General features: G+C 56.7%; 53 protein-coding genes (2 of these 53 running past the window's edge). 42 read left to right on the plus strand and 11 right to left on the minus strand.

The window, feature by feature from the left end:
* On the minus strand, positions 1-320 hold the 5' end (the start) of the coding sequence (locus ACN19L_RS16530) for an acyltransferase family protein (protein ID WP_426490571.1). It extends 787 nt beyond the left edge of the window; 320 of the gene's 1,107 nt are visible here — the first part of the coding sequence; its start codon is at positions 318-320; the stop codon falls past the left edge of the window.
* A gap of 229 nt (positions 321-549) precedes the next feature.
* Between ACN19L_RS16530 and ACN19L_RS16535 the strand changes: the two genes are divergently transcribed.
* From ACN19L_RS16535 to ACN19L_RS16575, 9 genes are all read left to right on the plus strand, one after another.
* Positions 550-957, plus strand: coding sequence for a sugar 3,4-ketoisomerase (locus ACN19L_RS16535; protein ID WP_426490572.1), 408 nt, complete (start codon positions 550-552; stop codon positions 955-957).
* A 187-nt stretch (positions 958-1,144) separates the two neighbouring features.
* A complete protein-coding gene (locus tag ACN19L_RS16540; RefSeq protein WP_426490573.1) occupies positions 1,145-2,461 on the plus strand; it encodes a DUF6056 family protein in 1,317 nt (438 codons plus the stop codon).
* Positions 2,462-2,504: 43 nt separating this feature from the next.
* Positions 2,505-3,455, plus strand: coding sequence for a glycosyltransferase family 2 protein (locus ACN19L_RS16545; RefSeq protein WP_426490574.1), 951 nt, complete (start codon positions 2,505-2,507; stop codon positions 3,453-3,455).
* 71 nt (positions 3,456-3,526) lie between these two features.
* On the plus strand, positions 3,527-4,639 hold the full coding sequence (locus ACN19L_RS16550; protein ID WP_426490575.1) for a DegT/DnrJ/EryC1/StrS family aminotransferase: 1,113 nt from the start codon (positions 3,527-3,529) through the stop codon (positions 4,637-4,639).
* On the plus strand, positions 4,636-5,034 hold the full coding sequence (locus ACN19L_RS16555; protein WP_426490576.1) for a sugar 3,4-ketoisomerase: 399 nt from the start codon (positions 4,636-4,638) through the stop codon (positions 5,032-5,034). The genes ACN19L_RS16550 and ACN19L_RS16555 overlap by 4 nt, the downstream gene beginning before the upstream one ends.
* Positions 5,035-5,036: 2 nt before the next feature.
* Positions 5,037-6,236, plus strand: a complete 1,200-nt coding sequence (locus ACN19L_RS16560) for a formyltransferase family protein (RefSeq protein WP_426490577.1) — start codon at positions 5,037-5,039, stop codon at positions 6,234-6,236.
* Positions 6,226-7,170 (plus strand): glycosyltransferase family 2 protein, encoded by a 945-nt coding sequence (locus ACN19L_RS16565; RefSeq protein WP_426490578.1) that lies wholly within the window; start codon positions 6,226-6,228, stop codon positions 7,168-7,170. Before ACN19L_RS16560 ends, ACN19L_RS16565 begins: the two co-directional genes overlap by 11 nt.
* A complete protein-coding gene (locus tag ACN19L_RS16570) occupies positions 7,167-8,126 on the plus strand; it encodes a glycosyltransferase family 2 protein (protein WP_426490579.1) in 960 nt (319 codons plus the stop codon). Before ACN19L_RS16565 ends, ACN19L_RS16570 begins: the two co-directional genes overlap by 4 nt.
* Positions 8,127-8,142: 16 nt before the next feature.
* Positions 8,143-8,874 (plus strand): hypothetical protein, encoded by a 732-nt coding sequence (locus tag ACN19L_RS16575; RefSeq protein ID WP_426490580.1) that lies wholly within the window; start codon positions 8,143-8,145, stop codon positions 8,872-8,874.
* A gap of 113 nt (positions 8,875-8,987) precedes the next feature.
* Here ACN19L_RS16575 and ACN19L_RS16580 read toward each other — a convergent pair whose 3' ends face one another.
* Positions 8,988-9,839 (minus strand): alpha-1,2-fucosyltransferase, encoded by an 852-nt coding sequence (locus ACN19L_RS16580; protein ID WP_226271865.1) that lies wholly within the window; start codon positions 9,837-9,839, stop codon positions 8,988-8,990.
* 208 nt (positions 9,840-10,047) lie between these two features.
* Between ACN19L_RS16580 and ACN19L_RS16585 the strand changes: the two genes are divergently transcribed.
* The 10 genes from ACN19L_RS16585 (at position 10,048) to ACN19L_RS16630 (ending at position 21,775) form a co-directional block, all read left to right on the plus strand.
* The gene (locus ACN19L_RS16585) at positions 10,048-11,835 is read left to right on the plus strand and encodes an ABC transporter ATP-binding protein (RefSeq protein ID WP_426490581.1); all 1,788 of its coding nucleotides are present in this window, start codon (positions 10,048-10,050) and stop codon (positions 11,833-11,835) included.
* Complete coding sequence (locus ACN19L_RS16590; RefSeq protein ID WP_426490582.1) at positions 11,835-12,767, plus strand: glycosyltransferase family 2 protein; 933 nt, start codon at positions 11,835-11,837, stop codon at positions 12,765-12,767. The genes ACN19L_RS16585 and ACN19L_RS16590 overlap by 1 nt, the downstream gene beginning before the upstream one ends.
* A 40-nt stretch (positions 12,768-12,807) precedes the next feature.
* Positions 12,808-13,947 (plus strand): glycosyltransferase family 4 protein, encoded by a 1,140-nt coding sequence (locus ACN19L_RS16595; RefSeq protein ID WP_426490583.1) that lies wholly within the window; start codon positions 12,808-12,810, stop codon positions 13,945-13,947.
* Positions 13,948-13,975: 28 nt separating this feature from the next.
* A complete protein-coding gene (locus tag ACN19L_RS16600) occupies positions 13,976-14,968 on the plus strand; it encodes a hypothetical protein (protein ID WP_426490584.1) in 993 nt (330 codons plus the stop codon).
* Positions 14,969-14,982: 14 nt separating this feature from the next.
* Entirely contained in the window at positions 14,983-15,870 is an 888-nt protein-coding gene (locus tag ACN19L_RS16605; protein ID WP_426490585.1) for a hypothetical protein, read from the plus strand.
* Between the two features lies 1 nt (position 15,871).
* Positions 15,872-16,687 (plus strand): glycosyltransferase family 2 protein, encoded by an 816-nt coding sequence (locus tag ACN19L_RS16610; RefSeq protein ID WP_426490586.1) that lies wholly within the window; start codon positions 15,872-15,874, stop codon positions 16,685-16,687.
* Positions 16,688-16,763: 76 nt separating this feature from the next.
* Positions 16,764-17,618 carry a hypothetical protein gene (locus ACN19L_RS16615; RefSeq protein ID WP_426490587.1) on the plus strand — a complete coding sequence of 285 codons (855 nt, stop codon included), beginning with the start codon at positions 16,764-16,766 and terminating at the stop codon, positions 17,616-17,618.
* A gap of 30 nt (positions 17,619-17,648) precedes the next feature.
* Positions 17,649-18,560, plus strand: a complete 912-nt coding sequence (locus tag ACN19L_RS16620) for a glycosyltransferase family 2 protein (protein ID WP_426490588.1) — start codon at positions 17,649-17,651, stop codon at positions 18,558-18,560.
* 73 nt (positions 18,561-18,633) lie between these two features.
* On the plus strand, positions 18,634-20,490 hold the full coding sequence (gene asnB, locus ACN19L_RS16625; protein ID WP_226265856.1) for an asparagine synthase (glutamine-hydrolyzing): 1,857 nt from the start codon (positions 18,634-18,636) through the stop codon (positions 20,488-20,490).
* 22 nt (positions 20,491-20,512) lie between these two features.
* Positions 20,513-21,775 (plus strand): glycosyltransferase, encoded by a 1,263-nt coding sequence (locus ACN19L_RS16630; RefSeq protein WP_426490589.1) that lies wholly within the window; start codon positions 20,513-20,515, stop codon positions 21,773-21,775.
* A 15-nt stretch (positions 21,776-21,790) separates the two neighbouring features.
* On the opposite strand, the gene rffA is transcribed toward ACN19L_RS16630, so the two are convergent.
* Positions 21,791-22,945 (minus strand): dTDP-4-amino-4,6-dideoxygalactose transaminase, encoded by a 1,155-nt coding sequence (gene rffA / locus ACN19L_RS16635; RefSeq protein WP_426490590.1) that lies wholly within the window; start codon positions 22,943-22,945, stop codon positions 21,791-21,793.
* On the minus strand, positions 22,942-23,883 hold the full coding sequence (locus ACN19L_RS16640; RefSeq protein WP_426490591.1) for a glycosyltransferase family 2 protein: 942 nt from the start codon (positions 23,881-23,883) through the stop codon (positions 22,942-22,944). The genes rffA and ACN19L_RS16640 overlap by 4 nt, the downstream gene beginning before the upstream one ends.
* 120 nt (positions 23,884-24,003) lie before the next feature.
* Here ACN19L_RS16640 and ACN19L_RS16645 point away from each other — a divergent pair, with 120 nt between their 5' ends.
* A complete protein-coding gene (locus ACN19L_RS16645; RefSeq protein ID WP_426490592.1) occupies positions 24,004-25,071 on the plus strand; it encodes a glycosyltransferase in 1,068 nt (355 codons plus the stop codon).
* Here the strand turns inward: ACN19L_RS16645 and ACN19L_RS16650 are convergent.
* Positions 25,023-26,393: a hypothetical protein gene (locus ACN19L_RS16650; protein ID WP_426490593.1), complete on the minus strand. Its 1,371-nt coding sequence runs from the start codon at positions 26,391-26,393 to the stop codon at positions 25,023-25,025. The two genes, ACN19L_RS16645 and ACN19L_RS16650, sit on opposite strands and share 49 nt — an antisense overlap.
* A gap of 13 nt (positions 26,394-26,406) precedes the next feature.
* Positions 26,407-27,648: a tol-pal system protein YbgF gene (locus ACN19L_RS16655; protein ID WP_426490594.1), complete on the minus strand. Its 1,242-nt coding sequence runs from the start codon at positions 27,646-27,648 to the stop codon at positions 26,407-26,409.
* Between the two features lie 138 nt (positions 27,649-27,786).
* On the opposite strand from ACN19L_RS16655, the gene ACN19L_RS16660 reads away from it, so the two are divergent.
* From ACN19L_RS16660 to ACN19L_RS16725, 14 genes are all read left to right on the plus strand, one after another.
* Positions 27,787-28,701 carry a M20/M25/M40 family metallo-hydrolase gene (locus tag ACN19L_RS16660; protein ID WP_426490595.1) on the plus strand — a complete coding sequence of 305 codons (915 nt, stop codon included), beginning with the start codon at positions 27,787-27,789 and terminating at the stop codon, positions 28,699-28,701.
* Between the two features lie 181 nt (positions 28,702-28,882).
* The gene (locus ACN19L_RS16665; protein WP_426490596.1) at positions 28,883-31,120 is read left to right on the plus strand and encodes a sodium-translocating pyrophosphatase; all 2,238 of its coding nucleotides are present in this window, start codon (positions 28,883-28,885) and stop codon (positions 31,118-31,120) included.
* A 185-nt stretch (positions 31,121-31,305) separates the two neighbouring features.
* Positions 31,306-31,845, plus strand: coding sequence for a hypoxanthine phosphoribosyltransferase (gene hpt, locus ACN19L_RS16670; RefSeq protein ID WP_426490597.1), 540 nt, complete (start codon positions 31,306-31,308; stop codon positions 31,843-31,845).
* A gap of 120 nt (positions 31,846-31,965) precedes the next feature.
* Positions 31,966-32,589: an adenylate kinase gene (locus ACN19L_RS16675; RefSeq protein ID WP_426490598.1), complete on the plus strand. Its 624-nt coding sequence runs from the start codon at positions 31,966-31,968 to the stop codon at positions 32,587-32,589.
* 115 nt (positions 32,590-32,704) lie between these two features.
* Positions 32,705-33,703, plus strand: a complete 999-nt coding sequence (gene obgE, locus ACN19L_RS16680; RefSeq protein ID WP_426490599.1) for a GTPase ObgE — start codon at positions 32,705-32,707, stop codon at positions 33,701-33,703.
* A 166-nt stretch (positions 33,704-33,869) separates the two neighbouring features.
* Positions 33,870-34,448: a nucleotide exchange factor GrpE gene (locus tag ACN19L_RS16685; protein ID WP_426490600.1), complete on the plus strand. Its 579-nt coding sequence runs from the start codon at positions 33,870-33,872 to the stop codon at positions 34,446-34,448.
* Positions 34,449-34,580: 132 nt separating this feature from the next.
* Complete coding sequence (dnaJ, locus tag ACN19L_RS16690; protein WP_426490601.1) at positions 34,581-35,726, plus strand: molecular chaperone DnaJ; 1,146 nt, start codon at positions 34,581-34,583, stop codon at positions 35,724-35,726.
* 468 nt (positions 35,727-36,194) lie between these two features.
* Positions 36,195-36,698 (plus strand): RNA polymerase sigma factor, encoded by a 504-nt coding sequence (locus ACN19L_RS16695; protein WP_426490602.1) that lies wholly within the window; start codon positions 36,195-36,197, stop codon positions 36,696-36,698.
* Between the two features lie 251 nt (positions 36,699-36,949).
* The gene (locus ACN19L_RS16700) at positions 36,950-37,345 is read left to right on the plus strand and encodes a hypothetical protein (protein WP_426490603.1); all 396 of its coding nucleotides are present in this window, start codon (positions 36,950-36,952) and stop codon (positions 37,343-37,345) included.
* 123 nt (positions 37,346-37,468) lie between these two features.
* Positions 37,469-38,431 carry an ABC transporter ATP-binding protein gene (locus ACN19L_RS16705; protein ID WP_426490604.1) on the plus strand — a complete coding sequence of 321 codons (963 nt, stop codon included), beginning with the start codon at positions 37,469-37,471 and terminating at the stop codon, positions 38,429-38,431.
* Between the two features lie 81 nt (positions 38,432-38,512).
* Complete coding sequence (locus ACN19L_RS16710; RefSeq protein ID WP_426490605.1) at positions 38,513-39,847, plus strand: ABC transporter permease; 1,335 nt, start codon at positions 38,513-38,515, stop codon at positions 39,845-39,847.
* Between the two features lie 116 nt (positions 39,848-39,963).
* The gene (locus ACN19L_RS16715) at positions 39,964-40,836 is read left to right on the plus strand and encodes a ChaN family lipoprotein (protein WP_426490606.1); all 873 of its coding nucleotides are present in this window, start codon (positions 39,964-39,966) and stop codon (positions 40,834-40,836) included.
* Between the two features lie 160 nt (positions 40,837-40,996).
* Positions 40,997-41,458: a hypothetical protein gene (locus ACN19L_RS16720; RefSeq protein ID WP_426490607.1), complete on the plus strand. Its 462-nt coding sequence runs from the start codon at positions 40,997-40,999 to the stop codon at positions 41,456-41,458.
* A gap of 25 nt (positions 41,459-41,483) precedes the next feature.
* Positions 41,484-42,119, plus strand: a complete 636-nt coding sequence (locus ACN19L_RS16725; protein ID WP_426490608.1) for a hypothetical protein — start codon at positions 41,484-41,486, stop codon at positions 42,117-42,119.
* Positions 42,120-42,159: 40 nt separating this feature from the next.
* On the opposite strand, the gene ACN19L_RS16730 is transcribed toward ACN19L_RS16725, so the two are convergent.
* Positions 42,160-43,749: a glycerol-3-phosphate dehydrogenase/oxidase gene (locus tag ACN19L_RS16730; protein WP_426490609.1), complete on the minus strand. Its 1,590-nt coding sequence runs from the start codon at positions 43,747-43,749 to the stop codon at positions 42,160-42,162.
* A 121-nt stretch (positions 43,750-43,870) separates the two neighbouring features.
* Here ACN19L_RS16730 and ACN19L_RS16735 point away from each other — a divergent pair, with 121 nt between their 5' ends.
* From ACN19L_RS16735 to ACN19L_RS16750, 4 genes are all read left to right on the plus strand, one after another.
* Positions 43,871-44,281, plus strand: a complete 411-nt coding sequence (locus tag ACN19L_RS16735) for a GNAT family N-acetyltransferase (protein WP_426490610.1) — start codon at positions 43,871-43,873, stop codon at positions 44,279-44,281.
* A 14-nt stretch (positions 44,282-44,295) separates the two neighbouring features.
* Positions 44,296-44,985 (plus strand): DUF4288 domain-containing protein, encoded by a 690-nt coding sequence (locus ACN19L_RS16740; protein WP_426490611.1) that lies wholly within the window; start codon positions 44,296-44,298, stop codon positions 44,983-44,985.
* Positions 44,986-45,018: 33 nt separating this feature from the next.
* Positions 45,019-45,933: an MBL fold metallo-hydrolase gene (locus ACN19L_RS16745; protein ID WP_426490612.1), complete on the plus strand. Its 915-nt coding sequence runs from the start codon at positions 45,019-45,021 to the stop codon at positions 45,931-45,933.
* 195 nt (positions 45,934-46,128) lie between these two features.
* Positions 46,129-46,686 carry a hypothetical protein gene (locus tag ACN19L_RS16750; RefSeq protein ID WP_426490613.1) on the plus strand — a complete coding sequence of 186 codons (558 nt, stop codon included), beginning with the start codon at positions 46,129-46,131 and terminating at the stop codon, positions 46,684-46,686.
* 12 nt (positions 46,687-46,698) lie between these two features.
* Here the strand turns inward: ACN19L_RS16750 and ACN19L_RS16755 are convergent, their stop codons facing one another.
* The gene (locus tag ACN19L_RS16755; RefSeq protein ID WP_426490614.1) at positions 46,699-48,900 is read right to left on the minus strand and encodes a penicillin acylase family protein; all 2,202 of its coding nucleotides are present in this window, start codon (positions 48,898-48,900) and stop codon (positions 46,699-46,701) included.
* A 117-nt stretch (positions 48,901-49,017) separates the two neighbouring features.
* Here ACN19L_RS16755 and ACN19L_RS16760 point away from each other — a divergent pair, with 117 nt between their 5' ends.
* Positions 49,018-49,380, plus strand: a complete 363-nt coding sequence (locus tag ACN19L_RS16760; protein WP_426490615.1) for a hypothetical protein — start codon at positions 49,018-49,020, stop codon at positions 49,378-49,380.
* Positions 49,381-49,599: 219 nt separating this feature from the next.
* On the opposite strand, the gene ACN19L_RS16765 is transcribed toward ACN19L_RS16760, so the two are convergent.
* Entirely contained in the window at positions 49,600-49,953 is a 354-nt protein-coding gene (locus ACN19L_RS16765) for a HesB/IscA family protein (protein WP_226265928.1), read from the minus strand.
* A gap of 204 nt (positions 49,954-50,157) precedes the next feature.
* Here ACN19L_RS16765 and ACN19L_RS16770 point away from each other — a divergent pair, with 204 nt between their 5' ends.
* The gene (locus ACN19L_RS16770; RefSeq protein WP_426490616.1) at positions 50,158-50,697 is read left to right on the plus strand and encodes a hypothetical protein; all 540 of its coding nucleotides are present in this window, start codon (positions 50,158-50,160) and stop codon (positions 50,695-50,697) included.
* Positions 50,697-51,077 (plus strand): hypothetical protein, encoded by a 381-nt coding sequence (locus ACN19L_RS16775; protein ID WP_426490617.1) that lies wholly within the window; start codon positions 50,697-50,699, stop codon positions 51,075-51,077. Before ACN19L_RS16770 ends, ACN19L_RS16775 begins: the two co-directional genes overlap by 1 nt.
* Positions 51,078-51,246: 169 nt before the next feature.
* Here ACN19L_RS16775 and bshA read toward each other — a convergent pair whose 3' ends face one another.
* On the minus strand, positions 51,247-52,383 hold the full coding sequence (bshA, locus tag ACN19L_RS16780) for an N-acetyl-alpha-D-glucosaminyl L-malate synthase BshA (protein ID WP_226265934.1): 1,137 nt from the start codon (positions 52,381-52,383) through the stop codon (positions 51,247-51,249).
* 234 nt (positions 52,384-52,617) lie between these two features.
* Positions 52,618-55,569, minus strand: coding sequence for a glycoside hydrolase family 3 N-terminal domain-containing protein (locus tag ACN19L_RS16785; RefSeq protein WP_426490618.1), 2,952 nt, complete (start codon positions 55,567-55,569; stop codon positions 52,618-52,620).
* 307 nt (positions 55,570-55,876) lie between these two features.
* Between ACN19L_RS16785 and mutL the strand changes: the two genes are divergently transcribed.
* Positions 55,877-57,671: the 5' portion of a DNA mismatch repair endonuclease MutL gene (gene mutL, locus ACN19L_RS16790; RefSeq protein ID WP_426490619.1), read on the plus strand. The gene runs 290 nt beyond the window's last position; 1,795 of the gene's 2,085 nt are visible here — the first part of the coding sequence; its start codon is at positions 55,877-55,879; its stop codon lies beyond the right edge, outside the window.

Here is a 57,671-nt window from a genome sequence, read left to right on the forward strand (position 1 = left end):
ATCATAAGTACCGTCCATAGCCCAGGAAAGATGCGCAGGGCCCGCTTGTAGAAGTAATCTACCAGTGAGTTGCTGCGCATCATGCTTTTGGTGATGAGCAAGCCACTCAGCACCATAAAGCCGGGTACGGCCAGAAACGTAAAGCTGACCTGTCCGCCCGTAAGTTGGTACAGTACATCCTCTTCCGGCAGCCCCAGCAGCGCGTAACTGTGGGTGATAATGACAAAAGTGGCAAACAGCAGCCGCAGAAAGTGAAAGTTGTTGGCGTGTGTAACGGAAGCCTTTTTGGCCGGCGGCGCAGATACAAGTGTACTACTCACGATGTTGGACAGGTTAAACGCCCGCAAAGATAGAAGAATGCCTGCCGGTGCCACCCAACTGTGCGCCAGAGAACGGCACCCGACCGCAGAGGCGCGTGCAGGCGCGTTTCTGCCGTAGTTTGTAGATTTGCTACGCTACCCTGCGTGGTACAAACAGAGTCCCTTCTCCTGCTTCTCTAATCAGCCTATGCCGTCAGGAATGGATGGTGCCCGGAACCAGCCGCACATAGTGAATTTTCCGCGTATCGGAACCCCCGAAACCGGGTGCATTTCGGTGGCGGAGGGTAGCCTGGTTCTGCCGTTTGCGGTGAAAAGGGTGTTCTGGACCTACTACACGCCCGAGAGCATCGTGCGGGGGCGGCATGCGCACCATCGTACCGAGCAGGTGCTGCTGGCCGTAGCTGGCCGGATTGTGGTGCTTACGGAAATGCCCGGTCAGGCAATTCAGACGTTTGTACTGGACCGGCCGGATATTGGGGTATACATTCCGCCACGCTGCTGGCATACGATGCAGTATTCCCAGACAGCCGTTCAGCTGGTGCTGGCTTCCGCCGAATACAACGAGGCCGACTACATCCGGAGCTACGCCGAGTTTCAGCTGCTGGCCGGGGCCAGGTCATCTGACCTAAAGCGGTGAGTGAGCTACCGGATTGTGCATAGTATAAAAATAAGCGGTGATGATACGCGGGTCGAGACGGAGTGGTAACGCATACAGGCTTTCCTGGGAGCAGTGGCAATGGATTGGCCTGGGAGCAGTGGTGAGCGTGCAGCTATTCCCGTTCCTCTTTCTTGGCTTCTTTAATCAGCCGTTTTACGATGACTACATGGAAGCCGTGCGGGTCCGGCAATACGGGCTGTGGGGCGCGCAGCGGCAGCTGTACCAGCACCATACCGGGCGATTCGTTACGTCCTGGCTGTTTACGGCCCTCAATCCATTGGTGTATGGGTGGGCCTGGGCCTTCCGCCTGATTCCGGGGTTCACGCTGGGCGGCCTTACGGGGCTGCTGTACTGGGTGAGCAAGCTGAGCTTGCCGCAGCTCCGGCGGTGGCAGCGCCTGCTGCTAGCCACCAGCCTGCTGCTGCTCTACCTGAGCACTCTTACCAATCACTACGAGGCATTGTACTGGTTTACCGGCATAGTCGTCTACCAGACGGGTACTGTTGGCCTGCTGCTACTCGGGATAAGCGCGTGGTACCACTGCCGGCAACAGCCCCGGGCGGGCTGGCCGTGGGTGCTGGGCAGTCTGGCCGTAGTGGGCAGCACGGCGGCCAATGAGGTAGCCCTGGCGCAGGCGATGCTGTTTCTGCTGCTGATGACAGCCGTGAGCTGGACCACTGCCTCCGGCTACCCCAACCGGAGGTGGTGGCTGTGGCTGCTGGTGCTGGGAGCGGTAAGCAGCGCCCTGAGCTTGCTGGCCCCAGGCAACTACCAACGGATGGATGTTACGCAGTTTGACCATCGGTTTCAGCTGGGATATTCCGTGCTGCATACGCTGGTTTCCGTGGCAGAAATTGTTACCCGTCCGGCGGTGTGGCTGGTCCTGGTAGCAGTGGCCGGTTACAGCCTGTATGCTTCCCGTAGTGCTACCGGCTGGCAGCTGCACCCGGTGGTAGCGGTGCTGTATTGGGTTGCCAGCATTGCCAGTGGCTTTTTTTCCTTTTGGTGGCTCGGCTTCGGGCCCGCCCCGGCGCGTACCGAAAACGCCATTATCGGCGGAGCTATGCTAAGTCTGGCCGTGCTGGTGCCGCCCGTTGCGCGGTGGGCCAGGTCGCGCAGGTACCTAGGCGGGGCGTTGTCCGTGTCCGGGAATGTGTGGTGGGTAGTCGGAATCGGGTTGGTGCTGACGGCCCGGAGCGCACCGTTACGGGCCTGGCAGCAGCTGCGCCACAACGCCTGGGCCTACGAGCAGCAGATGCAGCGGCGCTACCAGCGGCTGCATGCCGCTCGGCGTGCCCATCAGGCATCTGCAGTGCTACCTGGCTTAAAGCTGGCCGCTGACCGGGATATTTTTATGCACCCGGCCGATCTGGATACTGTGGCCGGCACCGAGCATAACCTCATGGTAGCGGCATATTTCGGGCTCGATTCCGTGCGGCTGGCCTCGCCTTTGGGTCGTGCCCCGGGCCGGGTCACCAGGTAGTACGTGCTGCGGCCACTACTACGGTTCTTCAGTACCTTGCAGCATGCCGAAGCTGTCCGTTGTCATTCCCTGCTACTTCAACGAAGAAAATATCCCCGTTACAGGCGCGGCCCTGGTGGCTAGTGAAGCCCTGTTTCCGGCTGGCGTCACTTTTGAATATGTGTTCGTAGATGACGGCTCGCAGGATGGCACCGTGGCGGCCTTACTTCGGCTTCGGCAGCAATACCCGGAGCGGGTAAGGGTAGTGGAGCTGGCCGGTAACGTAGGGTCTTACAACGCTATTGCCGCGGGCTGGCAGTACGCCACCGGCGAGTGTATTGCGGTGCTTACGGCCGACCTGCAGAACCCGCCCGAGCTGCTGGCTACCATGTACCAGTACTGGCAGCAGGGCATTAAAGTGGTAATTGCCAGCCGGCAGGACCGTCCCGAAAGAGGTTTGGCCCGCGCCACCGCTGAGCTGTTTCATTACCTGATGCGCCGCTTCGCGCTGCCGAACGTGCCCCAGGGCGGGTTCGACTTCCTGCTGATTGATAGAGCTGTGGCTCAAGAGGTACTGGCTCTGCAGGAGCGCAACAGCAATATCTTCTACCTCGTACTATGGCTGGGTTACCCCTACATCAACCTGCCCTACACCCGGCTGGCCCGCAGCATTGGCAAGTCCCGCTGGACACTCAGCAAGCGCGTAAAGCTGTTCGTGGATTCCTTCGTTTCGTTTTCCTTCTTGCCCATCCGGCTTATCTCCGTTGCCGGGCTGCTGCTGGGAGGCGGTGCTTTCTGCTACGGGCTGTACGTTATCGGCATGCGGCTGCTAGGGCTGCACGAGCCTGAGGGTTGGTCGTCGCTGATGGTGGTGATGCTGTTCGTATCCGCGTTCCAGATGCTGGCCCTGGGAATCATTGGCGAGTACGTGTGGCGGGGCCTCGATGCCGCCCGGAGTCGACCGCTCTACGTGGTAAAGCAGGCCCACGCGCCGGCGGCGTTTCCCGGTACATAATTGCGACGCACAGCAACGCTGTTGATAATTGCCTATTTTTGCCCCGCACAAACGCGCCTAACTTTTCGCCAATGAGTCATATTCCCTTTCTTGCCTTCGGTCCACAGCACAATGCAATCAGAGAAGAGGTATTGCAGGCAATGGCCAACGTGTACGACTCGCAGTGGTATGTGCTGGGCGAAGAAGTAAAGAAGTTTGAGGGCGAATACGCGGCCTTCAGTGACACTGAATATTGCATCGGCGTAGCAAATGGCCTGGATGCGCTGCACCTGGCCCTGCTGGCCCTGGGAGTGGGCCCCGGTGATGAGGTCATTGTGCCCTCCAACACCTACATCGCCACGTGGCTGGCCGTATCGTACGTAGGGGCTACCCCGGTGCCAGTAGAGCCAAACCCCGCCACGTTCAACCTCGACCCGGCCCGCATCGAGGCGGCCATCACGCCCCGTACCCGGGCCATCATGCCGGTGCATCTGTACGGGCAGGCCTGCGAAATGACGCCCATCATGGAGCTGGCCCGCAAGCACCAGCTTTTTGTAATTGAAGACAACGCCCAGGCGCAGGGGGCTTCATCGGGTGGAACAACCACTGGTAGTTTCGGGGATGTAAATGCCACCAGCTTTTATCCCGGCAAAAATCTGGGGGCTCTGGGTGATGCGGGGGCGGTAACCACCAACTCAGCGGAGCTGGCCCAGAAAATCAGAACCCTGCGCAACTACGGCTCGCAGCAGAAATACTACAACGAGGTAATCGGCTACAACTCCCGACTCGATGAGCTGCAGGCCGCCGTGCTGTCCGTGAAGCTGAAGCAGCTGCCGGAATGGACGCGCCAGCGCCAGCAGATTGCCCGGTGGTACGATGAGCAGCTGGCCGGCGTAGAGGGCGTGCAGCTGCCGCAGATTGCCGCCGGCTGCACCCACGTCTATCACCTCTACGTAATCCAAACCACGCGGCGCGACGCGTTGCAAAAGTTCCTGACCGAACAAGGCATCGGAACCCTGATCCACTACCCGGTTCCCCCGCACCTGCAGCAGGCCTACGCGGAGAGTGGCTATCAGGCCAGCGACTTTCCTGTGGCCGAGCAGTTGGCCGCTACTTGCCTGAGCCTGCCGATGTGGCCTGGTATGACGGAGCAGCAGGTAAAGCAGGTGGCGGAACAGATTCGTTTTTTTCTATCGGGCAAATGAGTGCTGAACCTATACTAATAGAGTTTCCCGTCATGGGTAATTCGGACATAGGCTATTTGACAGTAGCTGAAAGTCCATTGGTGCCGTTTGATATCAAACGAGTATATTGGACATACTACACATCTGAAAAAATAGCAAGAGGCCATCATGCTCATTATAATCTTCAACAGCTAATTTTTGCTGTCAGCGGCAGTATAATTATTACGTTGGAGGATTTGAGCGGAAGTGTAAAAGAGTTTCTACTTGATAAGCCAAGCATTGGTTTGTATGTTCCGAAATTACATTGGAGAACCATAAAATTTTCTAACAATTCGGTTTTGCTTTGTTTGGCTTCTGATAAGTTCTACGAAAGTGATTACATTAGAAGTTTTGAGGAATTTAAAAAAATAAAATAAATATGAAAATTTGTGTTGCTGGAAAAAATAATATTGCATCTAATGTATTAGAATTTATACATGGCAATATTATATTTGATCAATTATTTGTTGTGTGTACTGTGAACGATGATGGAAACCATAATTGGCAAAAGTCATTGCGAAGAACTGCCGGTATCTTAGGTGTCAAAGAGGTGTTTCTTGAAGATGTGTATGAAATTGATGATTTGTTATTTCTTTCAGTTGAATTTGACAAGATTATAAAGCCTAGGCTATTCAAAAGTAAAAATTTAATTAACATACATTTTTCATTACTGCCTAAATACAAAGGGGTGTATACTTCTGCTTGGCCTTTGTTGAATGGGGAAAAAGAGGCGGGAGTTACATTGCATAAAATCGATAGTGGCATAGATACCGGCGATATAATAGATCAAATGAGTTATTATATAGAAAATATGAATGCGAGAGATATTTATATGAATAATATGATTTTAGGATTTGATATAATTAAAAAAAATATTGTAAAACTAATAAATAATGACTTTGAAAGTTTTCAGCAAAGTAAAAACGGGTCTAGTTATTATTCTTTAAAAAGCATTGATTATTCTAATGTAAATATTGATTATAATAATACTGCATCTGCTATAAAAAATCAAATAAAGGCATTCTCATTTTTTGAATATCAATTGCCGGTATTTTTGAAATATCATGTATCTGATGCGTTGATATTGGATGAGAAAAGTAGTGGCAAATCAGGTAGAGTTTTATATGATACAGAACGATTTGTTGATATTACGAGTATAGATTATAATATCAGATTATTTAAGAATTATTCAATTGATATGTTTTCTGCGGTATTGCGGAATGATATTCAGACATTGATTAATGTGATTGACTATATCGAAGATTTAGATATAACGAACCGAAATGGATGGTCTGCTTTGATGATTGCTGTATATAATAATTTTCATGATATATCTAAAATTCTCGTATCTAAAGGGGCGAATGTTAACAAAGCTAATTTAAATGGAACATCGGTGTTAATGTATGCGAAAGATGGTGCTATCAATACAGGTGATATGAGCACTGTTGTACTGCTTTTAGAGAATGGTGCTGATGTTTATGCTACGGATCTGAATGGAAAAAATGTCTTAGATTACGTAGAAGGGCAGAATAAGGAAGTTTTTGAAGCAATAAAAGCAAATTTGAAAGATGGAAAATAGCCCGCTTGTTTCTTTTGGTGTAGCTTCGTATAATAACAGCAAATATGTTTTGCAAACGCTGAATAGTATAAAAAATCAAACGTATAAAAATTTTGAAATTGTAATTGTTGATGATTGTTCAGTTGATAATTCTATTGATGTTATTAATAATTGGATTAAAAATAACTATAATTTAAAAGTTTCTCTTGTTTGTAACAAGAGGAATAATGGCATTTGCAAAGTATGGAATCAACTAGTATTGGCATCTAATGGCGAATATATTTCTATAATTGCTTCTGATGATTATTATTATCCAGATAAACTGGCAGTACAAGTTCCAATCCTTAACTCAATGCCTGATATAGGTATGGTCACTAGTCCAGTTTCGTACGTAAGTGAAGTTGGAGATATTATTGAGGAAAAAGTTTACGGGGCTTTTTGTGATTATTTAAACACATCTACGAAAGAAGAAGCTTATATAGAAATGTTAAAAATGAATTATGTATCCACTATGGGTACCTTAATTAGGAAAAAGTGTTTCGATAAAGTAGGTCTGTATGATGAAACATTAGCTTATGAAGATTGGGATATGTGGATCAGGATTGCGAAACAATTTAAAATATGGTTTTCTCCTATAGTAAGTGCAGCTTACAGGCGGCATGATAAATCTATATCTTCTACACGTGCTATTCAGTTAATGGAATCAACTATACAGTTATTAAATAAACAAAGAGGAAACGATGATAATGTAAACAAGATAATTGTAAATCATACAAAAGAGATGTCTGAGTTTTTATATGTTAATAATAGTGTTCATGCGAAGAAGTGGCTAAAGGTTAGAATGAGTGATTTACGTGATATCAGAAGTGTAATGCTCTATACACTATCTTTTTTAGGTGTTAAAGGAAATGTAATTCAAAAAACCAGGGCTAAGCTCGCAAAGCTTAAAGCATGAATGAAAAAGAAAAGCCATTAGTTTCGATTATTGTTCCGTGCTTCAACTATGGTTGGATTATTGCGGAAACTCTTGATTCCATTATTTCTCAAAGTTATGAGAATTGGGAGTGTATAGTTGTGGACGACGGCTCAGAGGATGATACATCTTCTGTGGTATCAATCTATGTGAAAAGAGATATTCGTTTTAAATATGTATATCAGACTAATGCAGGTTTGTCCTCTGCTCGTAACACAGGCATAGCTGCATCTTCAGGTAGATATATTCAACTTTTAGATGCTGATGATTTACTGCACCACAATAAAATTATGACACAGGTATCATATTTGGAGAATAATCCATCTATGGGATTGGTTTTTGGTGATGTCAGGTTTTTTTTGCATGAAAAACCTGATCAATATAGTAGGTCAATTGATATGCTGGACCGAGAATGGATGAAATCTGTTCCGGATAGTGGGGAGCCATTAGTGTCAAGTCTTCTTGAACACAATATTATGGTAGTAAATGCTCCATTAGTACGGAGCGAAGTTTTTAAAAAAAATGGTCGATTCAATGAAGAACTTCGTTCGATGGAAGATTGGGAGTATTGGCTGAGATGTGCAATTGCTGGCATTCATATGGTGTATGACCCGTGCAAGGAGAGTTGGGCTTTTGTGCGTGTTCATCGTGCCAGTATGAGTCAGAATAATATAAGAATGCTTACGTATCAGTTAATGGTAAGAAAAAGTGTTGTTGATGAACTGAAACATAAAAAGTATTTTCATGCAAGTGAGATGAATGAAAAGTTTATAAATGAATGCTATTCACATCTGGCAACGATAGAGATGAAGCAAGGAAGTATCAGTAAAGGTGTACTATTATTCAGTAAATTAGCATACAGGTCGTCTAATTATATAGACAATATGAAAAATATTATGTATTGGATGATAAAAAGACTGAAGTCCGTACAGTCTTAATGCAGAAGAAAATAGTATGAAGAAAATTCTTCTCTACCATATATATTCGGTTAATAACTGGCGCGAGATAACCGATTTTCTGTTTCAAAAGCTGCCTTTTGATGCAATAGTAGTGCATGTGTCGTTGCCAACGGATGGGAGCGTAACGGAAAGCGAAATCGAAAGCTACTTTGCCAAGTACCCGATAACCCGGTTTCTCTACTCGCAGAACAGCGGGTTGGGGGAGGTGGATGGCCTGTATCGGTTCGTGGAAACTCAGGATTTGACGGGGTACGACATCCTGACGTACATGCACTGCAAAGGAGTTACCAAGCCAGGGCACGAGCACATCTTCAACTGGACGAAGCTGATGCGGTACTTCGTTATTGAGAAGATGGATGTCTGCGAAAAAGCCTTTAAGAAAGGATATGCCACGTTCGGTGCCAACAAAGGCATTCCGGATCATAACATGAAGCACCATTTCGTGGGTAGTAACTTCATTTATGAGGGCAATTTTGCCTCCATCAACCTGCATAAGATAACGCTTACCAAAGCAGTGCTTGATAAGTACCTGGACCGCTCCTATTACGGAGTGGAAGCGCTATGGGGAAAATTGTGCCGCTACGAAGAAGGGTATACCGTATTCAACTCCGGCCTAAACCATTACAATGCCTCAGTGCCCGAAAAGCTGTATACCACCCGTTTGGGTAGAGCCCGGTACAACCTGATGACGTTCTACTATCGCATGCGCAAAAAGCTGCTGCAGTAAAGAGGTAATGATTTAGTAATTATCAGCCAGCAAAAACTGGTGCCCAGCGAAGCATATGCTTTGCTGGGCACCAGTTTTTGCTGGTGGGCACTCCGACATGCAAAGTCGGGCCGTTACAGCACCGCTGCCTGCGTCGATACGGGTACCTGCGTCCAGTGGGGCGGATAAATATTGACTGGATACTCAATGCCGAAGTGGAATCCCAGAAAGTACTGCGGGCAGTATATTTTTTGCGCCGTGGTGTTCAGATAAGCCCCCCACCAGGCAAACGTGCTGTTGCTGATGATACCGTAGTCGGCGTGTTGCAGCAGCAGGAGCTGGGTCGGCACATCGGCCCGCACATACTCCAGATTAGGATGCTGCAGCTGCAGCCGCTGCTCAACCTGCTGAATATCGTCGCTGATGATAAACAGATTGAACTGCTCGAAATCGAAGGTCAGTAGGATATCCCGCTGCCACTCCAGGGGCAGAATAGGCGGCTGGCCATCCTTGGCAAATACATCGAAACTCTGGTAGTCGCCCAACCGGAAGGAGGCCACAACGCTGGGCCGCTGCCGGAGCTTGGGGGCGTACTTGGTTTCGAAGGTTTGCCGGTATTTGGGCAGCACCGTGAACCAGCGCAACAGGTCCGCTTTAATGGGCTCGTACAGCTGGTACTCCTGAAAATAGCCCCAGTACACAGCCTCATCACGCAGCCGGGATTCATCCAGCGGCACCCGGCAGTCACGCAGATCGACGAAGGGAGCCTTTCGCAAAAAGGCCTGCTGCAGCTTATTGTATACTTTCCAGACGGAGCGCCGCTGCAACAGGGGCCAGGCCCCATGCAGCTCAAAATAAGGCAGGTCGAACGGCTGGTCGTTGGTATCCAGCAGGAAATGCGTGCCGAGCCGTTTGGCCAGCAAAGAGGCAAACGCGAACTGAAAGAGCTGATTGCCTAAACGGCCGAGGAGTTTTACTTTAATCATACTGAGCAGGCCGCATCTGAGCCCTCACAATGTGGTGCCGCAAAGGTAGGCAAACCGGGCTGAGGGCGTAGGTACACAGCGGGTTTAACTTGGGTAGCCTATCTTTGCAGGTAGTTAGCGTGGAGGGACATCTTTGTGGGCCAGTGCACGTATAGCGGCCGCGGATCTAACACTTAGGTCTGTTACTTCTTTCAAGAAATAGTTTGTAATGAGTTCTGCTCAAGCTGAGAACCAAGGTATTGTAGGCCCGGCACTTAAAAGTGCACTGTATTATCTGACGCTTGCCGAGAAGCGCAAAGCGGTAGGCATGTTCGCTTTGCTGGTACTATCCTCACTGCTTGATGTGTTTGGGCTGGCCACGCTGGTGCCGGTAATTATGGCCGCGTCCCGGCCCGGCTCAGTATTTCAGAATAAGTATTCCCTGTGGCTGTATCAGACCCTGGGGTTTCAGACGGAGCGCAGCTTCCTGGTTTTTCTGATTCTGGGGTTGCTGGTATTTTTTCTGCTGAAAAATCTGTTCACCACTTTTATTAATTATCAGCAGGTAAAATTTACGGCGTATCTGGGGCTGAAAATTATTGAGAAGCAGGTTGATAAGCATCATAACTTCCCTTACTTAGAATACATGCGGATCGGCTCGGCGCAACTGGTGCACAGTACGCTTGGGGTACCGCAGGCATTTATCGGCAACGTTATCCGGCAGCTGTTTACGTTCTTCCAGGAGATAATCATCATTGCCATTATTGTAGTTGGTATTCTGGTGTACCAGCCTTCGTTGTTTATTATTCTGATGGTGGTGCTGGTGCCGGCCACGGTGATGACGTATCGGGCCCTCAGAACCCGCTCGGCCAAGCTTGGGCAGGAAATTGATATTCTGCGTCCCATTTCGCACGCTATTCTCACGGATGCGTTTATTGGCTTCATTGATTTGAAGCTGGCCAACAAGCAGAAGTTTTTCAAAGAGCGGCTGCTGGCCAATGAAAAGCGTTTCCAGAACGTAGAAGCGCTGACATACCTGTATGGGCAGCTGCCGGTGAAAGTAATTGAAATGGTGGCCATTATGGCGGTGGTAACCATTTTCCTGTATTCACTATTCTTTAGCCAGAATGTCACGGCTTTGGTCACAACGATTGGTTTGTTCGCGGCAGCCGCTTACCGCCTGATGCCGTCCGTGAACCGAATGATTATTGCCATGGTGGCCCTTAAGCAGTTTAAGTTCACCTACGCCAATATGCAGAACTACCGGGAATATGCCGAGATGCAGAAGCCCGAGCAGCAACTGTTACCGTTCAACCGGGAAATCCGGTTTGACAACCTAACCTTCACGTTTCCGGACACCGAGAAGCCGGTGCTGGACCACGTGTCGTTCACGGTGCAGAAAGGGGAGAAGATTGGTATCATCGGGTCGTCGGGCTCTGGTAAGACAACCCTGATGAACCTGCTGCTGCGTTTCTACAAGGAGCAGGAGGGAGCCATCCGCATTGATGGGCAGCCATTGAACGATGCCAACCTGGAAGCCTGGTACCGCCTGGTCGGGTACGTGAAGCAGGATACCTTCCTGATGGATACGACTATTCGGGACAACATCACCCTGATGGATGCCCAGGTGGACGAGGCGCGGCTGACCTATGCCATTGAGCAAGCCTCGCTGGCCGACTTTATTGCCGGTTTGCCGGAGGGCGTTGATACCCGGATAGGGGAGCGAGGTGCCCGCTTATCGGGGGGGCAGCGCCAGCGCATTGGTATTGCGCGGGCCCTGTACAAGCGCACGGAAGTGCTGGTAATGGACGAGGCCACCAGTGCTCTTGATAACGAAACGGAGCGCGAGGTAAATGAGGCCATTGGCCGCCTGGCCCACACCGATATTACCATCTTCATTGTGGCTCACCGCATCACCACCCTGCGCGACTGCAACCGCATCTATGAGCTGCGGGCCGGCGAGCTATATGCGGAGCACCGGTACGAGGACTTGGTAAATAAAATCCTGACCGCGTAATGGCTGTTACCCTACCCGCTGAAGCGCTGACGGTATCCGTCATTATACCATCCTACAATGGCGCGGCCAAGCTGCCCAATATCCTGGCGGCCATTCAGCAGCAGCTAACCGTCCCCCACGAGGTGATTGTGGTGGTGGACGGCTCCACGGATAACACGGCTGAGGTGCTGCAAAGTTACCAAGCGCGGATGGCCAACCTGCGCGTTGTTATGCAGGAAAACAAGGGCCGGGCCGCCGTCCGGAACCGTGGGGCGGCAGAAGCTACCGGGCAGCTCCTGGTCTTCTTTGATGACGACATGCGCCCTCAGCCGGAGTGTCTGACGGCCCACGTAGCCCATCACCAGCAATATCCCGGCAGCCTGGCAGTGGGCATGCAGCAGGAGGAGATGCTGCCGGAAAACTCCGATTTTCAGAACTACAAGGCCTCGTTAAGCCGTAAGTGGCTGGAAAAATACGTGGCCATTCCGGATGGCGTACCCATGGACCCGCAGGGGTTATTCGTGTCAGCGGCCAATTTATCGGTACCAGCCATTGTTTTTCAGCAAATCAGCGGATTTGACAGCGTACTGCGGGATATCGAAGATTTCGACCTGGGTATGCGCGCCAGTGAGCAGGGCTTCCCGATTTATTTTTTGCGCAATGCCATTGCCTGGCACGATGATTTCGTGACGTGTGGGCGGTACGTAAACCGGCTGCGGGAATACCGCAAGGCCCACGCTATCCTGGCCGGGCACCGGGGCGCCTTGTATTATAAGTACCTGCCAGGGGCGGCACAGAAGCCCACGGGTATTAAAGCAACTATTTTCAGGCTGCTGGCTGCTCCCGGTTGGGTAAAGCTGGTGGATGGCAACTCGTTGCAGGTGCTGCCCAGGGCCGCCCGCTACAAGCTGTACGACCTGGTGATTACCGCCCAGGGTAATAACATTGCCTAGCGGCCCTTTTCAACCACTCACTTCTTACGCTCTCTGCCCTTTGTCGTTACCGGTTAGTGTCACGTATATCGTCTCGGACCTGAACAAGTCCATGGCTTTTGAGTGGATTGCGCAGTACCTGAGCCGCGAAAAATGCCGGTTGTCGTTCATCCTTCTCAATGCCGGGGACACGGAGCTGGAGCAGTTTCTGCGGGCGCATAATGTACCCGTGCACCGGATTGTGTACACGCGGAAAACGCAGCTGATAGGGGCTATCAAAGAGGTATATCGGTGCCTGAAATCCTGGAAGACAGCCGTGGTGCACACGCACCTGTTCAACGCTAACGTGGTGGGGCTGGCCGCCGCCCGGCTGGCCGGCGTACCGAAGCGAATCCTGACCCGACATCACTCGTCGCTGCATCACCACTTCTTTCCGCGGGCGGTTTACTATGACCGGCTCACCAACTACCTAGCCACCGACATTGTGGCCATCAGCGAAATTGTGCGCAAGATTGTGGTGGACTGGGAGGCCGTGCCGCCGGCCAAGGTTCACCTGATTCACCACGGGTTCGACTTGGAGGCCTTTGCGGAGGTTGCGCCGGACCGGGTAAAGGCCCTGCGGGATAAATACGGCATTACGCCCGATGGCCCCGTTGTTGGTATCATCGCCCGACAAACCATCTGGAAGGGCATTCAGGACGTAATACCGGCTGTGGCCGAGTTGCGCAAGCAATACCCCGCCATTCGGCTGGTGCTGGCTAATGCGCACGGTGATTACCAGGAGCAAATCAAGGAGCTGCTGCAAACGCAGCTGCCGCCGGATGCCTACACGCAGATTCGGTTTGAATCGGACGTGCCGGCTCTGTACCAGCTGTTTGATGTGTACGTGCACGTGCCCATCGACAACCACAGCGAGGCATTCGGACAGACCTACGTAGAAGCCCTGGCCAGCGGCATACCATCAGTATTTACGCTGTCAGGCGTCGCGCCGGAATTTGTGCGGGACGGCGAAAACGCGCTGGTCGTGCCTTTCCAGGATAGTGAGGCCATCCGGCAAGCCATTCAGCGGCTGCTGACCGATGAACCACTGCGCCGCACCTGCACCGAAAACGGCAAACGGAGCGTGCAGCAATTTGCGCTGCAACCGTACCTGGACAAGTTGGAGCGCCTGTATACCCAACCTTCATCTTACAACCCGTAGAAGCGACCAGCTTCCCGAACCCAGCTTTATGAAACTACTCGTTACTCAATCATTCGGCCGCGAAAGTGAATACCGCCGGGCCATTCTGGCAGTGCTCAGCTTCTGGGCCTGGTACACCGGCCCGGCAGAAGAGGTGCAGACCGTCGTGTTTACAGATCAGCCGGATTATTTCCGGAAGTACATCACCGGGGTTGACGTACGGTATGTGCTGCTGACGCCCGACAAGATGAAGGCCATGCGCGGGTATATTGACTTCCTGCACCGGATGAAAATTGCCTTGATTGAGGAAGCATTCGACCTGTACCCGGGCGCGGATATGCTCTACGTCGACTCGGATACGTTCTTCACGACGGACGCTCTGCCGTGGATCAAGCAGTTCAAGCCGGGCCGCAGCTTTATGCACCTGCTGGAGTACAAGTTTGAAACCTGCCGCGACATGCCGCTGCCGGCCGGCGAAACTTTCCGGGCCTACCTGAACCTGATTGAGAATACCGGCTTCACCACCAGCAACGGCACGGAGCGCTTTGCGGCCGATACGGAATCCTGGAACGCCGGGGTGATGGGTCTGCCGGCCCAGGTGCGGACGTGGCTGCCCGATGTGTATGCCCTCACGGAGCAGAGCTACCCGCAGACGCAGAACCACGCCAGTGAGCAGTACGCGTTTTCCCTGATTCTGCAGACGCGCACCGAACTTTTGCCCTGTGATGAGTACGTGTACCACTACTGGTACCGGGTCAAAAAGCAAATTACCGACCTCGTGCTGGATCAGGAGCTCGGCAACGCTTTCGTCCAACTGTCCTGGCCTGAAAAGCTGGCAGCGGTAAAGCGGCTGACCAACCAGCTGCCCCGCACGTACGAAACGCACGAGCTGATGCTGCGCGACAACGCTATTCAGGCCTTCACCTCCGACCAGTTCGGGGCGGGCTACAAGCACGCATTCCAGGCGCTGAAAAAGTCGCCCTTCAACCCGCAGTTCATTAAGGATGTGCTGTACCACACCAAACGGCATCTGACGCGCTAACCGGCACAGGGGGTATGAAGAACGAGATAAAAGTAGGTTTTTGCGTGGCGTACGACTGGTACTACCTGGCGCAGGCACTGCCGCTGGTCTACGCCGAGGCCGACCGCATCTGCCTCTCGCTGGACGCGGCCCGCTGCAGCTGGGCGGGCCAGCCGTTCGGCTTCGATGAGGCGGGCTTCCGGGCCCTGGTGCAGCAGCTGGACGTGGCCGGCAAGGTGGACGTGTACGAGGACGACTTTCACCGCCCCGAACTCACGCCCATGCAGAACGAGAACCGCCAGCGCCAGCTCATGGCCCAGCGCCTGGGGGCGGGCGGCTGGCACGTACAGCTGGACGCGGACGAGTACTTTCTCAACTTCGCCGGCTTTGCCGCCTGGCTGCGCGGGCTGCGCCCGGGCCGGCCGGTCAACATCCGCTGCCCCTACATTACCTTGTTCAAGGAAGTGGACGGGGGCTACCTGGTGGTGGAGCAGCCGGACTACTTCAAGCTCGACGGCAACCCGGTGGCCACCAACGAGCCGGCCTACCAGCACGGGCGGGTCAGCGGCTGGTTCAACGTGCACGCGCCCTTTTTCATCGTGCACCAGTCCTGGGCGCGCTCGGCGGACGAGATTGAGCAGAAGATCGGCAACTGGGGCCACAAAAACGATTTTGACACCCAGGCCTACTTTCAGTTCTGGAACAACCTCTCCAAGCTGAATTATCAGCAGGCCGATGGTTTTCACCCCATCATTCCGCAGCTATGGGATAAGATGTCGTTGGTACCGGCTCATTCTGTCCCGGAGTTGATTCAGCATTACCAACAAAAACCGCCGGCAATTCCTTCCGCGCTTCAGTTGGCACTAAAAAATTCCATTTGGCTTGCCCGGGCTACTTCTTTGTTTTCTAGATTTCTGAAATAATATGATTCAGGTTTCCATTGTAGTCATTAACTACAATACGTTTGCTCTTACGACGGCTTGCCTCGAATCAATCATTGCGCACACGCACGGGGTTTCCTACGAAATTATCCTGGTAGACAACGCCTCGGTAGAAACCAGGCCGGCGGTTTTTAAGGAGCGGTTTCCGGCTATTAAGCTAGTGGCCAGTGAAAAGAATCTGGGCTTTGCCGGGGGCAACAACCTGGGCATAGCGGTTGCTGAAGGCGAAGTAATATTACTCCTGAATAGCGACACCTATCTGGAAGATGACGCTATTACCAAGGCCTACACGTATCTGAAGCAACATAAGGAAGTGGGGGTTGTCTCCACGCGGCTCACGTACGTGCAAGGCGGCAACCAGTCGCCGGCGCAGCGCTTTCCCTCGGTGCGCTACTACCTGATTGAGTTGCTGCGCTTGCAGAAGCTGCTGCCAAAACGCACGCGGCAGAAACTGCTGCTCGGGGCTTTCTTTGACCATTCCTTCACTACCGAAGCCGACTGGGTGTGGGGAACATTCTTTATGTTCCGGCGGGAGCTATTGCAGCAGTTGCCAAACGGTAAGCTCAATGACGACTTTTTTATGTACTGCGAGGATATCCAGTGGTGCTGGGATATTAAGAAGCTGGGCTACCAGATTCATTATTATTCTGACGCCTCCGTTGTCCATGTCATGGGTGGCAGCTCCGGTAAAAAGAATGTGCTGAATACGGATAATCGTAAAACATTCCTGCAAAAAAACTACGCCGGAATTCACTATAAATCCATCGTATTGCTAGAAAAGCTGCTAGGAATCAATTAGTAATACCAGGGGAGATTCAGTGTTCCGAAAAGTACAGAAAGCATAGATGGGAGTTGAGATAAAAGTAGGTTTTTGCGTGGCGTACGACTGGTACTACCTGGCGCAGGCACTGCCGCTGGTCTACGCCGAGGCCGACCGCATCTGCCTCTCGCTGGACGCGGCCCGCTGCAGCTGGGCGGGCCAGCCGTTCGGCTTCGATGAGGCGGGCTTCCGGGCCCTGGTGCAGCAGCTGGACGTGGCCGGCAAGGTGGACGTGTACGAGGACGACTTTCACCGCCCCGAACTCACGCCCATGCAGAACGAGAACCGCCAGCGCCAGCTCATGGCCCAGCGCCTGGGGGCGGGCGGCTGGCACGTGCAGCTGGACGCGGACGAGTACTTTCTCAACTTCGCCGGCTTTGCCGCCTGGCTGCGCGGGCTGCGCCCGGGCCGGCCGGTCAACATCCGCTGCCCCTACATTACCTTGTTCAAGGAAGTGGACGGGGGCTACCTGGTGGTGGAGCAGCCGGACTACTTCAAGCTCGACGGCAACCCGGTGGCCACCAACGAGCCGGCCTACCAGCACGGGCGGGTCAGCGGCTGGTTCAACGTGCACGCGCCCTTTTTCATCGTGCACCAGTCCTGGGCGCGCTCGGCGGACGAGATTGAGCAGAAGATCGGCAACTGGGGCCACAAAAACGATTTTGACACCCAGGCCTACTTTCAGTTCTGGAACAACCTCTCCAAGCTGAATTACGCGGGCGTGCGCAATTTCCGGTACCTCTACCCGGAAACCTGGCCGTCGCTGGGCTATGTGCCCGGCAGCAGTATTCCTGAACTGGTAGCGTACTACGCGGCCAATCCTCCGCAGGTCCCCGGCCGTTTGCGGCTGGCAGTACAGAACTCAATCTGGCTGTCCCGGCTGCGGCGGGTTTTACGGCTCACTAATTAATCTGCTACGCTGTTCTGTCGTACTTGCCTGATGCAACAAGCTCCTTTTTTCTCAGTCGTTATTCCCACCTACAATCGGGCTGACTTCATTACCGCTACCGTGCAGTCGGTGCTGGCCCAGCAATTCGCCGGGCTGGAAGTGCTGATTGTGGACGATGGCAGCACCGATGCTACCGCGCAGGTAGTGCAGCCATTGCTGGCCGATGCCAGAGTGCAGTACCTGCCCAAACAGAATGCCGAGCGGGGAGCAGCCCGGAACTACGGCTTTGCCCGGGCCACTGGGGAGTATGTCCTGTTTCTGGATTCCGATGATTTGTGGCTGCCCCATTACCTGACGGTACTGCATCAGGAAATTGAGCAACAGCAGCAGCCCAATTTCATTGCCTGCAAATTTGTGCTGGACCGGGGCGGTCGGCAGGTGTCCAGTGATTTGGCCCCGCTGCCGGCTGGCCGCTACGGGTTGCCGCTCTTTCTGCACGGTAATCCGCTGGCGTGCAATTTTGCCGTGCGTCGGCAAAATCCGCAGCTGATTTTGTTTGAAGAAGACCGGCAGTATGCCTCAGTTGAGGACTGGATGTTTCTGCTGCAGAACATGCAACAGGATCAATTTTATCTGGTAGACGACGTGGCCATCGTCATGAATGACCACGACGCCCGATCCATGCGCGCCGACCACCGGACCATGACCAGCCGCTGGCTGAAGCTCCCTCAGTGGATTGATGCGCATCTGCAGCTCAGTGTGGCGCAGCGCAGACAGCTGCTGGGGCACATTTACTACCTTTGCGCCATTCATGCGTATGCAGCGGGGGCGCGTGAGGAGTCGTTGCAGTTTGCTTGGAAGGCCGCTGGGGTGTTACCCAAAAGCAAGGCGGCCATCTTGTTGCTGCGGTGCCTGGCTGGGGTTTCTGCCGTTGATGCGGTAAAGAAGCTGGTAGTCAGATAGTCCCCTGACCATATTTCTCAAGGAGAGGCCGCATCCAGCGGCTCTTTTCATGTTTACATAATTGCTTTTGCCCATGTGTGGTATTGCTGGTTTCCTGAATCGTACGGCAGCTTCGCCCTTTACCGAGGACATGCTGCGCAGCATGACTACCTGTCTGGCGCACCGGGGCCCCGATGCGGACGGCTTCTATTTTGACGGCACCGTAGGGCTGGGGCACCGCCGGCTGAGTATCCTGGACCTTTCCTCGGCGGCCAACCAGCCCATGTTCTCGCACAACGACCGGTACGTAACAGTATTCAACGGCGAGGTATACAACTTCCAGGAAATCCGGGACCGGCTGGGGGTGGCCATGCATACTACCTCCGATACGGAGGTGCTGCTGGAGTCGTTTGTGCGGCAAGGGCCAGCCTTTGTGCAAGAGCTGAACGGCATGTTCGCCATTGCCATCTACGACAAGCAAACCGGGCAGCTGGATATCTTCCGGGATAGAATGGGCAAGAAGCCCGTGTACTATTATCTGGATGCCAACAGCTTTGCCTTTGCGTCGGAGCTGAAGTCAATTACCAACCTGGCCGCCGTACGCAAGCGCCTCTCGGTTGACAAGGCCGCCGTCAACCAGTTCCTGTATCTGGGCTACATTCCCCGGCCCCGCACCATTTACAGCGAGGTGAAGAAGATGGACTCCGGCGCCCACATTCGGGTTACTGCCACCGATTTCCAGGAAAGCCGCTACTGGAAGCTGGAGGAGCAGGTAAAACCGGAGGTGCTAAGCGACGAGGCCGAGGCCAAACGGCAGCTCCACGAGCTGGTGCGCTCCTCCGTGCAGTACCGCATGATTGCCGACGTTCCATTTGGTACCTTTCTGAGCGGCGGTATCGATTCGAGCCTGGTAACGGCTATGGCGCAGGATGTTTCCGCAACGCCGGTCAAAACATTCTCCATCGGGTTCGATTCGGCCAAGCACAACGAGTCGAGCTACGCGGCAGCCGTAGCAAAGCACCTGGGCACCGACCACCACAGCTTTCTGGTAACGGAGGCCGAAGCTCGGGAAAGCATGGCGGAGCTGGCCACCATCTACGACGAGCCCTACGCCGACTCATCGGCGGTGCCCACCCTGCTGGTGTCCCGGCTGGCCCGGCAAAACGTTACCATGGCCTTGTCGGGTGATGGCGGGGATGAGCTCTTCCACGGGTACGGTATGTATACCTGGGCCAACCGCATGGCCAACCCGGCCGTGAACATGCTGCGGCACCCGGCCCGGCTGGTGATGCAGCGTATGGGCAACCGCTACAAGCGGGTGGCCGATTTGCTGAACTACCCGGCGCAGGAGCGCCTGCGCAGCCACATCTTCTCGCAGGAGCAATACCTGTTCTCCGAAAGAGAAATCGAACGGCTGGTAGTACCCGGCACGTACAACCTGCCGGCTTTGCCGGAGCAGTGGCCGGCCCCACGCCCGCTTACGCCCGCCGAGCAGCAGGCTCTGTTTGATATGCAATATTATCTGCAGGACGACCTGCTGGTGAAGGTGGACCGGGCCTCGATGCGCTACTCGCTGGAAACCCGCGGGCCGCTGTTGGACTACCGGATTGCGGAGTTTGCCCTGAACCTGGACCCGGCCCTGAAGGTGAAAGATGGGGTGAGCAAGTATCTGCTCAAGCAAGTGCTGTACGACTACGTGCCGGCTCACATCTTCGACCGACCCAAATGGGGCTTCTCCGTGCCGCTGGGCACGTGGCTGAAAAAGGACCTGCACTACTTGGTTGACGAATATCTGAAGCCGGAAGTGCTTGAAAAAGCGGGTTTTGTTCGGCCTGAGGTTGCCCGGGAAGTGGTTCGCCGTTTCGAAGCCGGCGAAGACCACCTCTACAACCGGGTGTGGTTGCTGATTGTGCTGCACCAGTGGGCCGAAACTCACCAGTTTGCTGCTTAACTACCTTTTTCTGCCTGAACGCATGGCCTCCACCGCGCCCCGCATCCTGTTTATTTCCTACGATGGCATGACTGACCCGCTTGGGCAGTCGCAGGTGTTGCCGTACCTGGTAGGGCTAGCCCGGCAGGGCTACAACATCACGCTGCTTTCTACGGAGAAAAAAGACCGGTTTGCGCAGTACGAGAGTACAATCCGGGCCATTACCGATGCAGCGGGCATCCGCTGGGAGCATATTTTCTTCACCCGCAAGCCGCCGGTGCTGGCCAAGTTCTACGACCGGTACCAGCTGCGGCAAAAGGCCCTAGCGCTGCACCAAGAGCTACGGTTTGACATGACGCACTGCCGCAGCTACGTAAGCGCGGAGGTTGGCCTGCTGCTGAAGCGCAAATACGGCGTGAAGTTCCTGTTTGATATGCGCGGCTTCTGGGTGGATGAGCGGGTGGAAGGTGGCATGTGGAATCTGCAGAATCCCATTTTCCGGCGTGCCTACCGAACCTACAAGCGGAAAGAAGCGGAGTTCATTGCCGCCGCCGATGGTATCATTAGCCTTACCGAAAACGGGAAAGGCGAGATGCAGACCTGGCCGTCGTACACTGGCACGCCCATAACCGTTATTCCCTGCAGCGCCGATTTTTCTGTTTTTCCGCTGCTGACGGCTCCGGATAAGCAGGCGGCCCGGCAGCAGCTCGGCTACGCGCCCGACGGGCTGATTGTCAGCTACCTGGGCTCGATTGGTGCGTGGTACCTGCTGGACGAAATGCTAGCACAATTTGCCGTCATCAAGCAGCAATACACGGGGGCCAAAATGCTGTTCGTGACGCAGGAGCCCGCCGAAATGGTATTGGAGGCTGCCCGCAAAGTGCCTGGGCTGGAACCCTCCGATTTTCTGGTGCGGCCCGCTACGCGCAAAGAAGTGCCCAAATTGATTGCCGCCTCCGATCTGAATTTGTTTTTTATCAAGCAGAGCTATTCCAAAAAGGCCAGCTCGCCCACCAAGCTGGGCGAAATTCTGGCCATGGGCTTGCCGGTTATCTGCAACGATGGGGTGGGCGACGTGGCAGGTATCATTCAGCAAACGGATGGGGGCCATGTGGTATCTACCCTAAACAGGGCGGGCTACGAAGCGGCTGCTGCCAGCATCCCAGCGTTGCTACAGAAGGATGGCGCCCAGCTCCGGCGTAAGGCGCAGCAGTATTACGATCTGCAAACGGCCATTGGGCGGTATGTGGGTGAGTATCAGCGCCTGGTGCCGTTAGGCCAAGCAAATCCTGCTCTTGCTCAGTAACGCTGCGCGGTGCGGCTACTGCGCGTAGAAGCGGTGGATGCACTGAATGATGAACTGCTGCTGCGCTGGTTGTAACTCGTGGTAAAGGGGCAAGCGGATGATTCGGTTGCTGAAATGCGTGGCCCACGGTAGCGGCCGGCCATCATGTTGCGCCTGAAAGAACGGGCTGCTGTGCAAAGGCAGGTAATGAAAAACCGCCAGAATATGCCGTTGTTTCAGAAAGGCTATCAGCGCGTCCCGTTCCTGCTGGCTGTTACAGATAAGGGCGAACAGGTGCCAGTTGGCTCTATCCGCAGCCCTGGTTGGGAGCAGGCTGAAATGCCCGTTAGCCGCCAAAGGAGCTAGGCCCGCCGCATACGTCTGCCACAGTACCTGCCGCTGCTGCTGAATCTGGTGCCGAGCCTCCAGCTGCCCCCACAGGTAAGCGGCATTCAGCTCGGAGGGCAGGAAAGAAGACCCGATATCCACCCATTCGTAGCGCGCGGCCTCGCCGCGGGCAAATGCGGCCCGGTTGGTACCCTTTTCCCAGATGATTTCTGCGCGGGCGGCCAATTGGGGCGCATTTATCGCCAACAGCCCCCCCTCACCCGCGCTGATATTCTTGGTTTCATGAAACGAGAAGGCCGCCAGATGGCCAAACGTACCCAGGCGCTGCTCGTGGTGCCACGCCTCAATTGCCTGGGCGGCATCTTCCACCACCCATATGGTATGTGCCTCGGCCAGTGCCAGTAAAGCGCGCATATCACAACCCTGCCCGCCGTAATGCACCGGCACAATGGCGCGGGTGCGCGGGGTAATCAGCTGCTGAACCTGTGCAACATCCAGATTGGGATGCGTCGGGGAGCTGTCGGCAAACACAATGTGGGCTCCGCGCAGCAGAAAGGCATTAGCGGTGGAGGTAAACGTGAAGCTCGGGATAATTACCTCGTCGCCGGGCTGGATGTCCAGCAGCAGGGCCGCCATTTCCAGCGCATCGGTGCCGCTGGTTGTCAGCAGGGCCTTGCTGAATCCGTATTCGGTTTCGAAAAAATGCTGACAAAGGCGCGTAAACATACCATTGCCGGACAGTTTGCCATTCGCAACGGCCTGCCGAATATGTGTTAGCTCGGAGCCGGCAAGAAAAGGCCGGTTGAAGGGAATGAAATTGGGCGGCAGATTTTCGAGTATCATTCCGGGTGGGTGGTTTGCGCAATTATGTACAGCGGCCGGGCCCGTACTCCTTCAAATGTTTTGCCCACGTACAGCCCCACCATTCCCAGTAGGGAAATAATAATGCCGGAAAACAGGCTGATGGAGACGATGAGACTTGCGTAGCCGGGGATCGTTATCTGCCCAAGCAGGTAGCGCAGCAGCATAATGAATCCCAAAAAAAAGGCGCCTCCCGATAGCAACAGGCCAAAATATACGGCGAGCCGCAACGGCTTATCGGAGTATGTGAGAAGAATATCCAGCGCCAGCCGGAGTCTGCTGAGCAAGGAATACGATGATGGCCGGGTGCTGCGGCCGTGCGTAACGGCCAGCGTGGTTTGTCGAAACCCGGCCCAGCGTACCAGGGTAGGGAAGTAGCGGGTCGTTTCCCGCATCTGCACCAACACATCAATAAGCTGCCGGTGATAAATCCCGAAATTACCAACTCCGGAATTCTGCGCCTGCCCGGTCAGGCGCGTCAGCACCTGGTAAAACAGCCAGGAGCCCCACCGGGTGCTTCGCGTGTCTGTGCGCGCGTGGCGGTGCGCCAGCACTGCTTCGTAGCCTTGGTGGGCCTTGGCCAGTAACCGGGGAATTTCCTCCGGTTGGTCCTGCAGGTCGCAATCCATCACCACCACCCATTCGCCGGTGCTCCGGTCCAGGCCGGCCGTAAGCGCGTAGTGCTGTCCAAAGTTCCGGGACAGGCGCAGCCCGGTAATGCGGAAATTTCGGCGCGCGGCCGCCTGAATCAGCTGCCAGTCAGTGCTTTCCGGGCTGGCGTCGTCTACCAGAATAATCTCGTAGGTGATGTTCCGGGCTTCCAGCGTGTGCGTCAGGCGTTGCAGCAACTCCGGTAGTGCATCTCCCCCCCGGTACACCGGAACAACTACTGAAAGCGTTGGCGAGGAAGCAGGTATCATAGGGGTTTTGCGGGAGAGAAAGCCAAATATACGTCCCGCCCGCGCAGGGCAAGAGCCGGTCGGCGTCGTTCCCGTACCTTTGTGGCAGGTACTACGGTTTGGTAGTGCGTTTTTCCGACTATGCAGATTCTATTCATTGCGCCTTACCCTCATGGCAAGGCACCTTCGCAACGCTTTCGGTTTGAGCAGTATTTTGACCTGCTGACGCAAGCGGGCTACAAATGGAAGCTCGCACCATTTATTTCGGATAGTACGTGGGCTATTCTGTATAAACCCGGGCACACGGTAGCCAAAGTCAGCGGTATTGTAGCAGGATTTATCCGGAGGTTCCTGTTATTATTTACCCTGAGTAACTATGACTATGTTTTTATTCATCGGGAAGCCTCACCAATTGGCCCGCCGATATTTGAATGGATAATAGCGAAGCTCCTGCGGAAAAAAGTGATATATGATTTTGATGATGCTATCTGGCTGGCAAATACTTCCGAAACCAATAAAATAGTAGCAGGTATTAAATGGCATCATAAAGTTGATGCCATATGTAAATGGGCGTATAAAGTAAGCTGTGGCAACGCGTATTTAAGAAACTATGCCCGGCAATTCAATACAAACGCGCTGATTAACCCCACTACTATTGATACGCTGAACCTGCACAACCAGGTGCGAAATCAACGCGCTGGAGGACCTTTGGTAATTGGCTGGACCGGTACCCATTCAACTTTGCAGTATTTACAGCAGATAGTGCCGGTATTGGCTAAATTAGAAAAGGAGTTTGAATTTGAATTTCGGGTTATTTCCAATCAAGCTCCCAATCTGCCATTAAAAAGCCTTATGTATCAACCCTGGCGCAAGGAATCGGAAATTCAGGATTTGCTGGGGTTTCACGTTGGGCTGATGCCATTGGAAGATGATCTTTGGGCAAAAGGCAAATGTGCCTTCAAGGCGCTGCAATATATGGCTCTCGGAGAGCCGGCACTGGTTTCACCAGTGGGTATGAATACCGAAGTGGTGCAGAATGGCGTGAACGGATACATCTGCGCGACGCCCGAAGAGTGGGAGCAGAGTCTGCGCAACCTATTACAGAATCCTGAACTGCGCGAAGAGTTGGGTACGCAGGCCCGGCAAACTATTGTTGAGCGCTACTCAGTAGTGGCGAACTGGCCCAATTTCCTCGCTCTTTTCAATTGAGCCGGATTCACAGCCTGTTTTCTGCGCGGCGCAGCTGCCATGAACTGCATAATATATAAACCTGATAAATAAAAAGGCATTAACGGGATTTTATAACGCACCAAGGTGCCAAAATTTCCGCTGTTAACTCCTACACCGATGGAGAAAATTATGGCAAACAAAAAACTAAACCACAGTATTGGTTTGGATGCTATAAGCTTCAGGCTGCGTACTATGCCTGTTTTGTATAATAGTGTGACTGTTAGGTATATAAACAAAGTGGCCTCTAATGCGGAAAGAAGCATAACGGGATTACGAGCTTCAAACAGAAACGGCCGGTAAAGGGAAACGATGATGGCTTGCGGGGCAACTTTGATAATTGAGCCAATTGAGCCATCTAATTCACCAATATTGTAAACGGACCCACTGACTACCTGCGTTGTTAAATAGTCGCGGGTAATTTTGCTTCGCTCACCAATTTTCTCGACATCATAGCGCTCGTCACCGGCGGTTAAGTTGGTAGCACCAAGGTAGCCTGCCGCAACGCCAACAAGCAGAAATACAGGTTTTAGAAAAGTGCGTAGAGCGGCAGACTTAATGCGTTGGTTGTTTTCGGTGAATACCCAGAATAATGCAGGCGGCAGAAAGGAAAGCAGGATATATACTTTTACGGTCATGATAACATACATGCCGATGAAGCCCATTATAACTGCTGATAAAATACTCTTGCGAATAATGAGGCCATGATAAAAGCCGTAGAAAACCCAGCCGAGGGCACCCATACAAATAGAATCCTTCATAAGGCCAGAGCCCCAGAAAAAGACGGATGGAAGAAAGAAAACGGCTACGGCTAACTTTTTGTAGGCGAGCGGATATATTCGAATAAACGTCACGTACATTGCCCACATGCCCGAGAAGCTAATAAATGCAAAGCCCAGCGCAATAACCGTGTAAGTATTAAAGCTAATAAGGGCAAATAAAGTGGCTATTTTTATAACAAAAAACTCGGTTGGTGACCTGTACCACTCCATCATACCAGCATATTTGCTCGTGACCGGATCAAATTCGCCGTGTGAGAATAATAGCTTTAACCCAATGGCAGGGGAATCTGTAAAGGCCTGATAAACTACTTTTACGTGATTGTAGTAATTATAAGTATCGCCCCCACTATAGTAGAATTGAAAAATCAGGCCTAGGCCAATAGCGCCCAGAAACTTCACTGAAAGCGCGGGAATAAAGTATTTTTTGGTGAGTGGGTTGGTAAACCGCTTGCGGAGCGCAAAGGCCAGCGCGTAGAACAGGCCCAGGTACAGAGGGGTGAGAAATAAATCCTTCAGTTCCATGGCAGGCGGGGTACTAGTATTTCTTAGGCTTGGCTTTCAGGTACGCTTTAGCCTCCTGATACTGCTCCGACTTCTTATCGGATTTATCCAGTACTACCGCATAGTACCGGCGGGCGGCAGTGGCATCCTTGGCCTTATCAGCCAGCCGGGCCAGGGCCAGATTCGCAAACACGTAGAAGCCGTACTTGGTTTCCCCGTTCTGCTCAGCAAACACAACGCTGCGCTGGTAATATTCCCGGGCCTTGGTGTAATCCTTATAACGGTTCTGCATTAGGTAACCCAGAAAGTAGGTGGCGTACCGGCCGCTGTTGGCCTCGTAGCCGGGCAGGCCCCGGTTAAGCTTATCCAAGATGTCCCGGCTTACCCGCTCGCACTCCCGGAACTCGCCCTGCCGAAAGCAGATATTGGCATAGATGCGCTGGAAGTAACCGTTATCGGGGTAGGTGGTGGCCAGGTAGCGCGCCACGGGCAAAGCCTGCTCCGGCTTATCTTCCTCGTTGAGCAGGATGCGCATGAGGAATACGCGGGCTTCCGGACCCACGTAGAAACCGTTGTCGGCCACGTTGCGCAGCTGCTGCAGGCCCAGTTGCTTGTTGCCCTTGGGGAAGAACAGCAACACCGGCTTGAGCAAAGGATAGTTTTCCGGAATCCAGACGGCGTAGTAGTTGAACAGGGCCTGTCCGAACAGAAACTCGGGGCTTAGCCCGTTGGCTTCTTTGCTTTTATCAAGGTAGTCCAGAGCCCGCTTGGCACTGACGGTGGCTTTGCGCCAGTCGTGCCGCTCGGCGTGCAGGCGGCCGTCAAATCCGTAGCCGGCCGCCAGGAAGAAGCAGGCTTCGTAGTTCTTGCTGTCTGCTTTGTACATGGCTTCCCCCTTGGCAATGGTGGTATCCATGTAGGCAAAAAACTGCTTATCGTAGAGGGTAGTCTGAATACCGCTGGGCATGATTTTCCACCACGTGCTCAGCCCCAGCAAAAAGTAGGGCATGGGGTGGTTGGGGTAGCGGCGGCGCAGGCTGCGGAACTGGCGCTCGGCTTTGTCGTATTTGAAGTTGTAAAGGTTGTAAACGGCTCCTTCGAGCTCTGTTTGCATATCCTTATCCAGCAGCAGCCACCCTTTGGTATCTACGGCGGCAGGGGCTACATCTACGTTTTCCAGCCGGACCTGCTGCACCGAATCGGGGAGAGCCGCGGGCCGGGTTGTGTCCGGTTGCTGTGCCCAGGCTGCTTCCGGCAGCCAAGCGAACAGTAGCAATAGGACAAAAGGAAAACGTGAGAGCATACGTACACTACAATTGCGGTTTCACACACTAACAGAGCCTGCCCTACACCGCCTATCCGGGCAGCTAAAGTAGAACATTTGTCCTAGTTTTGGACAAATAATATACGCTACATGCAGCTTTTACAGAGCCTTTGCCAGATTGCTGCCCCATCCGGCCACGAAGCTCCTCTGACAGAATACTTGCTTCATTACGTTCGGCAGCAGCAACAGCAGTGGCGCACTCGGCCAACGGTGCTGACCGGGGGAGAGTTCCAGGATTGCATTATTCTAGTATTTGGAAAGCCGCGTACGGCTGTATTTGCCCATCTCGACAGTATTGGCTTTACTGTTCGCTACGGCCGGCAACTGGTGCGCATTGGCGGGCCGGTGGTCAAAACCGGCTACCAACTGGTAGGGGAGGACTCGCTGGGGAAAATAGATTGTACGCTGGTGGTGCACGAAGAAACCGGGGCCCTCAGCTACGAGTACCACCGGGAGATTGAGCGGGGAACGGACCTGACGTTCCGCTGCGACTTCCGGGAAACCGATAGCACGGTACAAAGCTGCTACCTCGACAACCGCCTGGGCATTTGGAATGCTTTGCGCCTGTGTGAGACGCTGGAAGATGGCATCGTGGCCTTCAGTTGCTGGGAGGAGCACGGCGGTGGCTCGGTGGCCTACCTGGCCAAGTACATCTACGACACCTATGGCGTGCGGCAGGCGCTGATTTCTGACATCACTTGGGTGACGGAAGGCGTGCAGCCGGGCCAGGGCGTGGCTATTTCCCTGCGCGACTCCCTGATTCCGCGCCGCAGCTACGTGGAGCGTATCCGGCGCATTGCCGAAGCCTCCGGGGTGCCATTTCAGCTGGAAGTGGAAGGCAGCGGCGGCTCCGACGCCAAAGAGCTGCAGCACGGGGCCCAGCCCTGGGACTGGTGTTTCGTTGGCGCGCCCGAAGACAATGTGCACACGCCCGACGAAGTTGTGGATAAGCGCGACATCGACAGCATGCTGGCTTTATACCGGGTGCTGATGCGCGAATTATAAGCACCTGAAGGTGGGGAGGAAATGGCTGAAACGGCTGCAGGCGGAGCATGGTCTCCACCAGCAGCCGTTTTTCTGTGGAGGGGCGGAGCTATCAGCTGATTATTAGGGAATAACTTCTATTTTACCCGCCCATTCGTTCTTTCAGTTCTCTCCCAACCATAACTCCCTGTTCCCACCGTTTATGATGAATTTTCTTTACGTAGTGCCGGCCCTGGGTGTGCTGGCGTTGCTCTACACGTGGCTACGCGCCGGCTGGGTGAGCCGGCAGGATGCGGGTGATGAGCGAATGCGCACTATTGCCGGCTACATTGCCGATGGGGCTATTGCCTTCTTACGCGCCGAGTACAAAGTGCTGGCACTGTTTGGGCTGATTGCAGGGGCGTTTCTGTTCTATCTGGGCAGCACCGGTGAGAAGTCCAGCCCTGTCATCGTTATTGCCTTTCTGATTGGAGCCGTATTCTCGGCGCTGGCGGGCTTCATCGGAATGAAGATTGCCACGAAAGCCAACGTACGCACAGCCCAGGCCGCCCGCACTTCGCTGAGTAAAGCCCTGAACGTGTCGTTTTCGGGTGGCTCGGTGATGGGGATGGGCGTGGCCGGGTTGGCGGTACTGGGGCTGGGCTCGTTGTTTTTGATTTTCTACCAGATGTTCGTAGTCAGCAAGAACGGCTCGGCCAACGGTATTGAGATGGAAACGGCCCTGGAAGTGCTGACGGGCTTCTCGCTGGGGGCCGAAAGCATTGCCCTGTTTGCCCGCGTGGGCGGCGGTATCTACACCAAAGCCGCCGACGTGGGCGCTGACCTGGTAGGCAAAGTGGAAGCCGGTATTCCGGAAGACGACCCTCGCAACCCCGCCACTATTGCCGACAACGTGGGTGACAACGTGGGCGACGTGGCCGGTATGGGCGCCGACCTGTTCGGCTCCTACGTGGCCACCATTCTGGCCACTATGGTGCTGGGCCGGGAAGTAGTGGCCCGCGGCGACCAGTTTCAGGGACTTTCCCCCATTCTGCTGCCGATGGCCATTGCCGGCATGGGCATTGTGGCCTCACTGGTTGGCATTCTGATGGTGCGGGTGAAGGAAGGCGGCAGCGTGCAGGCTGCGCTGAACCTGGGCAACTATGTGTCGGTGCTGGTATCGGCCGTGGCATCTTACTTCATCATTCGCTGGATGCTGCCCACCGAAGATCTGACCATCCGGGGTATCACCTTCAACTCGATGAACGTGTTTTATGCCGTGCTGGTGGGCTTAGTGGTGGGTACGCTCATGAGCATCATCACCGAGTACTACACGGCCATGGGCAAGCGGCCGGTGCTCAGCATTGTGCGGCAGAGCAGCACCGGGCACGCCACTACCGTAATTGGCGGCTTGGCCGTGGGCATGGAAAGCACCGTGCTGCCCATTATTGTGCTGGCCGCCGGCATTATTCTTAGCTACGAGTGTGCGGGCCTCTACGGCGTAGCCATTGCCGCGGCCGGCATGATGGCCACTACGGCTATGCAGCTGGCCATTGACGCCTTCGGGCCCATTGCCGACAACGCCGGCGGTATTGCCGAAATGAGCGAGCTACCCAAGGAAGTACGTGAGCGTACCGATATTCTGGATGCTGTGGGTAACACCACGGCGGCTACCGGTAAAGGCTTCGCCATTGCCTCGGCAGCCCTTACCTCGCTGGCCTTGTTTGCCGCTTTCATGGGTACGGCCAATATCAATGCCATTGATATCAGCAACGCCCGGGTACTGGGCGGTCTGTTTGTGGGCGCTATGATTCCGTTCATCTTCTCGGCGCTGGCTATTGCGGCCGTGGGCCGGGCGGCTATGGCCATGGTGCAGGAAGTGCGTCGGCAGTTCCGCGAAATTCCGGGTATTATGGAAGGCACCGGCCGGCCTGAGTATGAGAAATGCGTGGCCATTTCCACCCAGGCCGCTATTCGGGAAATGATGCTGCCCGGTGCAATTGCCCTTATTGTACCGGTGCTGGTAGGCTTCACCTTCGGGCCCGAAGTGCTGGGCGGTACGCTGGCCGGGGTTACGGTGTCGGGCGTGCTGATGGCCATGTTCCAGAGCAACGCCGGCGGGGCCTGGGACAACGCCAAGAAGTCGTTTGAGAAAGGCGTGCAGATTGACGGCGAAACCCACTACAAAGGCTCCGAAGCCCACAAAGCCTCCGTCACCGGCGACACGGTAGGGGACCCGTTCAAGGATACCTCCGGCCCCAGCATGAACATCCTCATCAAGCTCATGAGTATTGTGTCGCTGGTAATTGCTCCCCACATTGCCGCCCCCGAGCGGGGCATGGCCGGGCAACAGGAGCCGCAATGGCAGCGCAAAACCGAGGAGACCGTGCGCCCCAAGGTGAAATACGCGGATGTCACGGACCGCACCCTGGAGGCTGTACAGGTGCTGCTGGGGAAATGAGTTAGTAGTGGTTCGTTGTCAGTTGTTAGATGGACGTCCTCAGGGATTCAGAACAAATACCAAACAACTGACAACGAACAACCAGCAACAGGCAACTCGAAACTGACAAAGCCGCTTCCTGAACCGGGGGCGGCTTTTTCTGTTACCTTTGCCCGCCCGCTCACCCACGGCCCAACCCCAAACGGATGAACCCGGACTATATTTCGCTGCACAACAAGCAGTTTGCACCCTACCTGTCGGCTGCGGAGTTGCAGGCGGCCATCAAGCAAGTCGCTACTCAACTGAACCAGGACTATACCGGCCAGCCGGTGATGTTCGTGGTAGTCCTGAATGGCTCGTTTATGTTTGCCGCCGACTTACTGAAGGAAGTAAGCCTGCCCTGCGAAGTCTGCTTTATTCGGGTAGCCTCTTACCAGGGTACCAACAGCACGGGTGAGGTCAAGGAGGTATTGGGCCTCACCGAGGACCTGACAGGCCGCCACGTCATCATTGTGGAGGATATTGTGGACACTGGCCACACCATGCGCATGCTGCTGGAAACCCTGGGTAAGCAGCAGCCGGCTTCGCTGGAAGTAGCCACGCTGTTCCTGAAGCCCGAGTGCCTCCAGCACGAGCTGAATCTGCGCTACGTGGGCTTGAGCATTCCCAACGATTTTATTGTCGGCTACGGCCTCGATTTTGACGGACTGGGCCGTAATTACCCTGATGTGTACAAGGCAGTGTAGGGCCAACGGCGGCGACGGCGTAGCTGAAATTCGCTGACGCACGTACAGGCTTTCCCATTCCTTGTGTATCTTACCCAACCCCTCCCGTTTTCTCCTTCCCCGCGTAACCCCTAGCTACTCATGCTGAATCTCGTGCTCTTCGGCCCGCCCGGTGCCGGCAAAGGAACGCAAAGCCAGAAGCTGATTGCCCGCTATAATCTGGTTCATTTGTCCACCGGCGACCTGCTGCGCGCTCAGATTGCGCAGGGTACTGAACTGGGCCTGCGGGCCAAGAAATTAATGGATGAAGGTCTGCTGGTACCCGATGAAGTGGTGATTGGCATGATTGACTCGGCCCTGAAAACCAATAAACAGGCTTCGGGCTTCATCTTCGACGGTTTCCCGCGCACGGTACCCCAGGCCGAAAGCCTCGACCGCCTGCTGGCCGAGCACGAAACCGCAGTATCGTGCATGGTGGCGTTGGAAGTAGCTGAGGAAGAGCTGGTGAAGCGCCTGCTGGAGCGCGGCAAAACCTCCGGCCGCCCCGACGATCAGGACGAAACCAAAATCCGCAAGCGCGTAACGGTGTACAATACCGAAACCGCCCAAGTGGCGGGCTATTACGCCAACCAGCAGAAATTCCACGCCCTGAACGGCATTGGTGCCATCGAGGACATCTTTGGGCAAATCTGCACCATCCTGGATGGGCACCAGCCTGCTGCTACCGAAGGCAGCCGCCAAGCAACCGACGAAGTAAAAGCGTAACTTTGCCGCTGCTACCCGTCTGGGTAGTGGCAGAACCATCTGTCATCCCGGCTATTTCTCCCGTTCTGCGGCAGAAATAGCCGGGATGACAGTTTTTTTAACATCGCACAGCAGCATGGCTTCCAATAATTTCATCGACTACGTCAAAATCAACTGCCGCTCGGGCAAGGGTGGAGCGGGCTCGCATCACTTTTTCCGGGCCAAGGGCCTGCCCAACGGCGGCCCCGATGGTGGCGACGGGGGCCGGGGCGGCCATATTATTCTGGAAGGCAGCTCCCAGCTTTGGACCCTGCTGCACCTGCAGTACCAGAAGCACCTGATTGCCCAGGCCGGCGAAAACGGCGGTGAAAACCTGCGCTCCGGCAAGCAGGGCGAGGACATTATCATCCAGGTACCCCTCGGTACCGTAGCCCGTGACGCGGAAACCGGCGAGAAAAAGCTGGAAATCACGGAGGATGGGCAGCGCCTCATTCTCACGCCCGGCGGCCGCGGCGGCCTCGGCAACGACCACTTCAAATCGGCCACCAACCAGGCCCCGCAGTACGCCCAGCCCGGCGAGCCAGGCATTGACGAGTGGGTGATTCTGGAGCTGAAGCTGCTGGCCGATGTGGGCCTGGTAGGCTTTCCCAACGCCGGTAAAAGCACGCTGCTCTCGGTGGTGTCGGCGGCCAAGCCCAAAATTGCCGACTACGCCTTCACCACGCTCACGCCTAACCTGGGCGTAGTAGCCTACCGCGACTACAAGTCGTTTGTGATGGCCGATATTCCGGGTATCATCGAAGGAGCGGCCGAGGGCCGGGGCCTGGGCCACCGCTTCCTGCGGCACATTGAGCGAAACTCCATTCTGCTGTTTCTGATCAGCTGTGACTCGCCCGACATCAACGCCGAGTATAACGTGCTGTTGAGCGAGTTGGAGCAGTTCAACCCGGAGCTACTGGATAAGAAGCGCCTGCTGGCCATTACCAAATCAGACATGCTGGATGAGGAGCTGGAAGCGGAAATCCGCACGTCCCTGCCCACTGATCTGCCCACCATCTTCATTTCCAGCCTGACCAACAAGAACATTCAGCCGCTGAAGGACCTGATCTGGCAGGCGCTGCACGCGCAGGAGTAACCCCACCAGCATTGCGCCGAAGTCCGCCACCTAGTCCGAACTAAACGCAGCCGACCAATGGTTTCCGTGTCAAACTGACAGCCGGATTGCATTTGGCGCGCTCCTTGTTGCCGGTTTCTGCTCTATGTCCCCAAGCTTCAACCCATTCCGACGATTTAAAGCGAAAATGGCTGACGATATCAACCTGAACCCCGAAGAATCCCAAGAGTCAACAGCTGCCGAACAGGTAGCTGGTGAAATGACCGACGATACCGTTGGCAACGGCGAAGCAGCCGGTGCTGAAGGTGCTCCTCACGCTACGGCTTCCAAAACCGATGCGGAGTTGACCGACCTGAAAGATAAGTACCTGCGCCTGGCTGCCGAATTTGAGAACTACAAGCGCCGCACCACCAAGGAGCGCGCCGACCTGTTCAAAACCGCCAACCAGGAGCTGATGGTGTCCCTGCTGCCGGTGCTCGATGATTTCGACCGGGCCCGTCACCACACCAAGGATACCGATGACGCCGATGCCGTGCGTGAGAGTGTGGACATCATCTACAACAAGCTCAACAAGACCCTTACGCAAAAGGGCCTCACTACCATGGAAACCAAAGGTGGTGCCTTCGACCCCGAGCTGCACGAAGCCATTACCCAGATTCCGGCCCCCACGGAAGATCTGAAGGGTAAAATCGTGGACGAGGTGGAGAAAGGCTACTACCTCGGCGACAAGGTAATCCGCCACGCCAAAGTGGTACTGGGTCAGTAAACAGAAAGAACGTCATGCAGAGGCGCAGCCGAAGCATCTCGCGTGGCACATTGCATACATAGTAACACCTACTGTCAGCACGCGAGATGCTTCGGCTGCGCCTCTGCATGACGGACGAAGTACACTACCAACATGGCAACGAAGCGAGATTATTACGAGGTGTTGGGCGTAGCCAAATCAGCCTCCGGCGACGAGCTGAAATCGGCGTACCGGAAGCTGGCTATCAAGTATCACCCCGATAAAAACCCCGACGACCCTTCGGCGGAAGATAAATTCAAAGAGGCGGCTGAGGCCTACGAGGTGCTCAGCGACCAGGACAAACGCGCCCGCTATGACCGGTTTGGTCACCAGGGTGTGGGTGGTGGTGGTCAGGGCCCCAGCATGGAGGATATCTTCAGTCACTTCGGCGACATCTTCGGCGGGGGCGGGGGCGGGGGCTTCGAGAGCTTCTTTGGGGGCGGGGGCCGCGGCCAGGGCCGGCGCGTGCGCAAGGGTTCCAACCTGCGCATCAAGCTGAAGCTGGACCTGGAAGAGGTGGCCAACGGCGTGGAGAAGAAAATTAAGGTGAAGCGCTACGTGGCCTGCAACACCTGCTCCGGAACCGGCGCCAAAAACGGTACCGACCTGAAAACCTGCGGTACCTGCCAGGGCCAGGGCCAGGTGAAGCGCGTGGTGAACACCATGCTAGGCCAGATGGTAAGCGCCAGCACCTGCCCCACCTGCGAGGGCGAAGGCAAAGTAGTAACCAGCAAGTGCGACGTGTGCCACGGCGACGGCCGCCAGCTGCACGAGGAAGTAATACCCATCAACATTCCGGCGGGCGTAGCTGAGGGCATGCAGCTCAGCATGAACGGCAAGGGCAACTTCCCGGAGCGCGGCGGCGTGCCCGGCGACCTGCTCATCCAGATTGAGGAGGAGCCGCACGAGTCGTTGAAGCGTGAGGGCAACAACATCATGTACGAGCAGTATCTCTCGTTCGTGGATGCCGCCCTGGGGGCCAGCATTGAGGTGCCCACCATTGAAGGCAAGGTGAAGATTAAGGTGGAGCCGGGCACGCAGCCGGGCAAAATCCTGCGCCTGCGTGGCAAGGGCATCAAGGACATCAACGGCTACGGCCGCGGCGACCAGCTGATTCACCTGAGTGTGTGGACGCCTAAGAACGTAACCAGCGAGGAGCGCGAGCTGCTGGAGAAACTCCGTGACGCCCGCAACTTCACGCCTAACCCCGGTAAAAACGAGAAAGGCTTCTTCGAGAAAGTGAAGGAGTATTTCCAGTAAACACGGACTCAGCCGGATTTCACAGATAAGTATAGCCCGCTTCCCTGCCCAGGGGAGCGGGCTTTTTTGTGGCCCGAGCTTGCGCTTGGGCCGAACGGAAACTACCGGATTGCAGAATTATAGCCGTTTTGCGAACAGTATATCTAGCGTGTAGAGACGCGACACTTCGCGTCTCCCCGTTCGCGTCGCCCGAACAAAATCGTTCAATAACGAGACGCGACACTTCGCGTCTCTACAGTATCCACCGTTCGCGACACGGCTATAGGTTCCGGTCCGATGGCGCAGTCGTCCGACCGGTTGTCGTGCGGAGCCGTTGCTGTCGTCGTCATTTGGCCGTCAGGATGCAGCAAACCGGCCGGACAACTGCGCCATCGGACCGGTGGCCGGCTAAGCGTGCAAAAAAAAGGTTGGACTGAGTTGTAATGCGGTAGTGGGGGTGCCGATATATCCGGCAAACTTCCCCACCGTATGCCCGCCGCTGCCCCGGATTTTCTGCGCCTGTTGAACGAGCACCAGCCCCTGCTGCAGCGGGTAGCACGCCTGTACTGTGCCGATGCAGAGGAACGGCAGGATTTGTACCAGGAAATAGTGCTACAGCTGTGGCGGGCGTGGCCGCAGTACCGGCCGGGAGCGGCCAAAATCAGTACCTGGCTGTACCGGGTGGCGCTGAACGTGGCCATTACCGATTTGCGCCGCCGCACCCGCGCCCCCACGCCAGCCCGCTTTGGCGGGGCCGCCCCGCCGGAGCTGCCCGCCCCGCCGCCCGAGGGCCCCGACGCCGACGACCTGGCCCAGCTCTACTGCGCCATCGAGCGGCTCTCGCAGGTGGAAAAGGCCTTCGTGCTGCTGTACCTGGAGGAGCGCACCTACGAGGAAATGGCCGATATCCTCGGCATCACCCAGAATAATGTGCGCGTGAAAATGCACCGCGTGCAGGAAAAACTCCGCCAACTTCTTCCCCTCGTTGCCTGATGGAACTCGATGATTTTCGCCGGAAATGGCAGCAAATACCCTCTCCCGTTTCTCCTGCCGATACTTTTCCTACTGAACAGACCCTACGTGCCATGCTTGCCTCCTCTGCCTCTACGAATCCGCTGCACCGGTTAAGAAAAAATGCTACGAAAGAGCTCCGATGGGTGATAATGGCTTTCCTTTTAAGCGGATTTAACGCCTTGGTATTGGGCCGGCACGAAGCAAACCTGCAACGGTTTGCCGTGGGAGTCATGCTGATGCTGGTTGTAGTGGGGGTGATTGTGTACCGGCGTCTGCAGGTAATCAAAGAAATGCAGCATCAGGACGATAATCTGTACACCTTCCTGCAAACCCGCATTGTCAAATTTCGTGGGCTGATGCGCCTGCATGATTACGTGGGGGTAGCATGCTTGGTGATGCTCGTCATGGTAGTGCTGATGGTGCGGTCCGGAGACGTACGGGATTATCTGAGTCCTGCGCATGCCGCCTGGAACTGGCATCTGGCCGTTGCGCTCAGCATCGGGTTGGTAGTACTGGCAGTCATCTACGCCAGCTACGCGATGGGCAAGAAAGAACACCAGCGCCGTTACGGCCGCCACCTCGACCAGCTGGAAGCGGCTCTGCGCGAGCTGGAGGCCCCCGAATAACGCCCGTTCAGGTAGCCTTTCCGACAGTTCAGGTCCCGAAAATGCCGGTTGGTTGGAATTCCGGTGGTGCCTTTATCGGGTTCCTGTAATATTACATCTGTAACCTTTGTGTCTCTCTGCGCTGTGAAAACACCTATCCTCGAAGTCCGCGACGTACGCAAGCAGTACGCCGCCCACACGGCCCTCGATGGCGTGAGCCTCGTGGTGCCCGAAGGCTCCATCTTTGGTTTGCTGGGCCCCAACGGAGCCGGCAAAACCTCCCTGATCCGCATTATCACCCAGATTACCGGGGCCGACTCGGGGCAGGTGCTGTTCCGGGGCGAGCCGCTGAACCCTTCCCACATCGGGCGTATCGGCTACCTGCCCGAAGAGCGGGGGCTCTACAAGAAGATGAAAGTGGGGGAGCAGCTGCTGTACCTGGCCCAGCTCAAAGGCATTCCGAAGGAAGAAGCCCGCGTGAAAATCAAGAGCTGGCTGGAGCGGTTCGATATTAAAGGCTGGGCCGAGAAGAACATTGAGGATCTGAGCAAGGGCATGCAGCAGAAGATTCAGTTTATTGCCACCGTGGTGCACGACCCCGAACTGGTGATTCTGGATGAGCCTTTCTCCGGCTTCGACCCCATCAACGCCAACCTGCTCAAGGATGAGATTCTGGCCATGCGCGACCGGGGCACCAGCATCATCTTCAGCACCCACCGCATGGAATCGGTGGAGGAAATGTGCGACCATATTGCCCTGATCAACCGCTCGCGCAAAGTGCTGGATGGGCCCGTGCGCGAGGTGCGCGACGCCTACCGCACCCAGACCTACGAGGTGGAGGGCAAAGGCCGCCCCATGCTGGTACACCCCGATTTCGAAGTAGTGAAGCACCAGGAGCGCGAAAACGGCTTCTTCTACGACATTGTGAAGCTGCACGCCGGGGCCACGCCCAATGACTTGCTGCGCTACCTGATTGGGCCGGCCGGGGTGGAGGTGCACGCCTTCCGCGAGATGGTGCCCAGCATCAACGACATCTTTATCCGGCGCGTGCGCGAAACTCACCCCGATTACGTGCCCACGGAGGAGGAAATGGCCGTGAAAGGATAGAAGCCAGACGTTGTGCCTGGGTTCGGTCGTCAACCAATTTTTCTCTTCTCCTGACTTTCCGCATTTAACTTTCCTACTCTCATGTCCAAGACCTGGCTGATTGCGCAGCGCGAATACCTCACGCGGGTGCGCAAAAAGAGTTTCATCATTATGTCGCTGCTGGGGCCGCTGATTACGGCTGCCATCTTCGCCGTACCGGTGGTTATTGCCCTGATGTCGGACAACAACAAGGTAGTAGCCGTGGCTGATGCTGGCGGGCTTTTCGTTGACAAGCTGCCCGATCCGAAGGAAGATATCAGCTTCACCCGCGTATCGCCGGAGCTAACGGCCGCCAAAGCCGAGTTTAAGAAGGCCAAGTATGATGCCCTGCTGTACATCCCGAAGCTGGACCTGACCACCCCCAACGGCTTCCAGGTGTTCTCGCGCAAAGGGCTGGGCCTGTCGTTGCAGCGGGATATTGAGCGGGCCGTAGAAAACGCCGTGGAGGCCCAACGCCTCAAGAAAGCCGGCCTCGATCAAGCCGTACTAAATACCATGAAGGCCGATGTGGAGCTGCAGACCATCAGTCTCAGCGACGATGGGGAGCGAAGCTCCAGCACCGGCGTGAGTACTGGCGTAGCCTACGTGTGCGGCTTCCTGATTTACATGTTCATCTTCATCTACGGCATTCAGATTATGCGCGGGGTAATGGAAGAGAAGACCAACCGCATTGTGGAGGTGGTTATTTCTTCGGTAAAGCCCTTTGAGCTGATGATGGGCAAAGTGCTGGGCATTGCCGGCGTAGGGTTTACGCAGCTGGCCCTGTGGCTGGTATTGTCGTTCGGCATTATGTCGGCCATTACCGGGTCCATGAGCCCGGAGAAAATTGCGCAGCAACGGGTGGAGCAGGTAAACACCGCCGCTGGTAACACGGCCGTGGTGGCGGAGGACAAGGAAACCAAGAAAGAAGGTAACGCCATTGTGCAGGCTCTGAAAACGGCCGACATCAACGTTGCCCTGATTGCCGGCTGTTTCCTGTTCTACTTCCTGGGTGGCTACCTGTTCTACGGGGCACTGTTCGGGGCCATTGGTTCGGCTGTGGACAGTGAGACCGACACCCAGCAGTTTATGATGCCCGTGACCATGCCGCTGGTGCTCACTTTCGTGGTGGCCCAGGCCACGCTCACCACCAACCCCAACGGGCAGGTGGCCTTCTGGATGTCGATGATTCCGTTTACCTCGCCCATTGCCATGATGATGCGCCTGCCCTTCGGGGGCGTGCCCATGTGGCAGCTCGGCCTTTCCATGCTGCTGCTGATTGCTGGGTTCCTGGGCACCATCTGGCTGGCCGGCCGCATCTACCGCGTCGGTATCCTGATGTACGGCAAGAAAGTGACCTACGGCGAGCTGTCGAAGTGGCTGTTCTATAAAGGCTAGAACAGCACTGCGCCCTCTGCGAAACCACTGCGTCTTCTGCGGGCTAAGTCGTTGTTACGATTTTAGCCCGCAGAGGACGCAGTGGTTTCGCGGAGGGCGCAGTGTATCTTCGTGGTATGCGCACATCGTTGTTTTTATTGGCTCTGCTGTTTAGCCTGGCGGTGCAGGCGCAGGACAAACCCGCCTACCGCCTGTTTACGGCCGCCGGCAAGCCCACCGGGTATAACCAGATGCTGCAGGAGCTGGCCCGCGCCGACGTGGTGTTCTTCGGCGAGCAGCACAACGACCCCATCGGGCACTGGCTGGAGCTGCAGCTGACCCGCGACCTGCTGCGGCTGCGCCAGGGCCGGCTGGTGCTGGGCCTGGAAATGTTTGAACGCGACGTGCAGCCCCTGGTAGACCAGTACACCACCGGCGAGCTGGACGACAACGCCTTCGAAGCCGACAGCCGCCCCTGGCCCAACTACGCCACCAACTACCGCCCCCTGCTGCAGTTGGCCCGGCAGCAGAAGTTTCGGGTGGTGGGCACCAACGTGCCCCGCCGGTACGCCTCGCAGGTAGCCAAGGGCGGGCTCGAAACCCTGAATACCCTGCCCGCTGCCGAAAAAGCCTGGCTGGCCCCTTTGCCGCTGACGGTGGATTTTGCGCTGCCCGGCTACCAGCAGATGGCCGCCATGTTCGGGGCCGATGCGGCCCACTCGGCTGGCACCCAGAACATCATCCGGGCCCAGGCCCTGAAGGATGCCACCATGGCCTACTTCCTCAACCAGGCCCGCCCCGAGGGCCATCTGCTGCTGCACCTCAACGGCAGCTTCCACTCCGACAACCACGACGGCATTCTGGCCTATTTGCGCCAGCAGAACCCTAAGCTGAAGGTGCTTACCATCAGCACGGTGCTGCAGGAGCAACTGGATAAGCTGGCGAAAGACAATCAGCAGAAGGCAGATTTCGTGGTGGTTGTACCGGCTGATATGACCAAAACGTATTGATAATATGAATCAGCAAGCTTTAAATATTCTAGCAGAAGCTATCAGTGATGTAGGAGTGTGGAGTTGGTGGGTAGCTGAATGACCTGACCTGGTTCAGCTTGAGTTTCGTGGAACACAACTACTATTCTCGGGCCATACTGCTGAAAAAGCTGCCTCAACGATGGTGGCGCTGCAATTTCGCAATCCTGTTTCCGTGAGCTTTCTGTCAGATGAGAATTTGCCAATTGAAGAGGCGCATTCATGGCCACAGAAACTGCACAATGACGAAACAGATGGCTTCACATGTAGCTACGGCTTCTTCACTTTCGTTGATGATGCATTGATGCAAGAAATAGTGAGCGAATTGGGTACTACCCACACAGTGTTTGGGACGAAGCCTTTTTCACCGGAATTCAATGAAAGTCCTGTTAAAATATGCTTTAGAGCGGGCGATATAGGAATGATAATCGGCGCCGAATCACTGAGAATTTTATCCCACGAAGGAGAAGTATTGTTATCAGAGGTAGAAGAAAAGAATCGACAGTGGTGGAGCTATTGGAAGCAGTATTGGCAAGTAAAAGATACTGCTGATGCATATCCTATAGATTACGCCTGTGAAGTGACCATCCCGTTGCAGGGATAAAACCAAATTGAAGTTCTACCAACCCATGATTTCAACCCTCGACCCCGCCCAGCTACCCGACGCGGCTACACTGCAGCGCCTGTGCCAGTCGCTGGCTGCGCTGGATGCCATCAACTCGCCCGAGCCGGAGTACCGCTACTACACCTACAACCCGGAGTGGGATGCCCAGGAGGCCGTGTTTGAGATGACCGACGGGGAGGGCGACCAGATGCTGGTGCTGTTCCGGCCCGAGGGCTGCGTTATCAATGGCTTCCTGCACGAGTACGACCAGCCCGATAAAAGCCAGGTAACCCGCGGCCTGCCCGATGCTTTCGAGGAGTTCATGTTCGGGGAGCCGGTGAATTCCATCGGTACTACCTTCTGCCTGTGGTACACGCCCGCTCACGGTTGGCAGACCGGCGTGGTGGAAAACGAAGATGACGGCTCAGAGGAGCTGCTCTACATTTTCGACCAGAACCCCGAAACGTACGCCGACTGGGCCAACGAGTACTACCTCGACGGAACCGAGCGGGAGCTATTGGAACCAGAGGACGTGGCCGCTATTTACCGCCACGAACCTCTGACCCGCGAAACTGCCCGACGCATGAACAACGAACTGGAAGACTGGCCCCAGCTCGCCGCCGACCTCGACGGTATCGGCTACCCGCATCAGGTAAGCTAGGTTGTAAAGCCTCCGGCCTCTGCATGACGGTCTGGAGATTTCAGGGCAGATAGTGCCGTGCTACCTGCTCAAACTCCGCTATCTGCCGCTGCTGCCAGTCGGCCCCAAACCCCAGCTCCTGCGCCAGCAATGCAGCTACGGTGGGGGCTACGCGCAGGGCGGCCCGGGCATCCAGAAACAGCAGCCGTACGCGGCGGGCCAGCACGTCTTCCACGGTGCGGGCCAGTTCGTAGCGAACGGCCCACACCACTTCGGCCTTGGTGAATTCCAGCGCAGGGTCGAGCGGCTCGCTCAGCTCCGGATGCTCCTGAAGCAGCTGGCGCAGGGCGGGCTGGTCGGAGCCGTAGAGGGCGAGGTGGGGGCGGTCGGGTGGCGTGGGCGCGCCTCCGGCACCGTGGATGGGCAGCGTGGCGGTGCGGCTGGGGGCAGCGGGCAGCTTGCCCAGGGCAATGAGGCGGTCCACTACATCCTGGCCCATGCGGCGGTATGTAGTCCATTTACCGCCCGTGATGGTGAGCAGGCCGGTATCGGAAACCAGGATTTTGTGGCTGCGGGAAATTTCCTTGGTTTGGGCTGAGCCGTGTTGCGGGGCGGCTAACGGGCGCAGGCCGGCAAACAGGCTCAGCACATCTTCGCGCCGGGGAGGGCGGGCCAGGTATCGGCCGGCGGTGCGCAGCACGAAGTCTATTTCCGCTTCCAGGGCCCGGGGCTCTTCCAGGGTTTCGGATAGCGGGGTATCGGTAGTGCCCACCACCACGCGGCCGTGCCAGGGCACGGCAAACAGCACGCGGCCGTCATCGGTTTTCGGAATCATCAGGGCATCCGTACCCGGCAGAAACGACTTATCCAGCACCACGTGAATACCCTGGCTGGGCCGCACCAGCGGGGCCGTGCCGGGCGCATCGAGCTGCCGGATGGCATCCACGAACACGCCGGTGGCGTTTACCACAGCTTTACCGCATAATAATTCGTAGGTGTGGCCGGTTTCCTGGTCCACGGCCTGTACGCCGGCCACCTGGCCTTTGCCGGTTTTCAGCAGACCGGTTACGGCCATGTGGTTGAGCAGAGTGCCGCCCAGCTCAATACCCGTCTGGGCCAGATTCACGGCCAAACGGGCATCGTCGAACTGTCCGTCGTGGTACACCACGCCGCCGCGCAGGCCCTCGGGTTTGATGGTGCTGAGGCGGTGCAGGGTTTCCGATTTGCCAATGTGCCGGGCCGCGCCTAGGCTTAGCTTACCCGACAACAGGTCGTACAGCTTCAGGCCGAGCGTGTAATACGGTCCGCTCCACCAGTCGTAGTTCGGGATGATGAATGACTGGTTCTGGCAGAGGTGGGGGGCATTGCGCAGCAGCAGGCCCCGCTCGTGCAGGGCTTCGCGCACCAGTGCCACGTCGCCCTGGGCCAGGTACCGCACGCCGCCGTGCACCAGCTTGGTGCTGCGGCTGCTGGTGCCCTTGGCAAAATCGTGGCGCTCCAGCAGCAGCGTTTTATAGCCCCGGCTCAGGCCGTCCAGGGCCACGCCCAGCCCGGTGGCCCCGCCGCCTATCACAATGAGGTCCCAAAGCTGGGGCGAATCAAGTTGTCGGAGCAGGGTTTCGCGCTGGAAGGGCAGGGTAGGCGGGAGCATAGCCGGAAGGTAGGATGGATTCCCCGGAACGGATTGCGCCGGAAATGGATAATTTTCGGCGCCCGTTTCTGAACTCCCTACGCTGTACCGACCTGCCCAACCCGCGGATATTCCGGCCCTAATGGAAGTCCGCTTCGCCGTGCGCGAAAACGTGCTGCGCAACCGCGCCCTAGTGACGGAAGCCGACTGCCTGCACTACCTGACCGAGCGGGGCCGGGGCTGGGTGGCCGAAGAGGCGGGCCGGGTGGTGGGCTTTGCCATTGCCGATGCGCGGGAACACAGCGTGTGGGCCCTGTTCGTGCATTCTGATTTCGACCGGCAGGGCCTCGGTAAAACCCTGCTTCACCAGCTGCTGCACTGGTATTTCGCACAAACCGACCATCCCATCTGGCTCAGCACCTCCCCCGGCACCCGCGCCGAGGAATTTTACCGCCGCCAAGGCTGGCAGGACACCGGCCGCACCGCCAGCGGCGAAGTGCGGTTTGAGTTGACGAAAGAGGAGTGGAGCCGGGTAGATGATTTTGATAAATAGTTGGCCGGCTACTGATGACTAAAATCCTGAACGAGGCAGACTGGCCGTTACACCAATTGGTACCAGGCACTGCGCTGGACGTTACGCTGCACCTGACGAATCCACCATTGGATGTTCTGCTGCCGATGCTGCCTAAGGTCCGGCTGGTATTCAGTAACCAATTCCGCAAGCAGCATTTGGAGCAGCTGAAAGCGTCAGGCCTGCTACTGGCTTGCGTGCCTTTTCCTTCCAGTCGTCAGCCCAGAGGTGCTACGGGTAGTGTCGGGATAGAGCAATTACAGCAGCTTGCCAAACTGCCATTTGTGGAGTCGCTCTGGATTAATGGGATACAGAGTGTGCAATCCAGGAAGCGCCGGAAGCGGCCTGCACGGTCGTTTCATTGCGTGCAAACAACCGTGGCCGTTCAGATCGAGGGCGAAACTCAGGGGCTGCAGTTATATGAGCAGCGGTGGCTCCTGATAAAAGCAACCTCGTGCGAGGACGCCGGCGAGAAAGTCCGAAATGCCAGCCGGACTTACGCCGAACCGTATCTGAATTCAGATGGGAAGCTGGTCCGGTGGCAGCTGGAAAGCGTGGATGACTGTTACGAAACCGGCCTCACAAAGCTGAGTGAGCTGGATAATCCGGACGGGGCAGAGGTCTTTTCCATTCTGAAGCGCCGTCGGCTGACATCTGACCGTATGTGGGACGGTAAATCAGACTAGATGAGGATAAAAGCATGGTGCGTAGGGCTTGGTATGGCCCTGGCAGGAATCCAGAGCGCCACGGCCCAATCGGCCTTCACGGTGGTGCCGCTCGGGGTGAAGGGCGGAGTGGATGAAAGCAACCTTTCGGCCTATCTGGTGGCCCCGGCCGGCTCGGCGGAGTACGTGTGCCTGGATGCCGGCACCGTGTACAGCGGCGTGGTGCGGGCTGTGGCCCGGAAGGCGTTGCCCGGCCCGGCCGCCGAAACCATCCGCACCCGCATCATGGGCTACCTGGTGTCGCACGCCCACCTCGACCACGTGGCGGGCCTGCTGCTGGGTGCCCCCGATGATGCCCCGAAACCCATCTACGGCCTGCCCGAGTGCCTGGCCACGCTCCAGAACGACTACTTCAACTGGCGGGCCTGGCCCAACTTCGGCCCGGCCGGCAACCCGCCCGCGCTGGGCAAGTACCAGTTCCGGGAGCTGACGCCCGGACCCGAGCAGCCCCTGGCCAACACCGCCATGAGCGTACGGACGTTCCGCCTCAGCCACGGCCGGCCCTTCCAGAGCGCCGCGTTTCTGGTGCGCAGCGGCAGCAGCTACCTGCTCTACCTCGGCGACACCGGCGCCGATACCGTGGAGCAAAACGATAACCTGCGCCAGCTCTGGCAGGCGGTGGCCCCGCTGGTGCAGGCCCGGCAGCTCAAGGCCATCTTCATCGAAACCTCCTACGCCAACGCGCAACCCACCCGGCAGCTGTTCGGCCACCTCACCCCGGCGCTGCTACTGGAGGAGCTGACGGTGCTGGGCCAGTTGACCGGCCCGGGCGCGCTGCAGGGGCTGCCCATCGTCATCACGCACCGCAAACCCGGCAACGAGGCCGCCATCCGTCAGGAATTGCGGCAGGCTAACACACTAGGCGTACGGCTGGTGTTTCCGGAGCAGGGGCGGCGGCTGAGGTTTTAGTGGGACAGTTTATAGCAATTTTGCGAACGATACGCCCATTGAACGGGTGTAGAGACGCGACACTTCGCGTCTCGTCGTTGCTGACGTTGGGTACACCCGGTTGGCCAGACCGTTCGACGGGGAGACGCGAAGTGTCGCGTCTCTACGCGATGGTCAGGCCGGTTTTCTAATCTGCTATGTCGAAATAAACTAACAATGAATACCTCTGAAATTCCGATTAAGCCACGCTACAGGATACGTTCTGTCTTGGCCTGCATTATCACGGTAACAATGGGTGCTGCATTAGCAGTGTTTGCCGCTTTTGTTCTAAAAGCCATTCTGAATGATTTTAGCGGATTAGGCCTGTTTATATACCTGATGCTCATTTCTATATCAGGTATGGCTTTATTAGGCGGGCTTACCAACAGCTTCGGTATCAGAGTGGCAGCAAAGGATGCGCGTATCGACATTTACTACCTGTACTTCTTTAAAAAGCGGTACTCAGCTCATGATTTCGTAGGGTATAAGATGTATACCCACTTGACCAAATACGGTGTATACCAAGCGTTTTTCATTGAAACCGAACGGGGCACCCAGTTTGCCTTCAATGAGTTCCAGCTGTCGAACTACATTGCTATCAGGTCTGCTGTTGAGGAGGTGTTGCCGAACAATGCCAGCTTACAACTGCGGCTGTGGAGGCTTTTGCCCCGGCAGTTCTATATCGGTATGCTGGCCTGGGTTGTGCTGTGTCATGCATTAGCGCTGCTGAAATAAGCAAGGAAACCTTTACTGCCCCGGCGAATACGTGCGCTCTACGTGCTGCTGGATGTCTTCGGGGTAAAACCACACGTCTTTGAAGTTCTCCTCGGCGTAGAGGGCGGCCTGGTCGCGGAAGTGGGGGGAGGTGGGCAGGTTGCTGTTGCCGCCAGCCAGCACCGAGCGGGCTTTCACGCGGGGGCCGAGCTCCACCACGGCAATAAAGCTGTTGCCCACGTCGCCGTAGCGTTTTTTGGTGCCGGGCCGGGCCTTGGAGCCAAACGCCGCCAACGAGCCCCAGGCCGAGGAGGTGAAGGCCACCGGCAGGCTGGGCTGGTCGTCGCGGTAGGTTTCCTCCACGTTGCCGGTTAGGCGCTGAAACCGGTTTACCTCGCCCCATGCGGTGCGCCAGGTGCCAAAGTCCTGTGTCAACTCGTCCAGAGTTTCCTGCAAAGCCGCCACCTTCTCGGGGGCGGTGGTGTGGCCGATGGTGAACTGGGTGAGGCTGATGTAGTCGAGGGGCTGGTTGGCGGGGGCGCGGCTGCGGCCCAGGCGCAGCAGCCGCTCGGCCCAGTAGGTAGCCACCGTTTGGGGCACCGAGGTGCGGACGTAGCGCCGGTCCCAGCCCTGCAGCAGGCGGGCGGCTTCCAGCACTTCGGCGGTGGGCGGGTTGGGGCCGTCCTGCACCGACTGCACGTCCTTCGTGAGGGCCGAAATCAACTCCTCAAACCCGGCCAGGTACGGGTCTTTGGCGGCGGCAATCAGCGTATCGAGCGTGAATACCGACTTACGGCCCAGCACCCGCACCGCGTTGATGCCCCGGTAATTCTCGGCGTCGGGGGCCATGTAGGCGGGGTACTGGCTGCGGGCGGGGCTGCTGGGGCCGGATACCGTGTAGGGCGTGGCGTTGCAGTTCTGAATCCAGCCGCTGGCCGGGTTGCGCACCTGCACCAGCTCCTCCACTTTGTGCAGGCCCCGCCACTCGGTAGCGGGGTTGCTGCCGTCCACGGGCTGGCTCCAGTCGAACTGCGGGTTGCGGCGGGGCATGAAGTTGCCGTGCCAGTAGGCAATGGTGCCCTTGCTGTCGGCAAACACGGTGTTGTTGCTGGCGTTGCCGTTCAGCTTCATCACCTCCCGGAAGCTGGCGTAGTCGGTGGCCTTGGTGCGCAGGAACGACTGCTCCAGCGCGGCCAGCGGCGTGTCCATCATGCGCACCGTCAGCCACCGGGTGTCGCTCAGCTGGCCCACCACCGGGCCGTGGTGGGTGCGGTAGGTGGTGAACTGCCGACGGCTCATGGTGCCATCTGCCTGGCGGTAGGGCAGCGTGACGGTAGCCGTTTGCACCGGGCGCAGCTTGCGGCCGTAGCGGTAGTAGTACTTGCCGTTTTTTTGCTCAATGGTTTCCAGATACTCGTCCATCGAGTCGGCCTGGCTGGAGGTGTGCATCCAGCCGCAGTGCTCATTGAAGCCTTGGTACACGAAAAACTGGCCCCACGTAACGGCCCCGTAGGCGTTGAGGCCGGCCCGGCTGGTTACCTGCACCTCGGGCCGGAAATAGAACGAGGTGTGCGGGTTGATAAGCAGCAACGGGTGGCCGCTGGCGCTTTTGGCGGGCGCAATGGCAAACCCGTTGGAGCCCACCGGCTCCCGCTCCAGCAGTCCTGCATCGGGCCGCACCCAGGAGGTGGATTTGCGCTGGCTGCCATAGAAGTTCTTGAGCCGTTCCAGTGGTACCACGCTGATGTTGCCGCCAATGCTGCCCTCACTGAACAGCAGCGGCATCCAGGGCTGGAAGCGGCGCAGCAGCCGGGGCTTCACCGTGGGGTGGGTGTAGAGGTAGTAGTTGGTGCCGTCGGCGAAGGCGTTGAGCAGCTGCTGCATCCAGGCCGGGCTTTTCCGGTAGAGCTGGATGGCCTGGGTGGTATCCATGAACAGGCGGGCCCGCAAATCTTGGTACAGGGCCGCTTCGCCCTCCACTTCGGCCAAGCGACCAATGGCGTCGAGGTAGTTGGTTTCGACGCGCGGAAAATCGTCCTCGCATTGCGCATACAGCAGCCCGAACACGGCGTCGGCGTCGGTCTGGCCCTGCACGTGGGGCACGCCCCAGGTGTCGCGGGTGATGGTGACCTGCCGGGCCTGCTGTTGCCAGCGGGCAATTTCGGTGGGGGTGAAGGCCTGGGCCCGCAGGCCGTGGGCCGCCAGCAGCAGCCCAACCGAGAGTACGTACCGCATCAGAGAATTCGCAGAAATTGGGTGGTTGAATATCTGCCCGGGGGCATGAAGCCGCCGCTACGCGCAGCATGCTAACTTACCGCCAATATCCTCCATTCTTTCAAGCTATAAAACCCCGTGGTAGAAGTAACCAAAGACGGCGACCTGGTAACCTTCCGGGTGAAGGGCCTGCATAAGCTGTGGGCCTTCAAAAGCCAGCTGCAGATTCCGGCCCGCCATATCCGCGGCGTGCGGCAGGATCCGCAGATATTGAAAGGCTGGTGGAAAGGTATTCGGGCCCCTGGCACCCACATTCCTGGCCTGCTGGCCGCCGGCACGTTTTACCAAGATAACAAGCGCATTTTCTGGGACGTACACCGTGCCGAAAACGCCCTTATCATCGAGTTGGAGCATGATGAATACCAGGAGCTGATTATCGAGGTGGTTGACCCCGCTGCCGTGATGCAGCTACTATCCTCATCAGAACGCTTTTCTGACTAAGCAGGGTAGAAAAGGGTGCCAGCAGAACAGTTGTAGAGACGCGACACTTCGCGTCTCATCGTGGGGACGACCAGAATTGAACCAGCCAAAACAACGTCAGCAACGACGAGACGCGAAGTATCGCGTCTCTACAACCGGGCCAGGCCCCGGGAGGTCCAATAAAACGCAACGAGCCCCGACTACTGCCGGGGCTCGTTTTACTGTAGGAAGAGAGGCTGACTACGCCGAGAACGACGAGCCGCAGCCGCAGGTGCTCTTAGCCTGGGGGTTGTTGAACACGAAGCCGCGGGCGTTGAGGCCGTCCTGGAAGTCAACCTCCATGCCCAGCACGTACATGGCGTGTTTCTTATCCATGATGAGCAGTACGCCGTCGAGGTCGAAGGTTTCGTCCTGGTCTTTGGGTTTGTCGAAGCCCAGCAGATAGCTCATGCCCGAGCAGCCGCCGCCCTGCACGCCCACGCGCAGGCCGTATTCGCCGGGTACGTTTTTCTCAACCAGAATATTCCGGACTTCCTCCAGCGCGCGGGGAGTGAGGCTGATGGGAGCAAGTTTCGTGGAGACGGCCGTTGCCATAGTGAGTTCTTGTTTAGGAAAGTAAGGCGACAAAGATACGAAGCAAGTAGTAGTTCCGAATGCTGCTTGGCATCGGGGCTGCCACACTACGTCGGTCGCTTGGTGCGTTTGGTCGTATAACAACGGCTTGGGCCCTCCGGTTCACGAAGTATCTTTGCCGGCCCGGGCAGCTGCCGTGGGGCTTTTTCTGCTACTCCCTCTCGCATGGATTCTACTGCGTACATCTTCGACCTGCTTAAAATTATTCTGCCGGCGCTCATCGTAGCCGGAGCTATTTACTACCTGTTTCAGCAGTTTCTGGAGCGGGAGCAGCAGCGCCGCCTCATCGAAATGCGCCTCGAAGCCAGCAAAACCACCCTGCCGCTGCGCCTGCAGGCCCTGGAGCGCGTGACGCTGCTGCTGGAGCGTATCAGCCCCAACAACCTATTGGTGCGCGTGAGCAGCGCCGGCCTGCCCGCCGCCGACTACCACCGTCTGCTGCTGCAGGAAATCCGGGCCGAGGTGGAGCACAACCTCAGCCAGCAGCTCTACATGCAGCCCGAAACCTGGGACGCCGTAAAACAGGCGCAGGAAGCAGTCGTAAACCTCATCAGCACCCAGTTCCGCAGCCTACCCAACCCGCAGGAAGCCCGCGGCCCCGAGTTGGCCCGCCGGGTGCTGGAAACTCTCATGCAGGACAACCAGCCCGACCCCACCGCTGCCGCTCTGCTGGCCGTGAAGCGCGAGGCGGTGGCTATGTTCTGATGCAGAAGTATACATGGATTGCTGCTGCCGGCATGGTATGGGTGCTGACAAGTGTGCCCGCGCATGCCGAAATGAACAAAGGTGCGTCGATGGGCTCAACGCTATGGGCGCTTATCCTATTAGCAGTAGGCATTCCACTTGGCATCGGGCTGCTAATGCAGGTGCTGATAGCCAACGCAACCGACAAGCATCCCAGTCGTGCCGCCACCTTGTTCATGGCTTTCACCAGTTGGTGGGGAGGAATGTTTCTTGCCATGGGGAGCCACGAAACAGGACAAAATGAGTCTGGCAGTACGTTTCTATTGATTCTGATTACAGCAGTATTAACGGCTGGCATGGCTTACTTGAGTGGCACCTCTGCTCCTCCGCATGAGGAGTAGCAGTGAGCCTCCACGCAGTCAGTAACCGGAACAATTAGGTATAAATGCAGAAAGCCCCTGACGTCAGCACGGACGTCAGGGGCTTTCTGCATATCGAGATTTTGTGCCTTGAAAAGGACGGATTGCTTCGGCCTCCAGCCTCGCAATGACAGGCTTCTACTCTTTACCCCTACGCCGTCACCAAAGAAGCGGCAATGGCGCGCTGGTAGCAGGCTTCGTAGCGGGGTACAATGTGCTCCACGGCGAAGGTTTCGGCGTGGGCGCGGGCGGCGGCTTTGAAGCGGGGCAGGTTCTCGTCTTCCAGCACGAACAGGGCGTTCTTCACCATATCCGGCACGTCGCCGATTTCGCTAACCATGCCCGTTACGCCGTGCTCGTTCAGCTCGGGAATACCGCCAGCGTTGGAGCTGACTACGGGCACCTCGCAGGCCATGGCCTCCAGGGCCGCCAGCCCGAAGCTTTCCTTCTCGGAAGGCATCAGGAACAAATCGGCAATACTGAGCACCTCCTCCACGGCTTCCAGCTTGCCGAGGAAACGGATATCGTCGCAGAAACCTACTTCCCGGCACAGTTTCTCGATGCGGGGCCGGTCGGGGCCGTCGCCTACTAGCAGGAGCTTAGCCGGAATCTGTCGGCGCACGCCCGCAAAAATCTGCACCACGTCGTCGATGCGTTTCACGGAGCGGAAGTTACTGGTATGCACCAGCAGCTTTTCGCCATTGGGGGCAATGGCCGCCTTGAAGTGGCTTTTGTTCTGCTTCTGGAAGCGGGTGAGGTTGATGAAGTTCGGAATTACCTCAATGTCCTTCTCCACCGCAAAGTACTCGTAGGTTTCGCGGCGCAGGTCGGCTGATACGGAAGTTACCCCGTCGCTCTGGTTGATGCTGAAGGTTACTACCGGCTCGTAGCTGGCATCCTTGCCCACCAGGGTAATATCAGTGCCGTGCAGGGTGGTAACTACCGGAATGCGGATGCCGCGGGTGAGTAGAATCTGCTTGGCCATGTAGGCCGCCGAGGCGTGCGGAATGGCGTAATGCACGTGCAGCACATCCAGCTTCTCGTTCTGCACAATGTCCACCATCTTTGAGGCCAGGGCCAGCTCGTAGGGCGGGAACTGGAACAGCGGGTAGGGCGGAATGTAGACCTCGTGGTAGAACAGGTTCTCGTTGAAGAAATCGAGACGAACCGGCTGGCTATAGGTGATGAAATGCACGCGGTGGCCGCGCTGGGCCAGGGCTTTGCCCAACTCGGTAGCCACCACGCCGGAGCCGCCGAAAGTAGGGTAACAGACAATGCCGATGTTCATGTGAGCGGTAGCTTGAGCTTGCGCCGTTGCGGGAACGGCTGAAGTGGTGAGAGAGGGGAGAGCCGGTTATGGGGTCATGCGACAGAATCCGGGGTTCGACAGTAGCGTCGGCTTCAGATGCTGCGCGGAACCCGCAACGGCAGGGCAAGGACAAAAAAATCGGCGGCAGGTCGCTCCGAGGAACGTACTGCCGCCGATTGCGGAATCAAAGGAACGGAAAAGCTGGACAACACATCATGTCTTCTGCAGCGACTTGTAGATTACGTCGTGGATGCGGGTGCGGATGTTGTACTGGCGCAGCTTGTTATTGCCGGCGTCGGGGTACACGCGGTTAGAAAGAAAGATGTAGAGGATTTTGTTTTCGGGGTCCATCCACACGCAGGTGCCCGTGAAGCCGGTGTGGCCGAAAGTGCTGGCCGGCGACAGGTTGCTGGTGGGACCCTCGGGCTTGGTCGGGTCGCCCCGGTCCCAGCCCAGGCCGCGGCGGTTGCCGGCCTCGGTGCTGCGGGCAAACTCGGTTACCACGGGCGTCTGGAAGTAGCGCTGCCCACCGTAGCGGCCGTTCTGCAGATTCATCTGCATCAAGATGGCCAGGTCGTTGGCATTCGAGAACAGGCCCGCATGGCCGCCCACGCCCCCAATCATAGCCGCCGTCTGGTCGTGCACGGTACCCTGCAACTGGGTGCGGCGGAAGTACGTGTCGTTTTCGGTGGGGGCAATGCAGGATTTGGGGAATTTGCTGAGCGGGTTGTAGGTCATGTTGCCCAGGCCCAGCGGCTGGAAGAAGTTCTTCTGCAGGAACTCATCAATGGGCTGCTGCAGCACTTTCTCAGCTACCCGCTTCAGAATGATGAAGCTCAGATCAGAATACTCCACCGGGTACTTGCCCTTGGTTTTGGGCAGCAGGCCGGAGCGCTGCACCCACGTCCACACGGAGTCCTCGGAGGTGCGCAGGCTAAACAAATCGGGCGTTACCTCCCGCGAGAATTCGGCCGACTCGGTGCTGGCGTAGAAGGTGGGTTTGGGGCCGGTTTTGGTGATGGTTTTTTCCCAGGTAGGAATGCCGGGCTTGAGGCCGGCCTGGTGCATGAGCACCTCGCGCACCGTCATGTCCTTTTTATTGGTGCCTTTCAGCTCGGGCAGATAGGTGGCTACCTTTTCGTCGAGGTTGAGCTTGCCCTGGTCTTTGAGGTACATAATGGCCTGCAGGGTGCCGGCTACTTTCGTTACCGAGGCTAGGTCGTAGAGGGTGGTGCTGTTGACGGGCTGCTGCTTGTCGTAGGTGCAGTAGCCGTAGCTTTTATCGAACACCACCATGCCATCCTTGGCCACCAGCACCTGGCAGCCGGGGGCGGCGGCGTAGGCCACGGCCTCCAGGGCCACGTTGTCAATCTGAGCCAGCACCTTCGAGTCGAGGCCTACTTCCTCGGGCGTGCCGTAGCGCAGGCGCTTGAAGTCGGGCGTGGGCAGGCCGGTACCCACCTTCAGGTTCTCGGACACCGTAACGGGCAGGCGGCCCTTGGCCGGCAGCGCCCCAAACAGCACCTGCGGCACCACCAGGTGCGAGGCGTAATTGTCCTCGTAGGCGCACACCAGGTTGCGGTTTTCCTCCAGAAACTTCAGCGAGTAGGCATTGCCGAAGGCCACCACCACTGTTTTGATTTTCGGGTTGGCCCGCAGGTCTTTCAGGAATTTCAGTGCCCCTTCCCCAATGCCGTAGCTGTGGGTAGGAGTATTGTTCATGTTGTGCAGGCTCACCACCACCACGTTGTAGGGTGAGAGGCGGCTGCTGATGCGGGCAAACGTGCTGTCGAGGGCGTAGCGGTTGGGCACGGCGTACACCGGCCCATTCTGATACTTGCCCATAATTTCCCGGTAGGTGGGCGCATCCGAACCAATGGTAACGGCGGCCACGCGCAGGGTATCCAGCCGGTGGAAGGGCAGAATATCGTCCTGGTTTTTCACCACCGTGGTGGCGTGCTCGTAAATCTGCTGCTGCACCATGCGGCTCAGGGGCCGGTTCAGGTTCTGCATCAGATTGGGCACGTCGATGGGGCGGTAGTGGTTGAGGCCGGCCCAGAACTTGGCCCGCAGCATCTTGCGCACCCGCTGGTCCACGTCGGTTTGGTCGATTTTGCCAGCCGCAATGGCCTCCTTGATTTTCGTGAGAGCTATGGGCACATCCTCCGAAAACAGCAGTACGTCGTTGCCGGCGGCCAAGGCTAAGGCATCCAGTTCCCCAGGCTTGTAGAGGTTAGATACGCTTTTCATGTTCAGCGCATCCGTAAATACTAAGCCTCGATAGTTCATCTTCTCCTTCAGCAGCCCCGTCACTAGGTTTTTGGAAACCGTGGCCGAGAGGGTGCGCACTGTATCAAACAGCGGCATATAGAGGTGGCCCACCATCACGCCCATCACGCCCTGCTCAAATGACTTCTGGAAGGGGTAGAGGTCCACGTTGGTGAGGCGGCCCAAATCGGAGTTGATAACGGGCAGGGCAACGTGCGAGTCCACATCGGTGTCGCCGTGGCCGGGGAAGTGCTTTACTACGGCAATAACGCCGTGGTCCTGCAGGCCCCGGATATACTGCACGCCCCGGCTGGCTACCTGCTCCTTGTTCTCCCCGAACGAGCGGTTGCCAATCACCGGGTTATCGGGGTTGGAATTCACATCGAGCACCGGCGAAAAGCTCACGTGCACGCCCAGCGTCTTCATCTTCAGGGCAATTTCGCGGCCCATCTGGTACACGTACTGCTCGTCATCCATAGCCCCCAGCGTCATGCCCTTAGCGAAGTGCATGCTGGAGTCCAGGCGCATATCCAGGCCCCACTCGGCGTCCATGGCAATGAGCAGGGGCACTTTGGCGGCGGCCTGGTAGCGGTTGGTGAGCAGCGCCTGGCGGCGGGGCCCACCCTGCAGGAACATCAGCCCACCCACGCCCTGGTTGCGCACCAAGCCTTCAATGGCCTGGGCGTGGCGCTTATCCTTGTTGGAGTAGGCGGCCACCATAAATAGCTGGCCCAGGCGCTGGTCGGGGGTGAGCGAGTTGAACACGCTGTCCACCCAGTTCTGCTCCGCCACCGACATGGGCCGGGCCCCGTTGTCGCGGGGCACCGAGGAGGAAACAGCCCAGCCCAGGCAGGCCAGTACTAGCAGGAAAAGTCCAATCCGAAAGTCTTTGAGCATCGGCTCCGGTGGTTCGTGCTGAAGAGGTAAAGAACTGGTAGGCGAGCCGAAAAGCCCTACTTTTGCCCCTCCAAAAAGGGTGCCGGGTAGGGCTGCCGGCCGGGATAAGGGGCCGCTGTAGTTGGCCTTTGAATCCCTGCCTGCCTCACTTCCCAACGCAGGAACCAACGAATTAATCTCCGGTGGTACGCACAAAAGTTGGCCGCAAACTTACGCATAAATTCCCGAGGCCCGTTGTACTCAAGCGGATAGCTGCCGTACGCCTGCCCAGCGCACCCGCCTTTTTTTCGTTGATTTTAGCTTCGCTATGGCCGATATCATTCAACTTCTGCCCGAATATTTAGCCAACCAGATTGCCGCCGGCGAGGTGGTGCAGCGCCCGGCCTCGGCCGTAAAGGAGCTGCTGGAAAACGCTGTGGATGCCGGGGCCACGCAGGTGCAGCTCATCATCAAGGAAGCCGGCAAGCAGCTGGTGCAGGTGGTGGATAACGGCTCGGGCATGAGCCCCACCGACGCCCGCATGAGCCTGGAGCGCCACGCTACCAGTAAAATCCGTACCACCGACGACCTGTTCCGCATTCGTACCCTCGGGTTCCGGGGCGAGGCCCTGGCCTCCATTGCGGCCGTGGCCCAGGTGGAGGTGCGTACCAAGCAGCGCGGCCACGATACCGGCACCCTGCTGCTGGTAGAAGGCTCCCAGATTACCAGCCAGCAGCCCGTAGCCTGCCCCGACGGCACCAGCATCAGCGTGAAAAACCTGTTTTTCAACGTGCCGGCCCGCCGCAACTTCCTCAAGAGCAACGCGGTGGAAATGCGCCACATTCTGGATGAGTTTCAGCACGTGGCCCTGGCGAATCCCCAGATCAGCTTCTCGCTGTTCCAGAACGATTTGGAGGTGTTCAACCTGCCGGCCGGCAAGCTCAGCCAGCGCATTGTGGCGTTGCTGGGCAACGGCTACAAGGAGCAGCTGGCCCAGGTGGAGGAGGTAACCCCGTTTCTGTCGGTGAAGGGCTTTATCGGCAAGCCGGAGTCGGCCAAGAAAAGTCGGGGCGACCAGTTTTTCTTCGTCAATAACCGCTTTATCCGCTCGGCCTACCTCAATCACGCGGTGCTGACGGCCTACGAGGGCCTGCTGCCCAAGGACACCCACCCGTTCTACGTGCTGTTCCTGGACCTTGACCCCAAGTCCATCGACATCAACGTGCACCCCACCAAAACCGAAATCAAGTTCGAGGACGAGAAAACGGTGTACGCTATTGTGCGGGCCGCGGCCAAGCAGAGTCTGGGTCTGCACAACATGGCCCCGTCGCTGGATTTCGACGGCAACGTGAACTTCGCGCCCATTCAACCCCTCCGGCTCTCGGGCCAGGAGAAAAACCCGTTCGATGACAGCTACCAGCCCGATGCGCTGGCCTCGGCGGCCCGGGCGGCGGCCAAAAGCCCCGGCCGTCCTGCCTCCGCTGATGCCTACGAGCGGCAACTGCCGCCCCGGCCCACCGAGCAGGCCAAGCGGGAGCTGGAGGAGTTCTATAAAAGCCTGAGTCAGCTGAGCGTGCCCGACGTGGAACACGAGGCCACGGCCGTAGGCGTACCCGTGCCCACCATCACGCCCCTGGCACCGGATGAGGACCTGCCGGCCGATGAGCAAGCCCCGCTTCCCGGCGGCCTCGATTTGCGCGCGGGCTTCACGGCCATGCCCACCGCCCCGGATTGGGCCCCGGCCACCGACCAGCCCACCCCACCTGCGCCGGTGGTGTTGCCCAGTGTGGCCGCGGCCCCGGCCACGTCGCCGGAACTGCCGCTGCGCGAATCCAGCACCGGGCCCGGCAATAAGGTGTTGCAGCTGCACCAGCAGTATCTGCTGGTACCCGTAAAATCGGGGATGATGCTGATTGACCAGGTGGCGGCCCGGGAGCGGATTCTCTACGAGCAGTATGCCCAGAGCCTGGAGCGGGAGGTGAGTGCCTCGCAAACCCTGCTGTTTCCGCGCACCATCACCTTCACGCCCCAGGATTTTGCCATTCTGCGGGAGGTAGAGGAGTCGTTGAAGGCGCTGGGCTTCCGGTTCACCGATTTCGGCAAGAACACGATTGCCGTGGAGG

It is taken from the genome of Hymenobacter sp. 102, from assembly GCF_049949205.1.
Lineage (GTDB): Bacteria > Bacteroidota > Bacteroidia > Cytophagales > Hymenobacteraceae > Hymenobacter.

Coding starts and splice junctions, on each gene's coding strand:
- ACN19L_RS16640 (WP_426490591.1), bottom strand. CDS start 23,883: ATGATACCTGCTTCCTCGCCAACGCTTTCAGTAGTTGTTCCGGTGTAC.
- ACN19L_RS16725 (WP_426490608.1), top strand. CDS start 41,484: ATGATTTCAACCCTCGACCCCGCCCAGCTACCCGACGCGGCTACACTG.
- ACN19L_RS16610 (WP_426490586.1), top strand. CDS start 15,872: ATGATTCAGGTTTCCATTGTAGTCATTAACTACAATACGTTTGCTCTT.
- ACN19L_RS16665 (WP_426490596.1), top strand. CDS start 28,883: ATGATGAATTTTCTTTACGTAGTGCCGGCCCTGGGTGTGCTGGCGTTG.
- obgE (WP_426490599.1), top strand. CDS start 32,705: ATGGCTTCCAATAATTTCATCGACTACGTCAAAATCAACTGCCGCTCG.
- ACN19L_RS16650 (WP_426490593.1), bottom strand. CDS start 26,393: ATGGAACTGAAGGATTTATTTCTCACCCCTCTGTACCTGGGCCTGTTC.
- ACN19L_RS16550 (WP_426490575.1), top strand. CDS start 3,527: ATGAGTCATATTCCCTTTCTTGCCTTCGGTCCACAGCACAATGCAATC.
- ACN19L_RS16545 (WP_426490574.1), top strand. CDS start 2,505: ATGCCGAAGCTGTCCGTTGTCATTCCCTGCTACTTCAACGAAGAAAAT.
- ACN19L_RS16720 (WP_426490607.1), top strand. CDS start 40,997: ATGGTGGCGCTGCAATTTCGCAATCCTGTTTCCGTGAGCTTTCTGTCA.
- ACN19L_RS16570 (WP_426490579.1), top strand. CDS start 7,167: ATGAATGAAAAAGAAAAGCCATTAGTTTCGATTATTGTTCCGTGCTTC.
- ACN19L_RS16630 (WP_426490589.1), top strand. CDS start 20,513: ATGGCCTCCACCGCGCCCCGCATCCTGTTTATTTCCTACGATGGCATG.
- ACN19L_RS16755 (WP_426490614.1), bottom strand. CDS start 48,900: ATGCGGTACGTACTCTCGGTTGGGCTGCTGCTGGCGGCCCACGGCCTG.
- ACN19L_RS16565 (WP_426490578.1), top strand. CDS start 6,226: ATGGAAAATAGCCCGCTTGTTTCTTTTGGTGTAGCTTCGTATAATAAC.
- ACN19L_RS16540 (WP_426490573.1), top strand. CDS start 1,145: ATGGAAGCCGTGCGGGTCCGGCAATACGGGCTGTGGGGCGCGCAGCGG.
- asnB (WP_226265856.1), top strand. CDS start 18,634: ATGTGTGGTATTGCTGGTTTCCTGAATCGTACGGCAGCTTCGCCCTTT.
- ACN19L_RS16555 (WP_426490576.1), top strand. CDS start 4,636: ATGAGTGCTGAACCTATACTAATAGAGTTTCCCGTCATGGGTAATTCG.
- ACN19L_RS16745 (WP_426490612.1), top strand. CDS start 45,019: ATGGCCCTGGCAGGAATCCAGAGCGCCACGGCCCAATCGGCCTTCACG.
- ACN19L_RS16775 (WP_426490617.1), top strand. CDS start 50,697: ATGCAGAAGTATACATGGATTGCTGCTGCCGGCATGGTATGGGTGCTG.
- ACN19L_RS16685 (WP_426490600.1), top strand. CDS start 33,870: ATGGCTGACGATATCAACCTGAACCCCGAAGAATCCCAAGAGTCAACA.
- ACN19L_RS16710 (WP_426490605.1), top strand. CDS start 38,513: ATGTCCAAGACCTGGCTGATTGCGCAGCGCGAATACCTCACGCGGGTG.
- ACN19L_RS16560 (WP_426490577.1), top strand. CDS start 5,037: ATGAAAATTTGTGTTGCTGGAAAAAATAATATTGCATCTAATGTATTA.
- ACN19L_RS16730 (WP_426490609.1), bottom strand. CDS start 43,749: ATGCTCCCGCCTACCCTGCCCTTCCAGCGCGAAACCCTGCTCCGACAA.
- ACN19L_RS16785 (WP_426490618.1), bottom strand. CDS start 55,569: ATGCTCAAAGACTTTCGGATTGGACTTTTCCTGCTAGTACTGGCCTGC.
- ACN19L_RS16770 (WP_426490616.1), top strand. CDS start 50,158: ATGGATTCTACTGCGTACATCTTCGACCTGCTTAAAATTATTCTGCCG.
- ACN19L_RS16715 (WP_426490606.1), top strand. CDS start 39,964: ATGCGCACATCGTTGTTTTTATTGGCTCTGCTGTTTAGCCTGGCGGTG.
- ACN19L_RS16700 (WP_426490603.1), top strand. CDS start 36,950: ATGCTGATGCTGGTTGTAGTGGGGGTGATTGTGTACCGGCGTCTGCAG.
- ACN19L_RS16605 (WP_426490585.1), top strand. CDS start 14,983: ATGAAGAACGAGATAAAAGTAGGTTTTTGCGTGGCGTACGACTGGTAC.
- ACN19L_RS16740 (WP_426490611.1), top strand. CDS start 44,296: ATGACTAAAATCCTGAACGAGGCAGACTGGCCGTTACACCAATTGGTA.
- ACN19L_RS16695 (WP_426490602.1), top strand. CDS start 36,195: ATGCCCGCCGCTGCCCCGGATTTTCTGCGCCTGTTGAACGAGCACCAG.
- ACN19L_RS16765 (WP_226265928.1), bottom strand. CDS start 49,953: ATGGCAACGGCCGTCTCCACGAAACTTGCTCCCATCAGCCTCACTCCC.
- ACN19L_RS16620 (WP_426490588.1), top strand. CDS start 17,649: ATGCAACAAGCTCCTTTTTTCTCAGTCGTTATTCCCACCTACAATCGG.
- bshA (WP_226265934.1), bottom strand. CDS start 52,383: ATGAACATCGGCATTGTCTGTTACCCTACTTTCGGCGGCTCCGGCGTG.
- dnaJ (WP_426490601.1), top strand. CDS start 34,581: ATGGCAACGAAGCGAGATTATTACGAGGTGTTGGGCGTAGCCAAATCA.
- ACN19L_RS16580 (WP_226271865.1), bottom strand. CDS start 9,839: ATGATTAAAGTAAAACTCCTCGGCCGTTTAGGCAATCAGCTCTTTCAG.
- ACN19L_RS16585 (WP_426490581.1), top strand. CDS start 10,048: ATGAGTTCTGCTCAAGCTGAGAACCAAGGTATTGTAGGCCCGGCACTT.
- hpt (WP_426490597.1), top strand. CDS start 31,306: ATGAACCCGGACTATATTTCGCTGCACAACAAGCAGTTTGCACCCTAC.
- ACN19L_RS16590 (WP_426490582.1), top strand. CDS start 11,835: ATGGCTGTTACCCTACCCGCTGAAGCGCTGACGGTATCCGTCATTATA.
- ACN19L_RS16675 (WP_426490598.1), top strand. CDS start 31,966: ATGCTGAATCTCGTGCTCTTCGGCCCGCCCGGTGCCGGCAAAGGAACG.
- ACN19L_RS16750 (WP_426490613.1), top strand. CDS start 46,129: ATGAATACCTCTGAAATTCCGATTAAGCCACGCTACAGGATACGTTCT.
- ACN19L_RS16660 (WP_426490595.1), top strand. CDS start 27,787: ATGCAGCTTTTACAGAGCCTTTGCCAGATTGCTGCCCCATCCGGCCAC.
- rffA (WP_426490590.1), bottom strand. CDS start 22,945: ATGATACTCGAAAATCTGCCGCCCAATTTCATTCCCTTCAACCGGCCT.
- ACN19L_RS16645 (WP_426490592.1), top strand. CDS start 24,004: ATGCAGATTCTATTCATTGCGCCTTACCCTCATGGCAAGGCACCTTCG.
- ACN19L_RS16735 (WP_426490610.1), top strand. CDS start 43,871: ATGGAAGTCCGCTTCGCCGTGCGCGAAAACGTGCTGCGCAACCGCGCC.
- ACN19L_RS16600 (WP_426490584.1), top strand. CDS start 13,976: ATGAAACTACTCGTTACTCAATCATTCGGCCGCGAAAGTGAATACCGC.
- ACN19L_RS16575 (WP_426490580.1), top strand. CDS start 8,143: ATGAAGAAAATTCTTCTCTACCATATATATTCGGTTAATAACTGGCGC.